The organism is Acinetobacter sp. AS23 (genome assembly GCF_023612055.1).
GTDB lineage: Bacteria > Pseudomonadota > Gammaproteobacteria > Pseudomonadales > Moraxellaceae > Acinetobacter > Acinetobacter oleivorans.
On the sequence record NZ_CP082274.1, the window covers coordinates 2364530 to 2422200 of the forward strand.

At 40.1% G+C, this 57671-nt stretch carries 60 protein-coding genes (2 of these 60 running past the window's edge); 29 read left to right on the forward strand and 31 right to left on the reverse strand.

Annotated elements, in window-relative coordinates; genetic code table 11:
• The 5 genes from K6I41_RS11055 to K6I41_RS11075 all read left to right on the forward strand — a co-directional run.
• On the forward strand, window positions 1–1233 hold the 3' portion of the coding sequence (locus K6I41_RS11055) for a cytochrome ubiquinol oxidase subunit I (RefSeq protein ID WP_005304395.1). Its footprint begins 213 nt before the window's first position; only the last 1233 of its 1446 coding nucleotides appear in the window; its start codon lies beyond the left edge, outside the window; it ends in the stop codon at window positions 1231–1233.
• Window positions 1226–2233, forward strand: coding sequence for a cytochrome d ubiquinol oxidase subunit II (gene cydB, locus K6I41_RS11060; protein WP_004702253.1), 1008 nt, complete (start codon window positions 1226–1228; stop codon window positions 2231–2233). Before K6I41_RS11055 ends, cydB begins: the two co-directional genes overlap by 8 nt.
• 14 nt (window positions 2234–2247) lie before the next feature.
• On the forward strand, window positions 2248–2382 hold the full coding sequence (locus tag K6I41_RS11065; RefSeq protein WP_005304392.1) for a hypothetical protein: 135 nt from the start codon (window positions 2248–2250) through the stop codon (window positions 2380–2382).
• A gap of 98 nt (window positions 2383–2480) precedes the next feature.
• Entirely contained in the window at window positions 2481–3899 is a 1419-nt protein-coding gene (locus K6I41_RS11070; protein ID WP_250374300.1) for an aminotransferase-like domain-containing protein, read from the forward strand.
• Window positions 3900–3999: 100 nt separating this feature from the next.
• Window positions 4000–4932: a LysR family transcriptional regulator gene (locus tag K6I41_RS11075; protein ID WP_005132240.1), complete on the forward strand. Its 933-nt coding sequence runs from the start codon at window positions 4000–4002 to the stop codon at window positions 4930–4932.
• A 36-nt stretch (window positions 4933–4968) separates the two neighbouring features.
• Here K6I41_RS11075 and madM read toward each other — a convergent pair whose 3' ends face one another.
• From madM to mdcA, 9 genes are read right to left on the reverse strand one after another with little or no spacing between them, the layout of a single operon-like run.
• Complete coding sequence (gene madM / locus K6I41_RS11080) at window positions 4969–5733, reverse strand: malonate transporter subunit MadM (RefSeq protein ID WP_005132241.1); 765 nt, start codon at window positions 5731–5733, stop codon at window positions 4969–4971.
• A complete protein-coding gene (gene madL / locus K6I41_RS11085) occupies window positions 5726–6142 on the reverse strand; it encodes a malonate transporter subunit MadL (RefSeq protein WP_151821774.1) in 417 nt (138 codons plus the stop codon). The genes madM and madL overlap by 8 nt, the downstream gene beginning before the upstream one ends.
• Before the next feature lie 48 nt (window positions 6143–6190).
• Window positions 6191–7129 (reverse strand): malonate decarboxylase subunit epsilon, encoded by a 939-nt coding sequence (gene mdcH, locus K6I41_RS11090; RefSeq protein ID WP_250374301.1) that lies wholly within the window; start codon window positions 7127–7129, stop codon window positions 6191–6193.
• A 12-nt stretch (window positions 7130–7141) separates the two neighbouring features.
• Window positions 7142–7750 carry a malonate decarboxylase holo-ACP synthase gene (locus K6I41_RS11095; RefSeq protein WP_151821776.1) on the reverse strand — a complete coding sequence of 203 codons (609 nt, stop codon included), beginning with the start codon at window positions 7748–7750 and terminating at the stop codon, window positions 7142–7144.
• Entirely contained in the window at window positions 7741–8568 is an 828-nt protein-coding gene (gene mdcE / locus K6I41_RS11100) for a biotin-independent malonate decarboxylase subunit gamma (protein ID WP_198307699.1), read from the reverse strand. Before mdcE ends, K6I41_RS11095 begins: the two co-directional genes overlap by 10 nt.
• Window positions 8565–9416 (reverse strand): biotin-independent malonate decarboxylase subunit beta, encoded by an 852-nt coding sequence (locus K6I41_RS11105; RefSeq protein ID WP_250374302.1) that lies wholly within the window; start codon window positions 9414–9416, stop codon window positions 8565–8567. Before K6I41_RS11105 ends, mdcE begins: the two co-directional genes overlap by 4 nt.
• The gene (locus K6I41_RS11110; protein WP_000448953.1) at window positions 9409–9708 is read right to left on the reverse strand and encodes a malonate decarboxylase subunit delta; all 300 of its coding nucleotides are present in this window, start codon (window positions 9706–9708) and stop codon (window positions 9409–9411) included. The genes K6I41_RS11105 and K6I41_RS11110 overlap by 8 nt, the downstream gene beginning before the upstream one ends.
• Before the next feature lie 2 nt (window positions 9709–9710).
• Window positions 9711–10595, reverse strand: coding sequence for a triphosphoribosyl-dephospho-CoA synthase (locus tag K6I41_RS11115; protein WP_250374303.1), 885 nt, complete (start codon window positions 10593–10595; stop codon window positions 9711–9713).
• On the reverse strand, window positions 10595–12274 hold the full coding sequence (gene mdcA, locus K6I41_RS11120) for a malonate decarboxylase subunit alpha (RefSeq protein WP_013198185.1): 1680 nt from the start codon (window positions 12272–12274) through the stop codon (window positions 10595–10597). Before mdcA ends, K6I41_RS11115 begins: the two co-directional genes overlap by 1 nt.
• A gap of 408 nt (window positions 12275–12682) precedes the next feature.
• On the opposite strand from mdcA, the gene K6I41_RS11125 reads away from it, so the two are divergent.
• A complete protein-coding gene (locus K6I41_RS11125; RefSeq protein WP_151987843.1) occupies window positions 12683–13870 on the forward strand; it encodes an MFS transporter in 1188 nt (395 codons plus the stop codon).
• Window positions 13871–13877: 7 nt separating this feature from the next.
• Here K6I41_RS11125 and K6I41_RS11130 read toward each other — a convergent pair whose 3' ends face one another.
• Window positions 13878–14471, reverse strand: coding sequence for a GNAT family N-acetyltransferase (locus tag K6I41_RS11130; RefSeq protein ID WP_005304360.1), 594 nt, complete (start codon window positions 14469–14471; stop codon window positions 13878–13880).
• A gap of 42 nt (window positions 14472–14513) precedes the next feature.
• The gene (locus K6I41_RS11135) at window positions 14514–15149 is read right to left on the reverse strand and encodes an FMN-binding negative transcriptional regulator (protein ID WP_250374304.1); all 636 of its coding nucleotides are present in this window, start codon (window positions 15147–15149) and stop codon (window positions 14514–14516) included.
• A 115-nt stretch (window positions 15150–15264) separates the two neighbouring features.
• On the opposite strand from K6I41_RS11135, the gene pdxR reads away from it, so the two are divergent.
• Entirely contained in the window at window positions 15265–16755 is a 1491-nt protein-coding gene (gene pdxR / locus K6I41_RS11140; RefSeq protein WP_250374305.1) for a MocR-like pyridoxine biosynthesis transcription factor PdxR, read from the forward strand.
• A 7-nt stretch (window positions 16756–16762) separates the two neighbouring features.
• Here the strand turns inward: pdxR and K6I41_RS11145 are convergent, their stop codons facing one another.
• Together K6I41_RS11145 and K6I41_RS11150 are read right to left on the reverse strand one after the other, a co-directional pair.
• Window positions 16763–17452, reverse strand: coding sequence for an LrgB family protein (locus tag K6I41_RS11145; protein WP_002157453.1), 690 nt, complete (start codon window positions 17450–17452; stop codon window positions 16763–16765).
• Window positions 17453–17464: 12 nt separating this feature from the next.
• Entirely contained in the window at window positions 17465–17896 is a 432-nt protein-coding gene (locus K6I41_RS11150) for a CidA/LrgA family protein (protein WP_005069824.1), read from the reverse strand.
• Window positions 17897–18006: 110 nt separating this feature from the next.
• Here K6I41_RS11150 and K6I41_RS11155 point away from each other — a divergent pair, with 110 nt between their 5' ends.
• From K6I41_RS11155 to yghU, 3 genes are all read left to right on the forward strand, one after another.
• Complete coding sequence (locus K6I41_RS11155; RefSeq protein WP_250374306.1) at window positions 18007–18912, forward strand: LysR family transcriptional regulator; 906 nt, start codon at window positions 18007–18009, stop codon at window positions 18910–18912.
• Window positions 18913–19032: 120 nt separating this feature from the next.
• Window positions 19033–19659, forward strand: a complete 627-nt coding sequence (gene yfcF / locus K6I41_RS11160; protein ID WP_250374307.1) for a glutathione transferase — start codon at window positions 19033–19035, stop codon at window positions 19657–19659.
• 33 nt (window positions 19660–19692) lie between these two features.
• Complete coding sequence (gene yghU / locus K6I41_RS11165; protein WP_013198190.1) at window positions 19693–20541, forward strand: glutathione-dependent disulfide-bond oxidoreductase; 849 nt, start codon at window positions 19693–19695, stop codon at window positions 20539–20541.
• A gap of 67 nt (window positions 20542–20608) precedes the next feature.
• Here the strand turns inward: yghU and K6I41_RS11170 are convergent, their stop codons facing one another.
• The gene (locus K6I41_RS11170) at window positions 20609–21016 is read right to left on the reverse strand and encodes a DUF2000 domain-containing protein (RefSeq protein WP_004793001.1); all 408 of its coding nucleotides are present in this window, start codon (window positions 21014–21016) and stop codon (window positions 20609–20611) included.
• A 154-nt stretch (window positions 21017–21170) separates the two neighbouring features.
• Here K6I41_RS11170 and K6I41_RS11175 point away from each other — a divergent pair, with 154 nt between their 5' ends.
• Window positions 21171–21773 carry a LysE family translocator gene (locus K6I41_RS11175; protein ID WP_013198191.1) on the forward strand — a complete coding sequence of 201 codons (603 nt, stop codon included), beginning with the start codon at window positions 21171–21173 and terminating at the stop codon, window positions 21771–21773.
• 38 nt (window positions 21774–21811) lie between these two features.
• On the opposite strand, the gene K6I41_RS11180 is transcribed toward K6I41_RS11175, so the two are convergent.
• Both K6I41_RS11180 and K6I41_RS11185 read right to left on the reverse strand, forming a co-directional pair.
• The gene (locus K6I41_RS11180) at window positions 21812–22630 is read right to left on the reverse strand and encodes an AraC family transcriptional regulator (RefSeq protein ID WP_004793004.1); all 819 of its coding nucleotides are present in this window, start codon (window positions 22628–22630) and stop codon (window positions 21812–21814) included.
• A 60-nt stretch (window positions 22631–22690) separates the two neighbouring features.
• Window positions 22691–23593: a LysR family transcriptional regulator gene (locus tag K6I41_RS11185; RefSeq protein ID WP_250374308.1), complete on the reverse strand. Its 903-nt coding sequence runs from the start codon at window positions 23591–23593 to the stop codon at window positions 22691–22693.
• 125 nt (window positions 23594–23718) lie between these two features.
• On the opposite strand from K6I41_RS11185, the gene K6I41_RS11190 reads away from it, so the two are divergent.
• The 5 genes from K6I41_RS11190 to K6I41_RS11210 all read left to right on the forward strand — a co-directional run bounded on the left by K6I41_RS11190 (window position 23719) and on the right by K6I41_RS11210 (window position 29288).
• Window positions 23719–24456 (forward strand): SDR family oxidoreductase, encoded by a 738-nt coding sequence (locus K6I41_RS11190; protein WP_250374309.1) that lies wholly within the window; start codon window positions 23719–23721, stop codon window positions 24454–24456.
• A 236-nt stretch (window positions 24457–24692) separates the two neighbouring features.
• Window positions 24693–25202: a rhodanese-like domain-containing protein gene (locus tag K6I41_RS11195; protein WP_005304325.1), complete on the forward strand. Its 510-nt coding sequence runs from the start codon at window positions 24693–24695 to the stop codon at window positions 25200–25202.
• Between the two features lie 18 nt (window positions 25203–25220).
• Window positions 25221–26162 (forward strand): serine O-acetyltransferase EpsC, encoded by a 942-nt coding sequence (epsC, locus tag K6I41_RS11200; RefSeq protein ID WP_075382795.1) that lies wholly within the window; start codon window positions 25221–25223, stop codon window positions 26160–26162.
• Between the two features lie 257 nt (window positions 26163–26419).
• Window positions 26420–27352: a family 2A encapsulin nanocompartment shell protein gene (locus K6I41_RS11205; RefSeq protein ID WP_005304322.1), complete on the forward strand. Its 933-nt coding sequence runs from the start codon at window positions 26420–26422 to the stop codon at window positions 27350–27352.
• Window positions 27327–29288 carry a family 2A encapsulin nanocompartment cargo protein cysteine desulfurase gene (locus K6I41_RS11210; protein WP_250374310.1) on the forward strand — a complete coding sequence of 654 codons (1962 nt, stop codon included), beginning with the start codon at window positions 27327–27329 and terminating at the stop codon, window positions 29286–29288. The genes K6I41_RS11205 and K6I41_RS11210 overlap by 26 nt, the downstream gene beginning before the upstream one ends.
• A 465-nt stretch (window positions 29289–29753) precedes the next feature.
• Here the strand turns inward: K6I41_RS11210 and K6I41_RS11220 are convergent, their stop codons facing one another.
• Window positions 29754–30392, reverse strand: coding sequence for a LysE family translocator (locus tag K6I41_RS11220; protein ID WP_250374311.1), 639 nt, complete (start codon window positions 30390–30392; stop codon window positions 29754–29756).
• A 91-nt stretch (window positions 30393–30483) separates the two neighbouring features.
• On the opposite strand from K6I41_RS11220, the gene K6I41_RS11225 reads away from it, so the two are divergent.
• Window positions 30484–31419 carry a LysR family transcriptional regulator gene (locus K6I41_RS11225; RefSeq protein ID WP_031960362.1) on the forward strand — a complete coding sequence of 312 codons (936 nt, stop codon included), beginning with the start codon at window positions 30484–30486 and terminating at the stop codon, window positions 31417–31419.
• A 233-nt stretch (window positions 31420–31652) separates the two neighbouring features.
• Here K6I41_RS11225 and K6I41_RS11235 read toward each other — a convergent pair whose 3' ends face one another.
• From K6I41_RS11235 to K6I41_RS11255, 5 genes are all read right to left on the reverse strand, one after another.
• Entirely contained in the window at window positions 31653–32519 is an 867-nt protein-coding gene (locus K6I41_RS11235) for a cysteine ABC transporter substrate-binding protein (RefSeq protein WP_250374313.1), read from the reverse strand.
• A gap of 81 nt (window positions 32520–32600) precedes the next feature.
• The gene (locus K6I41_RS11240) at window positions 32601–33461 is read right to left on the reverse strand and encodes a transporter substrate-binding domain-containing protein (RefSeq protein ID WP_250374314.1); all 861 of its coding nucleotides are present in this window, start codon (window positions 33459–33461) and stop codon (window positions 32601–32603) included.
• A 30-nt stretch (window positions 33462–33491) separates the two neighbouring features.
• The gene (locus K6I41_RS11245) at window positions 33492–34223 is read right to left on the reverse strand and encodes an amino acid ABC transporter ATP-binding protein (RefSeq protein ID WP_001130360.1); all 732 of its coding nucleotides are present in this window, start codon (window positions 34221–34223) and stop codon (window positions 33492–33494) included.
• 2 nt (window positions 34224–34225) lie between these two features.
• A complete protein-coding gene (locus tag K6I41_RS11250; protein WP_000418066.1) occupies window positions 34226–34891 on the reverse strand; it encodes an amino acid ABC transporter permease in 666 nt (221 codons plus the stop codon).
• The gene (locus K6I41_RS11255) at window positions 34881–35540 is read right to left on the reverse strand and encodes an amino acid ABC transporter permease (protein WP_250374315.1); all 660 of its coding nucleotides are present in this window, start codon (window positions 35538–35540) and stop codon (window positions 34881–34883) included. Before K6I41_RS11255 ends, K6I41_RS11250 begins: the two co-directional genes overlap by 11 nt.
• Window positions 35541–35604: 64 nt before the next feature.
• Between K6I41_RS11255 and K6I41_RS11260 the strand changes: the two genes are divergently transcribed.
• Window positions 35605–35718, forward strand: coding sequence for a hypothetical protein (locus tag K6I41_RS11260; protein ID WP_014206469.1), 114 nt, complete (start codon window positions 35605–35607; stop codon window positions 35716–35718).
• A gap of 106 nt (window positions 35719–35824) precedes the next feature.
• Here K6I41_RS11260 and K6I41_RS11265 read toward each other — a convergent pair whose 3' ends face one another.
• On the reverse strand, window positions 35825–36109 hold the full coding sequence (locus tag K6I41_RS11265; protein WP_039253462.1) for a GNAT family N-acetyltransferase: 285 nt from the start codon (window positions 36107–36109) through the stop codon (window positions 35825–35827).
• 263 nt (window positions 36110–36372) lie between these two features.
• On the opposite strand from K6I41_RS11265, the gene K6I41_RS11270 reads away from it, so the two are divergent.
• Entirely contained in the window at window positions 36373–37578 is a 1206-nt protein-coding gene (locus K6I41_RS11270) for an MFS transporter (RefSeq protein WP_250374316.1), read from the forward strand.
• On the opposite strand, the gene K6I41_RS11275 is transcribed toward K6I41_RS11270, so the two are convergent.
• Window positions 37556–38446, reverse strand: coding sequence for a LysR family transcriptional regulator (locus K6I41_RS11275; protein WP_250374317.1), 891 nt, complete (start codon window positions 38444–38446; stop codon window positions 37556–37558). The two genes, K6I41_RS11270 and K6I41_RS11275, sit on opposite strands and share 23 nt — an antisense overlap.
• Before the next feature lie 285 nt (window positions 38447–38731).
• Here K6I41_RS11275 and K6I41_RS11280 point away from each other — a divergent pair, with 285 nt between their 5' ends.
• On the forward strand, window positions 38732–39208 hold the full coding sequence (locus K6I41_RS11280; protein ID WP_101663623.1) for a cyclophilin-like fold protein: 477 nt from the start codon (window positions 38732–38734) through the stop codon (window positions 39206–39208).
• A gap of 45 nt (window positions 39209–39253) precedes the next feature.
• A complete protein-coding gene (locus K6I41_RS11285) occupies window positions 39254–40324 on the forward strand; it encodes an alpha/beta hydrolase (RefSeq protein ID WP_250374318.1) in 1071 nt (356 codons plus the stop codon).
• Window positions 40325–40371: 47 nt separating this feature from the next.
• Here the strand turns inward: K6I41_RS11285 and K6I41_RS11290 are convergent, their stop codons facing one another.
• The gene (locus tag K6I41_RS11290) at window positions 40372–41331 is read right to left on the reverse strand and encodes a response regulator transcription factor (protein ID WP_017392948.1); all 960 of its coding nucleotides are present in this window, start codon (window positions 41329–41331) and stop codon (window positions 40372–40374) included.
• Window positions 41328–44792 carry a hybrid sensor histidine kinase/response regulator gene (locus K6I41_RS11295; protein WP_250374319.1) on the reverse strand — a complete coding sequence of 1155 codons (3465 nt, stop codon included), beginning with the start codon at window positions 44790–44792 and terminating at the stop codon, window positions 41328–41330. Before K6I41_RS11295 ends, K6I41_RS11290 begins: the two co-directional genes overlap by 4 nt.
• A gap of 195 nt (window positions 44793–44987) precedes the next feature.
• Between K6I41_RS11295 and K6I41_RS11300 the strand changes: the two genes are divergently transcribed.
• A complete protein-coding gene (locus tag K6I41_RS11300) occupies window positions 44988–46604 on the forward strand; it encodes a purine-cytosine permease family protein (RefSeq protein ID WP_013198207.1) in 1617 nt (538 codons plus the stop codon).
• Window positions 46605–46661: 57 nt separating this feature from the next.
• Here the strand turns inward: K6I41_RS11300 and K6I41_RS11305 are convergent, their stop codons facing one another.
• Window positions 46662–47117 (reverse strand): Lrp/AsnC family transcriptional regulator, encoded by a 456-nt coding sequence (locus tag K6I41_RS11305; protein ID WP_000376211.1) that lies wholly within the window; start codon window positions 47115–47117, stop codon window positions 46662–46664.
• Between the two features lie 156 nt (window positions 47118–47273).
• Here K6I41_RS11305 and K6I41_RS11310 point away from each other — a divergent pair, with 156 nt between their 5' ends.
• A complete protein-coding gene (locus K6I41_RS11310) occupies window positions 47274–47885 on the forward strand; it encodes a LysE family translocator (RefSeq protein ID WP_250374320.1) in 612 nt (203 codons plus the stop codon).
• Between the two features lie 71 nt (window positions 47886–47956).
• Here the strand turns inward: K6I41_RS11310 and K6I41_RS11315 are convergent, their stop codons facing one another.
• The gene (locus tag K6I41_RS11315) at window positions 47957–48568 is read right to left on the reverse strand and encodes a LexA family protein (RefSeq protein WP_250374321.1); all 612 of its coding nucleotides are present in this window, start codon (window positions 48566–48568) and stop codon (window positions 47957–47959) included.
• Window positions 48569–48856: 288 nt separating this feature from the next.
• Here K6I41_RS11315 and K6I41_RS11320 point away from each other — a divergent pair, with 288 nt between their 5' ends.
• Complete coding sequence (locus tag K6I41_RS11320; protein WP_004793031.1) at window positions 48857–49090, forward strand: hypothetical protein; 234 nt, start codon at window positions 48857–48859, stop codon at window positions 49088–49090.
• Between the two features lie 59 nt (window positions 49091–49149).
• On the opposite strand, the gene K6I41_RS19170 is transcribed toward K6I41_RS11320, so the two are convergent.
• The gene (locus tag K6I41_RS19170) at window positions 49150–50676 is read right to left on the reverse strand and encodes a KGG domain-containing protein (protein ID WP_284453892.1); all 1527 of its coding nucleotides are present in this window, start codon (window positions 50674–50676) and stop codon (window positions 49150–49152) included.
• A gap of 474 nt (window positions 50677–51150) precedes the next feature.
• Here K6I41_RS19170 and K6I41_RS11335 point away from each other — a divergent pair, with 474 nt between their 5' ends.
• Entirely contained in the window at window positions 51151–51552 is a 402-nt protein-coding gene (locus K6I41_RS11335; RefSeq protein ID WP_250374322.1) for a DUF6367 family protein, read from the forward strand.
• Between the two features lie 139 nt (window positions 51553–51691).
• Complete coding sequence (locus K6I41_RS11340; protein ID WP_005304264.1) at window positions 51692–52570, forward strand: SDR family oxidoreductase; 879 nt, start codon at window positions 51692–51694, stop codon at window positions 52568–52570.
• A 56-nt stretch (window positions 52571–52626) separates the two neighbouring features.
• On the opposite strand, the gene katE is transcribed toward K6I41_RS11340, so the two are convergent.
• A complete protein-coding gene (katE, locus tag K6I41_RS11345) occupies window positions 52627–54771 on the reverse strand; it encodes a catalase HPII (protein ID WP_107880195.1) in 2145 nt (714 codons plus the stop codon).
• A 43-nt stretch (window positions 54772–54814) separates the two neighbouring features.
• Window positions 54815–56233: an iron-containing redox enzyme family protein gene (locus K6I41_RS11350; protein ID WP_250374323.1), complete on the reverse strand. Its 1419-nt coding sequence runs from the start codon at window positions 56231–56233 to the stop codon at window positions 54815–54817.
• 316 nt (window positions 56234–56549) lie between these two features.
• Here K6I41_RS11350 and K6I41_RS11355 point away from each other — a divergent pair, with 316 nt between their 5' ends.
• From K6I41_RS11355 to K6I41_RS11365, 3 genes are all read left to right on the forward strand, one after another.
• Entirely contained in the window at window positions 56550–57026 is a 477-nt protein-coding gene (locus K6I41_RS11355) for a CinA family protein (RefSeq protein WP_005304255.1), read from the forward strand.
• 280 nt (window positions 57027–57306) lie between these two features.
• Entirely contained in the window at window positions 57307–57522 is a 216-nt protein-coding gene (locus K6I41_RS11360; protein WP_005304252.1) for a hypothetical protein, read from the forward strand.
• A 115-nt stretch (window positions 57523–57637) separates the two neighbouring features.
• On the forward strand, window positions 57638–57671 hold the beginning of the coding sequence (locus tag K6I41_RS11365) for a hypothetical protein (RefSeq protein WP_004793048.1). Its footprint extends 284 nt past the window's final position; the window shows 34 of its 318 coding nt (coding positions 1–34); its start codon is at window positions 57638–57640; its stop codon lies off the right edge, out of view.

The following is a 57671-nucleotide window of genomic DNA, read 5'->3' on the forward strand; positions in this document are numbered from 1 at the left end:
TCGGGCGTGGTCATGAGTTACCAGTTCGGTACTAACTGGAGTGAATTTTCACGCGTCGCCGGAAGTATTACTGGTCCTTTACTTACCTATGAAGTCTTGAGTGCCTTCTTCTTAGAAGCAGGTTTCTTAGGCATTATGTTATTTGGTTGGGGACGTGTTGGTCCTCGAGCCCATTTCTTTGCAACACTTATGGTGGCCATCGGAACATGTATTTCCATGTTCTGGATTTTATCTTCTAATAGCTGGATGCAGACCCCTCAAGGCTTTGCCATCGAAAATGGCATTATTGTGCCAAAAGACTGGTTTGCAATTGTCTTTAACCCATCCTTCCCTTACCGCTTTGCCCACATGGGTGCAGCAGCCTTCTTAGTTTCATCATTATTGGTCGTCGGAACATCTGCATGGCATTTAGTAAAAGGCCGTCGCGATGAATTGGTGAAAAAATCGTTCTCGATGGGTCTCTGGATGGTGCTTGTGACTTCATGTTTACAAGTGGTAATTGGCGATAACCATGGTTTAAACACCCGTGAACATCAACCAGCCAAACTTGCCGCAATGGAAGGTCACTGGGAAACCAACCACAATGAACCTATGCCATTATTGCTATTTGCAATTCCAGATATGAAAGAAGAACGTAACCACTTCGAAGTGGGCGTTCCTTATTTGGGTAGCTTAATTTTAACGCATAGCTTAGATGGCCAAGTGACAGGCTTAAAAGATTTCGCACCTGAAGATCGTCCAAATTCAACGATTGTTTTCTGGAGCTTCCGTGTGATGGTGGGTCTTGGTGTACTCATGGTCACTTTGTCACTCATTGCACTTTGGCTACGTAAACGCGGAAAACTCTATGAAACTTCTTGGTTCCATAAATTTGCTTTAGTGATGGGACCTTCTGGTTATGTCGCAATGCTTGCAGGTTGGGTAACCACTGAGGTTGGCCGTCAGCCATGGGTGGTGTACGGCATTATGCGAACTAAAGATGGACTTTCACATACAGTTTCTGCAGAACAAGTCGGACTGAGCCTGTTTATTTTTGTGGTGGTCTATACCATCGTATTTGGTAGCGGTATTTACTACACCTTAAAACTAATTAACAAAGGTCCATCATTCATTGATTCACCAAATGTTGAAACTGGTGGCGTAGGACATTTTAAAACACCAATGCGTCCACTTAGTGCAGTCGATGAAAATATTGACAGCAAACAAAACTCTGGGGAGAACCGTCATGATTGATCTTTCTTTAATATGGGTCGGTATTATCGGTTTAGGTGTCATGATTTATGTGGTCATGGATGGCTTCGACTTAGGAATCGGGATTATGTTCCCCTTCATTAAGAACAGCCAAGAACGTGACGTGATGATGAATACCGTGGCCCCTGTCTGGGATGGTAATGAAACGTGGATGGTACTCGGTGGCGCTGGTCTATATGCTGCCTTCCCACTGGTCTATTCAACAGTTTTATCAGCACTATATTTACCGATCATTTTCATGGTGATTGCCCTGATTTTCCGTGGCGTGGCGTTTGAATTCCGTTTTAAAGCCCATCGTACTAAACATCTTTGGGACTTGGCTTTTATTTGGGGTTCAATTTTAACCAGCTTCCTGCAAGGGATTATTTTAGGTGCCTATATCCAAGGGATTAAAACCGAAAATGGTATTTATGCTGGTGGTCCATTTGACTGGTTATCTCCATTTACGATCTTTACAGGTATCGGCGTAGTGGCTATGTATGCCACTTTAGGCTGTGGCTGGCTTATCTTAAAAACTGAAAAAGGTTTACAGCAACGTATGTATGAGCTTATGCCAAAGCTGATTATTGCATTGCTCATTATTTTTGGTGGTGTGAGTTTATATACGCCGTTGACTCATCCTGAAATTGCAGATCGTTGGTTCTCTTTACCAAATCTGTTCTATTTTAGCCCTGTGCCTATTTTGGTCTTATTGTTTGTTGGTCTGATTTTATCAGCGTGTAAAAAGCAAGATCACGACCTCAAACCATTTGCATATACATTGGCTCTTGTTTTCCTTGCATTTACTGGATTCGTGATTAGTTTATGGCCATATATTATTCCGCCATCAGTCACAATTTGGCAGGCCGCAGCACCACATTCAAGCCAAATGTTTGCTTTGGTCGGTGCACTTATTTTGATTCCAATCATTATTGCTTACACCATTGTGTCTTACTGGGTATTTAGAGACAAAGTCCGTGTAGGTGATGAAGGCTATCATTAAGTATGGAGGGTTTTATGAAAAAGTTATCAGTTAAACTCAATCAAACCCAATGGTTTATTCTGCTATGGCTCGGTGGTTTTTTAGCCTTAGCTGTGATTGCAGGATTGTTTAAAGTGATATTGATTTATGCAGCCCCTTACTTAAAGTAATTCCAACTTTCTAAACAAATGCCGTTTGTAGATTCTGCAAACGGCATTTATTATTGATTAAGCGCATCTTTCATTTTGTTATTTCGTGCAGCCCCTACATGTATAAATCAGAACAACTCGCTCATAGCATTCGCCAACTCATTGAAAGTGGCACTTTAAGTGCGCATGAAAAATTACCTTCATTAAGAGATCAGGTGCAACGCTCTGGCTTTAGTTTAATGACCGTAATGAATGCTTATCAGGAGCTTGAATCACAAGGTCTGATCTATTCAAAAGAAAAATCTGGGTACTTTGTTGCCGAGCAAATTGCACTAAAGCCACTCGAACAATATTCAGTTGTTTCACTGAACTCTAAAATTGAAATTAATTCCTTAGTTTTTAAATATCTTAAGTCAATTCAACATGAATCTATCGTACCTTTTGGTTCAGCTTTTCCCGATAGTCAGCTTTTAACAGCTCCCAAACTCATTCAAATTATGGGACAGCTTGCGCGGCAAAGACAAAGTTATGACCAGACCACAAGCCTACCTCCAGGCAATTTAGCCTTAAGAAAACTGATTGCTCAGCGCTACTGTATGCAAGGCATACAGACTGATCCAGATGACATTGTCATTACATCTGGAGGTTTGGACGCATTAAACCTTTCGCTGCAAGCTGTTGCTCAACCTGGCGATTATATTTTATTACAGCAAACCGTGTTTTATGGCGCTTGGCAAGCTGCAGAGCGTTTAGGACTTAAAGTGATTACCATTCCTGAACATCCTCAACATGGTTTTGACCTAGAAGCTTTTGAACAAGTCATTCAAACATATCCAATCAAGGTGTGTTGGCTCATGCTGAATGCCCATAACCCGATTGGTTTTACAGTCAGTGATGACATTAAATATAAAATTGCCAAGTTACTTCATGAACACCAAATTTATTTGATTGAAGATGATGTCTATGAAGAGCTTTTTTATGGCGGTCAAAAACCACTTTCAATGAAGTATTTTGACCAACAAAATCTGGTGCTTCACTGCTCTTCTTTTTCTAAAACATTAGGTGCAGGTTTTCGGGTTGGTTGGGTCTATGCGGGTAAATTTTCAGACCATATTCAACACTTGCAACTCATGAGCACCATTTCAGTAAATGCTCTCATTCAAAATGCATTGGTTGAATTTTTGTCTCATCATCATTATGAAAAGCACTTGCGTACACTTAGACTTTCACTTGAGCGTTATAAAAAGCAGTTTTATCACTATTTAAAGCAGCATTTACCTACCTCTTGCGAAGTGTATTACTACCCAAGTGGCTATTTTCTATGGGTCAAACTTCCTAGTACGCTAGACAGTATGCAAGTTTATGAAGAGTTGATTCAGCAAGATATTGGCGTTGCGCCAAGCCCTCTGTTTAGTGTTTTACCTGCACAGCAGCATTATTTGAGAATTAACTGTTCTTTTGAATGGAACACTAAAATTCAAAGCGCATTAGATCAGGTTATCAAAACCATTCAACAAAGAGTTGAAGCAAGTCTCTAAAGACATGCTTCGACCTAAGCACAATTTTATAGACTTTATTTTGTGGTAACTTTATAGCTCAAATCTATTGGTTTTAGGGAAGCAGGTTCAAAGGATTAATATGGAAATTGATGAGGAACTCACCCTTAAAAAAATACAGATTTTTTTAGCTTTCATGCGCTGCGGAAATTTGTCTAAAACAGCCACAGAAATGCAGTTGAGCAATGTCAGTGTTCATAAAGCTTTACACTCTTTAGAGAGCGCTTTACGTTGCCCTCTTTTTAAAAATGAAGGCCGTAACCTCATTCCTTTAAAAAGTGCTTATGTCTTTGAAGAACGGGCACAAAAAATCGTACAAGACATTTTTATTACCGTAAATAAAACCAGAGAAGCCGCTGGTTTTGCAGCTAAGGTTTTACATTTAGGTTCTCTTTATTCTTTGACAGTAAACACCATTCCAAATGTGATTAGCGGTCTTAAACTCAGACGTAGTGAGCTTGATATTCAACTATTGCTGAGTTCAAATCAGGATTTGGTGAAAAAGCTTAAAGCAACCGAGCTGGATGCCATTATCGTGGCTTTAAATGAAACCACTCAAGATGATGACTTTGAAATTTTGCCAATGTTTTCAGACGATATTTTTCTGGCAGTCAATAAAGATTCAAAATATGCCGATTTTAAAGATATTGATTTAAGTCTTTTAAAAGAAGAAACTTTTTTAACTTTAACCAAGGGTTTTGCAACTCATAACGATAGTGACATCATTTTTAAAAAAGCAGGTTTTTCACCTAAAGTTGCTTTACAGGTCAATGATATTTTTACCTTAATTAGTATGGTCAGCTCAGGTGTCGGTTTTGCTCTACTACCCGGCCGTATTTCTGCAGTTTATGAAAGCTCAGTAAAACTTATTCCACTAAAACAGCAATATCACATGCAACAAGAAATCGGTCTGGTCTTTTTAAAAAGTAAGGAACGAGACCCTAACTTACTTGCTCTGATTGCTGAATGTCGAATGTTTGCCTCTAATTTCAAAAATAAAAAAGACCGTTGTTAATAGCAACGGCCTTTTTGACTGAATATTAAATACTGATTAACCGACTAAAGCTTTAACCGCGAAGAACAAAACAGTCGGTCCCATTAAGCAACCAAGACCTGTATGGAACGTTGCTGTAAGCGCACCGTAAGGAACCAAACGGCGATCTGTAGCTGCTAAACCAGCCGACACACCACTCACAGTTCCAGCTAAGCCACCAAAAATCATGGCAGAACGTGGATTGTCTAATCCCATAAATTTTGCTGTAAGCGGTGTTGAAACCATTACACAAATCGCTTTCACCAGCCCCGTTGCAATGGAAAGCGCCATGACCTCAGAACTTGCTCCAATGGCAGCACCTGTCACTGGTCCCACAATATAAGTCACTGCACCCGCACCAATTGTAGTAATACTCACAGCATCACGATAACCAAAAATCCAAGCAAACATACAACCAACAATAAATGGCAAAATAGTTCCGAGAAATAAAGAGAAGGCACCAATAAACCCGGCTTTTTTCGCCTCAGTCGCTTGTACCTCAAATGCAGTTGCGACAATGGTAAAGTCACGAAGCATTGCACCGCCCATGAGTCCGACACCGGTAAAGAGTGCAAGATCGGTTATACCTTTTTCACCACCTGTCATTTTTCCGCCAAACCATGCCAAGATTAAACCAATTACAATCGCAATTGCTGAAGCATGCACTCGTCCCTTGGTTAAATATTTAGATAGCTTAGTCGACAACCACATAATTAAAGCAATTAAGGCAAAAGCTGTAATTAAACCTAAATGGGTTAAGTCCTTTAATAATAATTCAACCATGAACTTTGCCTCCAATGCGGTTTAATGTAATGTCTTCTTCCTTCGGTAAAGGGCTTGCCTTGTTATAGCGGCTTAAGCCCGCAATGGTGAGTGTGCAAACAATAACTGAAACTACCGCCGCAAACAGTGCCATATGTCCACTAGATAATGCTGTAACCACATTTTGTTGTGCTGCCATGGCAACAACAACAGGAATATACATAGTGCCCCAGAATGAAACGCCTTTTTCGGTTTCAACTGTCATAACACCACGTTTTTCCATCCATAACCGTATGCAAATGAGTAAAATCATGGCGATACCCACACCACCAACATTGGACTTTACACCCAATAAAACGCCCAACAAATCGCCAACAATAACACCCACTAAGGTGCAAAGTGCGAGTAAACCAACTCCATATATAATCATGACAATCCCTCATATCCTTGGATCATTTATGCTTTTGTAAAATCTGACTCAAAAAGAAAAACTATTTGCCTGTTCTTTTTGCATTGCCATCTGAATAGTGTCTATGCGTGTCCCTTGAAATGACAACACGGTTCCTTCTTTAAATGTTCGGCGTGCAAGTGTAGTAAGCACCGTTCCCGGCAAAGCTTCGATCTGTAACCTCACACCTCGCTCCCATGCAGCTTGGATGGTACTTTCCCAATCTACAGTTCGACTCATATTAAAGGCCAAGTCATCACCAATCTGTTCTGGCCTGCTAAGCGTACGAGCCGTTGTACCACTTAAATAACGTATTTTAGGCTGCTTTAAAGTCACTCCCTCCATAGACGCTGCAAGTTGCTTTGCTTGCTGACTTAATAACTCACAGTGCGATGGCACCGATACATCTAATTTTTTTGTCACCACGCCTTGTTGCTTTGCCAAAACAGCAACTTGGTTCATGGCTTCAAAACTTCCTGAAATAACGATCTGGTTATGTGCATTAATATTTGCGACAAACACCTCTGGCGTTATTTCATAAATCTGTTTGACCCATGTTTCAACAGCTGCACGGTCTGTACCAATCAGGGCAGTCATACCATAACCAGTTGGATAGGCGTTTTGCATGAGTTCACCTCGATAGGCAACCAAGCGAACGGCATCCTCAAAGGCTAAAACCCCTGCTACAACCGCAGCCGACCATGCACCAATCGATAGACCCGCAACATAATCAGGCGTTAAGTTTTCCGCAGTTAATAGTGCAGAACTCACCACACCTGAAATAAGTAAACAAAGCTGTACTGCACGTGTCGATTGCAATGCAGCCGAACTATCCAACATCAAGACATCTTCTTTGAGTGCATTCGATGCACGCTCAAGGTGTTCTTTAACCAGAGCGGTTTGAGCTAAGTCGTGCAACATATTGCTTCGTTGCACACCTTGTCCTGTATATACCCAAATTGAAGCCATGATATCTATTCCCTAATTCCATGGGTTTTCTACTAAAACAGCACCGTCAGGACGTTTCAATAGAACTTTTCCACTGTTCCCAGCCCATTCTTTTAACGCCAACCCACCTTGTGAAAGTTGTAGCTGTATATCCACATTCAGCCCTGCTTGCTGAAAATTTTCGAGTAGCTCAACTGCCTCCTTTTTGGCAAAAGGTTGTTCAGCTCGAATCAACAAATCAATGTCACTTTGCTCAGTTACTGTTTCAATGCCCGTTGCCAACTCAAACCCGAAACTTCCTGTATATCCCCAACATCCTGAAAAGTTTTTCATAATGCTGGAAATGGTCTGTAAACGTTCTGCCAAGTGCTCAAACTGTTGCGTATCTACGCGAGTCAGTGCTTCTGGCTTAAGCTGTTTGCTGATTGCTGATCGTGGCATTTGAGCTGCATATCGTTGATGACGAAATTGCCCTCTTACCCCCACAGCCACCTGATCTACAGGAGTAATTGCCCGTCGAACTACAACTGGATCACCTCGTAGTAGTACCTCTTTTACCCAATGCGGAGCATCATCGGCCAAGCAATCGACCGTCATACCCCACAATAAATCATGGGCTTCGAGCTTAAGTTTCATGACCATTGCTCGCGCAATAATTCACGGACCTTTTTAGACATTTGACGGTTTTTGCCGTGAAGCCTTTGTTCCAATCCTCTCGATTGATCAGCATTAATTTCTTTAAATGCTTGAGCGATCACCTGTTTCGCTAACAAAAGATCATCGGTTGTCGGTTGTTCAGGGTTTTCAACAGATAACAGTTCAGATAACAAACCTAGAGTTGCATAACTTTCAATGTCATAAGCCATTGGAGGAATGCTTGATGCCAATTGCTCTAACTCATCAACCGATCGCAAGGTAACGCGTGCAGCAGATTCCTTACCCATCGCATGCACCATAACACCTGAATCTTTTAAGGCAATAATACGATTGGCTTGGTATCCATGCGCCAAGAAAGCTCCCGACATCGACTTACCTACCAATAAACTCACAATAGGATGGCCTGCCAATCTGGCTCTAGCATAGCTATCTACTGCACCTGCTAAAGCTTGATGAATACCTAATAATTCTTCACGGCGCCCATAGGCCTGACTCGGGACATCAACCAAACATAAAATGCCGCGTTTATTTTCAGTCTGAGCATCGGCTTGAATCACGTCATCAACTGCTTTTGCTAAATTCCAGCCTTCCAGCAGTCCAACTTCACCTTGTCTCGCGCGTGGGAACAGATTATTGCTGTCTTGGACAACTGTAATCACACGTACTGCTTGCTGATCGATCAGACCATCAGCCACCCAAACAGAAGCTGGAAAACCTTCAACTGTCTTAAAGTCCTGTGTAAATGCTTTAAACCAATGTGCACCACGTGTAGATGCTTTTAATGTATCAACGGCGATATTCATGCTTGCTCTCCTTGATACAAAGCTTGAACCTGTGCTGGGGTAATCTGCTCAGCAGTATCGACTTGTTGTAGCTTCGCTAAATAGAATGAGTAGTTTGAACTACGGTGCTGCTGTGGTACGCCTTGAGTTAAATAATCGATGACTTGCTGACGAATTTTCTGGCGATCATCGTCAACATAAGCATCTGCCAAACCACTAGCGAAACGCTGATTACCACCAGTAATACTCCATATAAATGGACGATCTTTGGCGTTATATTCTTGTACACCAGCTTCTTGTTCAATCACTTGCGGGCCATTTAAGCCTAAACGTCCTTCTTGTGTCATTACAATATAGCTACATAGGCCAGCCGCAATTGACATACCGCCGAAGCACCCTACACTGCCTGCAACCACTGCAATCACGGGTTGATACTGACGTAAGTTCACAATTGCAGCCTGAATTTCAGCAATGGCTGCCAAACCCAGATTTGCTTCTTGTAAGCGAACGCCTCCCGTCTCTAATAGTAAAATTGCCGCTGTTGGAATACCTTTTAGATTGTCTTCAACCGCAAGTTCTAAGGCACCCGCAATTTTAGCTCCGCCTACCTCGCCTAAACTTCCGCCTTGAAATAAGCCTTCAATAGAAATTAGAACCACTGGGCGATCTTGAATAGATCCTTTTGCAATCACTACACCATCATCGGCTTGCGGGACAATATTTTGCTTAACGAGCCAAGGCGACATAACACGTGCAAATGGGTCGAGTAATTCTTTATAAGAACCAGCATCTAAGAATGCTTTGGCGCGTTCTCTTGCGCTGACTTCAATAAAATCTTGTTTATTTAACAAACTTTGAATATCAGTCATGAGCAATCTCCTCCAATGCTTGTTCTAGACGTAAACGAACGACACCGGGAGTTGCACCAAAGTCATGAATATCAATATTGACCGCTGGCGGTATTTGCGCAGTAAAAATTCGTTCAAAAAGATTGTGCCAACGTGCTGCACTGCCATCTACCGAAGTCACTACCTGAATAGAGGTTTTTCCTTTTTCACCGGGTTCCATCAAAATTTCTAAATCACCCGAGCCGACACATCCTACCAACGCTTTTTTTACAGGTGGCTCTGTGGCCACAAATTCAAAATGAAGTGTTTCCATAATCAAAATCCCTTTTTATTTTTCACAGATGACTGCTCAACACGATCTATAAACAATGTTGCTGCCAACAAATCTGCTGCACCACCAGCAGAAGCCTTCATCCGAAGCAGGTCAATCTCTAAAAGATGCAAAGCACGTCGACCTTCCAAGCTTGAGCTGCCGCCCAAATCAAGTACTTGCTGAGCACCTTGTTGCATATGCTTTAAGCCATTTGTTCCAGATCGATAAAGCACACAGGTATCGGTTAGATCAGTCATCATGGCAAGTAAAGCATCTAAACGAGCAAACTCTTCTTTCATAGGTTTACTACGACTTCGATAAAGCTGCTTTAAACCAAAATTTACGATGGTTGGAAAACCTTGTTGAGCCTGTTCTTTGGCACCTAAGATGCCTAATTTCTTTTGTACTTGTTGACCATGACTCAAGGCCTGCTTTGGAATAAAACGATCTTCAAGCTGAGCAATCTGGCCTGCTAACTGGCATAGCTCAACAGCCGATAAGTATTGTTGATTCGTGCGTGCCAATGCTGCTGCCGTAACCATTAAACCCAACGCCCAAATTGCACCGCGGTGTGTGTTGACACTATTTGTCGCCAACATCATGGTCTTTTCACCTTGGCGGCCAATTTCACCAATGTCTTCACGCAAGGCCAAACAGACTTTTCCATGATGCTTTGCAGCTTGGGCTATTGCATCAAACATAGGCCTTAAACTTTTCGCAGAGCGCTCCATTAATTCCAAAGTCAGGTCATCATGTGCACCACTGCCACGGCGATCTACCAAGGCTGGTTTAGGCGTCAGATTAACTTCATCAATTAAAGCCTCGACCGCCATATCTGCTAAAAGCTGACTATCGCTAAGTGTTTGATATTGAACTTGTGCCATCATCACCAACTCCTGAATTTTGCAGGTGGTTGATATAAACCATCTGACCATGTCACCAAGTCGGCAATATTTTTTGCAGCTAAAAGCTCCCGTGTTGCATCGGTACGACGAATGCCTAAATCTTCAGGGAATACCACCAAGCCTTCGCTTCTTAAACGTGCTGTTGTTTTAGGGTCCTGAGTTAAACCAATACTGGTCACGCCTGCCACCGCAGCAATCATGGCTTGGCGCTCTTCTTGGCTGCTTGCTTTATATAGATAAGCGATGCCTTCTTCGGTGAGTAAGTGAGTGACATCATCGCCATAAATCATAATCGGTGCTAAAGGTAGGCCAGCCGTTTTAGCCACATCAATTGCATCGAGACGCTCTACAAAAGTTGGCTTACCGCCCTCTTGGAAAGTTTCCACCATTTGCACCACCAGTTTTTTACCACGTGCCAAATAAGTTTCTGTTTCATTAGCACCTTGCAAACGCATATCTAACCATGCTGGCGTATCGTGACGACGGCCACGCGGATCATGCCCCATATTTGGTGCACCACCGAAACCAGCCAAACGACCTTTGGTAACAGTCGAAGAATGGCCCATGCCATCAACTTGCAAAGTTGCGCCAATAAACAAATCAACGGCGTACTGACCTGCAAGCTGACACATCATACGGTTGGAACGTAAAGCGCCATCACGACCTGTAAAGAACACGTCGGGACGAGCTGCAACATATTTTTCCATACCGAGTTCGGTACCAAAACAATGCACGCTTTCAACCCAACCTGTTTCAATCGCTGGAATTAAGGTTGGATGTGGATTCAGAGTCCAGTTTCGGCAGATTTTTCCTTTTAAACCTAACGACTCACCATAGGTCGGTAAAATCAGTTCAATTGCTGCCGTATTAAAACCAATCCCATGGTTTAACGATTGCACATTATGCTTCTCATAAATTCCGCGAATTGCCATCATTGCCATGAGTACATGCACAGGCTTGATATGTTTCGGGTCACGGGTAAACAAGGGTTCGATATAAAATGGCTGGTCTGCAACCACTACATAATCCACCCAAGAGGCAGGAATATCGACACGTGGTAACTCTGAGACGTCATCGACCAGTTCATTCACCTGAACAATCACAATACCGTCACTAAAAGCCGCAGGTTCAATAAGTGCTGGAGAATCTTCGGTACTTGGACCTGTATAGATATTGCCTTGACGGTCTGCCATAAAGCCCGCCGAGAGCACCACATTTGGAATAAGGTCAACCACCAAACGTGAATACAATTCGATATAAGTGTGTATGGCACCAATCTCTAGCAGTCCATCTTCAATTAACTGGCTAATGCGTAAACTTTGTGGGCCAGCAAAAGAAAAATCGAGCTTACGCGCAATGCCTTTTTCAAACAGATCAAGATGTTCCGAACGCCCAACACTTGGCATGATCATATGTAAATCATGCAAAACATCTGGATTGGTTTGTGCTAAAGAACGCGAAAGGAAATCTGCCTGCTTTTGGTTATTCCCTTCGAGTACAACTCTGTCACCCGGTGTAATTAAGGTTTCTAAAACTTTAATAATGTCTTGAGTTGGAATCACCACACCGTCGGTATATTGGTTTGCCATCTCTAGTTTTAATTGTTTGGCATGACGCCGCTTTGTCCATAACCGTTCTTTATTCTGAACTGATCCTTCCATGTGCTTACCTATATAGATCGCAGTTTTGTTCTGTATCTATAAAAACGCTTTATGGAGTTTCGATCAATCAACCTACATGAGCAGTTATTAACTTCAGGTTAATGATTTATTTTAAGGTGGCTGAAAAAGAATTTGAGAGAATAGACATATTAAATGTCTTAAATAAATAGACTTATTTAGAAAAATTGGGGCTTCAATTGTTTTGTATCAAACTATCAGATGATAGAATATTAAGTCTGATTATTCAGCTGCAATTACTTGATAAAAAATAGTTTATGCCAAAGAAATATTGTTATAACTACCACCAAGAACACCTCAACATTTTCAAGCTGAGCTGTTGATACTTTCTTCTTATATAAAAACTCAGCACCCAAACTCATCGATTAACACATATAATTAAAGGCTCTCATGCTTCAAAATACGATGCATCGCCAAGTTCTTATTTTGGCGAGTTCTCAGTCACTTTACCAAACCGTATCGATCATGGTCATGACGATTGGTGGTTTGGCTGGGGCAAATATTTCTAATACACCGATACTTGCAACTTTACCCATCGCATCTATGTTTTTGGGTACAGCCTTAATGATGTTCCCTGCATCAATGTTGATGGCACATGTGGGACGGCGTAAGGGTTTTCTTTTCGGCGCTTTTTTAGGTGTAATTGGCGGTATTATTGCCGCCATTGGTATCTTTTATAGTTCACTTATTCTCTTAGCCTTAGGCACGTTATGTATTGGCGCATATCAATCCTTTGCCCAGTTTTATCGTTTTGCTGCCAGTGAAGTAGCAGATGATGCATTCCGTTCACGTGCTATCTCTTGGGTTATGGCAGGTGGAATTGTTGCCGCACTGATTGGTCCGACTTTGGCGCGCTTTGGTGGCCCATTATTTCAACATTTAGAATATATCGGTTCATTTTTAATTATTAGTATCATTTCACTTGTGGCAATGGGCATTTTATCTAGCCTACATATTGCCAATACAGTTGAGCAAAAATCTGATTTTACTGCTGGTCGCCCATGGCAAAAGATTGTTTTTCAGCCTACCTATTTAGTTGCTTTGTTTGGTGCCGTAACAGGCTACGGCATCATGATTTTAGGTATGACCGCAACACCCATAGCCATGCGACATTCACATCATGAACTAGGCACGATTACAACCGTCATTCAGCTTCATGTGCTTGGTATGTTCCTACCTTCATTCTTTACTGGACATTTAATCGCCCGATTTGGTGTGCTTAAAATCATGTTTGCCGGTCTTATATTATTTGCTTGCTATATTGGTTTTTCCCTCTCGGGTATTCAGTTCGCATCTTTTGCAATCTCACTCATTTTATTAGGTGTGGGTTGGAACTTTTTATTTATTGGTAGCACGTCTTTGCTTACCGGAACGTATACAGCGGCTGAAAAAGCCAAGGCTCAAGCCATTAACGACATGACTGTTTTTGTTGTCGGTTTAATTTGTTCTTTTAGCGCAGGTGCTTTACTCGATTTATTTGGCTGGGAAGCAATGAATATTGCTTTAGTACCGTGGTTGGTTATTGCAGGGGTTTCTCTTTTTTGGTTAAGCCAAAAAAGAGAAAAGCAGCTTATTTAAATCATTCCTAACGCGGTTTATTCAACATCCATTCCAGATTTTGGTGAACCGCAGGCCATTCATGTTTTAAAATGCTATAAACATGGGTGTCTCGCAAAATATCATCTTTCACAATTTGATGGCTTCTCAGCACACCATCAAGCTTTGCTCCCAAACGCAGAATTGCAGTTTGACTTTGAACATTTAAAGAAGATGTGCGTAACTCAACCGCAATACAGTTTAAAGTCTCAAATGCATGAGCCAACAATAGCTTTTTACACTCGGTATTTACAGGCGAACGCTGTGCAGACTTACGGTACCACGTCGACCCAATTTCTACACGGCGATGGGCTTCTTCAATATGCATTAAAGTTGTCATACCTAACGCCCGACCTGTTTTTCGGTCTTCAATATAAAAAGGCAACATAGAACCAGAATTTTGCAAACCGAGACGTCTTTCAATTTCAGCAGTCATATGTTCAGGTCTTGGCACACGGGTATACCAAAGATTATAGAGTTCCCCATCACAAACAGCCTCCGCCAGTAATTCAGCTTGAGTTAAGTCTAAGGGCTTTAAAATAACGTGCTCACCTACCAACTCAACAGGTGTAGTAAAAGACATCTTTGTCTCCTCAATTGATATTAAAGTTTTATATTTTCAAAATTATTTATTTAACTCAGCCACACTATACATAGCGTCTGCTATGGTTTGATGACCAGATTTCGATAGGCCATCTGCCGCGCCCAAAATGTCTCGACGTTCTTTGTTTTGCCCAAGTTTTGATTTGCCTTGCAGCCTGGTAATTTCAATCTCAATACCTACAATGGCTTTTAACATCGGTTCAAGATAGTCCTTTGGTGCATCGGACATTTTCCATGGTTCAGGTTGAGATGTTTCATGGGTACGAGTTAAACGAGCCACAACATCACGGACGTAACGTTCATCATCTCGAATGGTTACTTTGCCATAAGCATGCACAACCCTATAGTTCCATGTCGGCACTTGTCTGTGCTGTTCATGTTTGGATGGGTACCAGTTTGGTGAAATATAAGCATCGCCCGCTTGAAACACGACCAACACCTCATCTCCATTTTTAATGTCCTGCCAGACTGGATTAACTCTAGACACATGCGCACGTAGTACACCCAATCCCCCTTCGCTTGCCTGTAATTCGAATGGAAGATGATTTGCATCTAAGCCATTACTTCCATGACTAAAAAGCACACCAAACGGATGTTCGGTAATAAGAGAATGCAATACATCCAAACGGTTTTCTGCATAATCATCGGGGATATACATGGCTCAAAACCTCACTGTAAATATCAGGATTATTTATATTTTGTGTTGTAAATTTTCTGGTTTCTGTGGTTTATTAAAAAGAACCACTTTGTATTTTTTTAAGTAGACCAGAATTATGGCAAGAATGGCAAAAGTTGTTGAACTTCCGTCTATTGCAAAGATTGATAAAAGCCAAGGAAAGATAAGTGCTCAACTAACCCAAGCTTTGCGTGAAGCTGTACAAAGTGGTGATTTACAGCCTGGCGATCCGTTGCCTTCTTCACGTGAATTGGCTCTAACACTTGGGGTCGCTCGCGGAACGATTATCGAAGCTTACGATCAGCTTTTAGCCGAAGGTGTGTTTGACTCTCAAGCACGAACGGGCACCTATGTGTCTCATGCTTTAGCTAAAAAAACTACACCGCAACATTCTCAAAAAGAGACCACACCTAACTCAATCCCTTTGACGAAGTCGGCACTCTCCTATGCCCAAGTGCTTAAAGAGTTTAAACCGCTTCCTCATGCCCCTTTTGCAGTGTCTGTTCCCATTGCCCGCACCCAACCGAGCGACATCTGGCGTAAGTTTGGTAATAAATTTAGATCAAGAGGTGCAGGTGCTCCTTCGGGTTATGGTGAACCTCAAGGTGTACTATCACTAAGAATTGCTATAGCAGACTATGTACGCCGATCACGCTCTGTCCACTGCGAACCTGACCAAATTGTGATTACACCCGGTATTCAACAGTCACTTTATATTTGTAGCCAGATTTTATTTGAAGCAAAAGATGAAGTTTGGATTGAAGATCCAGCTTATCGGGGTACAACAGCCATTTTTGAACATGCTGTACAAAACATTCGGATGGTGCGTGTTCCTGTCGATGAAGAAGGTATTCAAGTTGAAACCGGAATTAGACTTTCGAAAAATGCACGTGCTGCCTTCGTGACACCGTCTCACCAATATCCACTTGGCATGCCAATGAGCCTAGCAAGACGCACAGCTTTATTGGCTTGGGCAAAACAGCAAAATGCATGGATCATTGAAGATGATTATGACAGTGAACTTCGTTACAACGGTCAGCCCTTCCCATCTTTGCAAGGCATGGCACCCGATCAAGTCATTTATCTTGGGACTTTCAGTAAAGTCCTATTTCCATCACTTAGACTTGGCTATGCCGTGTTGCCTAAAGAATTGGTGGCACCTTTTTGTGGGCTTAGAGTCTTAATTGATCGACACCCACCTGCTGCCGACCAGCATGTTTTAGCTGCTTTTATTCAAGAGGGTTATTTAGAGCGGCATATCCGACGGACTCGGAATGTCTATGCGGAAGTCCGTGAATACATTATTGGCTTGATTGAAAAATACATACCTCAAGAACTGGCTTGGTTACAGCCGGGCGATCAAGGCATGCATATGGTGTTATGGCTTGCTCATCATATTAATGACATTGACGTTGCAAGCTCAGCAGTCGATGCAGGCATTGCCATTAAAGCAATTTCACCGACATTTTCAAAAGAGCAACAACGTTCGGGGTTAATTGTTGGCTTAGGCGATTTTGAACCCGAACTGATGAGGCAAGCCATAAAAAAATTATCAAGAATTATTCAACAACATGACAAATCAAGTTAGATAAAATCTACAACAGCAACCATAGATGAATCGCAAATGGTCCAATCAGTACCATTAAAATACCAGCAATAACCATGGTCAAACTGGCAATTACACCTTCTTCGCTATTACGCTGTTGGGCTCTAACTGTACCAAAACCGTGGGCTGCATTGCCAAAGGCTGCCCCATTTGCCACATTAGAACGGATTTTAGTAATCGCTAAAATCGCATCGCCGCAAATCATACCGACCAAACCAGTAATAACGGTAAATAGTGAAACCAAAGCTGCCGAACCGTGAATATCTTCCGCTAAAATCATGGCAAATGGTGTGGAAATAGAACGTGCCATCAAACTATTGGTGACTTCAGGGCTAAAGTGGAACCACTGTGCCATTTCATAGGCAGACATCACACCTACACTCATCCCCACAATAATCGCAATCGAAAGGACCCCAAGGTTTTTTCGAATCGTTTCCCGATAGCGATAAATCGGTACAGCAAACGCAACCGTTGCAGGCCCTAATAAATTAACAATCCACTGCGTATCTTCTGCGTAAGTTTGATATGAAATTCCAAAAATCGTCATCAAAATGATGGTGAGTACAGGCACACTAATTGCTGGTGATAACCAAAGTTTCGGATTTTTCTGATAGATCCGCTTTGCCACAACATAGGCTGCCAAGGTCCAGATCAGACAAAGAATTGACCAAATATTCATGTCGTTTGCTCTTTAGATATGCTTATGTTGAAGACGTTTTCGGGCCTGTAAATAAGCTTTCAAACGATTGTAATAGTGGATCGTCAGGCATGTACTGAGCATGACCGAAATGGTCCCAACCGCAATGCTCAAGACAATTTGCCATCCTTCGGTCATAAACAAGGTTTTATACTGCACTACAGCGACTACAACGGGCACAAAAAACAGTAACAGTTCACCTAAAACAACAGTTGCTCCCATTGCCACCTGATCCATTTTGATAATTTTAAAGAACAGGCATAAAAGCAATAAAAACATACCTAAAATGCCTGCTGAGACAGGTACACCAAGTTTTTGATGTAAGAGATATCCGACCCACCAAAATCCAGCCAAAATCAAAATTTGTTTAACTAAAACTAAAAGTGAAGGTTGTGTGGGTGTGCCAGAAGCAGATTCAGTACTCATTTTGCGAAATTAAATGGTTAACTACACCATTATGCTATCTTGGTTAAAGCTGCTAAATATGAATTATTCATGTTAATATCATTCCAAAATGGAATAATCTATTCTTTATTATGCTTTCACTAAAATCATTACAGTGCTTCGTTACATTGGTCAAAACTAAAAGTTTTACCCGTACTGCTGAAGAGTTGTATCTGACTCAGCCCACCATTAGTAAAATATTACAGCAGCTTGAAGAGCAACTTCAGGTACAGCTTTTGGTTAAACCTGATCATGGCCGTAAAAGACAAATTGAATTAACTGAAATTGGAGAGCGGATTTATCAACATGCGATTGAGCTTCTTCAAGCAGAACAGAACATCTTTCTTGAGATAGAAAACTACCAACAATTAAAAACAGGAACTTTAAAACTTGGCGTTCCGCCTTTAGGCTCACAGCTCTTAACGACTGCTCTATTTGATTATCATCAACAATTGCCAGCTATTGAATTAGCTTTTATGGAAGTGGGTTCACGTGGTATTGAACAAGCTTTGCTTAATAACGAGTTAGATGTTGGCGTTTTATTGCAGCCTTTTGATACGCAAATCTTTAATAGCATTGAGCTATGTAACTACCCCTTAATGGTTCTTTTACGTCGGGATGCGAGTTGGGCAACCCGCAAAAAAATAAATCTAGAAGAGCTACAACACCAATCATTTTTAATGTTTCCTGAAAATTTCTCTTTAAACAGTATTATTCTCGATGCCTGTAAACAGCATGGTTTTTATCCAACCATTGCTTGCCGTACCAGCCAATGGCACCTCTTGGCAGATATGGTGCTACAACGTATGGGGATTGCGCTTCTCCCACAGTATTATACCGACATGCTTGACCCTAGTTTATTTGCAGCGGTACCACTCGAAAAACCAAATATTCAGTGGCACTTAGTCATGGCTTGGAAAAAGAATCTTCCTGTCTCACCAGCCGTACAGGCATGGCTGAACATTGTTCGTCAACATTTTCAGCACATTAAGCCCTAACGTAGAACACTGAAATGGCTTAATTCAAAAACCGATAAAGCTTTTCCACAAAAAAGCTACCCAATCTTGGATCAGCTCACTTAGACTAGATCCGATTGTTTTATGACATGGACAATAACAATGAATAATGAACATTTTAAGCTGTACACAGATTCACAATTTCTAAGCCCCTACGCGTTTACAGTTTTTGTAGGGCTACATGAAAAACAAATTCCATTTGAAATAGCGACCATCAACTTAGGCCAGCAAGGCCAGTTTGAAAAATCTTATGTAGCAAAGTCATTAACTGCCAAAGTGCCTGTACTTGAGCATAATGATTTTGCCTTATCAGAATCATCTGCCATTTTGGAATATCTTGAAGAGCTTTATCCAAACACATCTATTTATCCAAAAGATATTCAAGCACGCGCAAGAGCAAGACAAATTCAGGCATGGCTCCGATCAGACTTAATTGCACTAAGAACTGAACGACCAACCGATGTTATTTTTATTCAGCCCAAGTCCACTCCACTTTCAGAAGAAGGCAAAAAAGCTGCGGAGAAACTTTTCTTTGTTGCAGAAAAACTTCTTGCGTCTGATGCCGAATTTCTTTTTGGTTCATGGAGCATTGTGGATGCTGAACTTGCCCTGATGCTGCAACGCCTTATTCAAAATGGTGATGTTGTACCAGAACGTTTAAAAAACTATGCATTACAGCAATGGCAACGACCGACCGTACAAAAATGGCTTGCCTTGCGACATAAATAAATCCTTATATTTACACCAAACATGAGATAAAAAATGAGCGATTCAAACTATATTCCTCCACAAGTTTGGCAATGGACTGGAGAGAAAACCGATTTAAACCAACCTACCTCAGGTGCGCGTTACGAGCATACACTTCCAGTAGGGAAACATCCGCTCCAGCTCTATTCTTTAGCAACGCCTAATGGTCAAAAAGTCACTATTTTGCTAGAAGAGCTTTTAGCATTAGGTCATCAAGATGCTGAATATGATGCATGGCTGATTAAAATTGGTGAAGGACAGCAATTTGGCAGTGGCTTTGTCGAAATTAATCCCAACTCTAAAATTCCAGCATTAGTTGACCATAGCCAAAACCCACCATTAAGAGTGTTTGAATCTGGCTCAATTTTGCTTTACTTGGCTGAAAAGTTTAAAGCTTTCATTCCAACTGATATTGCTGCACGTACTGAATGCCTTAATTGGTTATTCTGGCAAATGGGTAGCGCGCCATACTTAGGTGGTGGTTTTGGGCATTTTTATGCTTATGCACCCATTAAAGTTGAATATGCGGTTAACCGCTTTGCCTTGGAAACAAAACGCTTACTTGATGTGTTAGATCAGCATCTAGCAAAGCATGAATATTTGGCTGGTTCTGAATATAGCATCGCTGATATTGCGGCGTTTCCTTGGTATGGTGGTCTTGTTAAAAACTGGGTGTATAACGGCGCGGAGTTTTTAGGTGTCGATCAATATAAAAATGTTCAGCGCTGGGCAGATGCGATTTTAGCGCGCCCTGCGGTTCAACGTGGTCGTATGGTCAACCGTACTTTTGGTGATTTAGCTACACAGTTGCATGAACGCCATGATGCGAGTGATTTTGAGACCAAGACTCAAGATAAAGTTTAATCATCATTTTTAAATAAAACCCACTTTTGCTCAAAAAGTGGGTTTTATCATTCTTCCAATAAAAATCTTATTGATGTAAAGAAAGTCCTTTAATTGCTTTATCAACTGCCTTTTTAGGTCCTCTTAACGCCACTCCGACCAAATTTAGTTGATTCGCATCGTCAGCTAAAAAAACCGCCCGATTATCCTCATCATTTCCTGTAGAAAACATGGCATGTACATAGGGAATTATCGTTAAATCTTGCTCAATTGCTTTCCGATGTGCTTTTTGTAGACCAGATAAGTCCCCCTCAAATACCAACATCGGCTGCCCTAACATGTTGCCATACTCATAGCCATTCGCATCGATATAAGGTTTCCCCAACATTTCAGGTACAGCAGAGGCAATCCCCGTTGCCAAAAAAGCCACCACATTTAATCTCTGCCACGTCGCAAGATCATTACGGACAATCAGCGCAATTTTTGTGTCAAACATAAACCTCTTTCCTGAATCATAACTTTAACTCGCTCATCATGACTCATTTAGATTTTTCTCGTCTTGTACGTTTGTGCAGGAGCCATCACAAACGTACAAGACCATAAATTTGCGAGTCACTATGCTGGGTTGTTTTTGTTTCAGCAGATACGTTATGGAAATCTTTTTTTATACCTTGAGTGTGATGTATAGCCCTGGTCCTGTAAATTTTATGGGACTAAACGCTGGGCTAACCGGACAATTCAAAAGAACAATTTATTTTTTTATAGGTGTCGGTTGTGCAATGCTGATGTTATTCATGATTTTTGGATATATCGGTGCCGCGATCATTCCACAAAATGCCTTGCACTATATTGCTTTGTTTGGCGCGTGTTATACGTTTTACCTTTCATATCAAATGCTAAAGTCAGATATTGATATTAGTGACGAAGCCACTGAAGTTCAGGCACTTTCATTCTGGAATGGTTTCTGGATACAAGCTTTAAACCCAAAAGGAATTTTAGTGATTCTGCCTGTTACAACCATTATGTACCCGACAGCACATATCATTGGCGTTCAAATATTCTTAGTATCATTGCTCATTTCACTGGGTGCAGCTGGCGCGCCCTGTCTTTATTCTTGGGCAGGTGCAGTGTTAGGTAAAAAAATTAAAAATAAAATCTGGTTTAATCGTATAAACAAAGTCATGGGAATGATGCTAATCGTTTCTGGCATATTTATGTTTTATGATTTTTTGAAAGGCATGAGCCTAATTTAAGTTAAAGTCTATGTCAGCCTAAACAGGCTGGCTTTTGTTTAAGAAGAGAGCTTATTGATCATCCGCCATCGGGCTGGAGTCAATCCAAATGCTTTTAGAAAATGACGTGTCATATGGCTTTGATCAAAAAATCCTGCAATCAATGAAGCTTGAGTTAAAGACTCTCCATACATCAAACAGGACTTCACAACTTCCAGCCTACGCATGGTCATATATCGATGTGGACTTGTACCAAACAGTAGTCGAAAATCGCGTGAAAGACTCCAGCGGTCTCGTCCCACATTTTTTTCAATATCATCTAAAGAGATATTTTCATATAAAGAGGCATGTATAAATTCTCTAGCGCGCTCTGCTGCGACATAGTCATAAGAATGTGAGGTGCGCTGATTATTACCAGAAATTTCGTACAGTGTGGTTGCCAGATCATATAAAGCATCTTGTTTTTCTAAAGGATCAATATGTTGATCCATTCCCTGTAATAAAACATCAGTTGCTTTAAATAAACGGGGATCCTGACTCAAGCCATTTTCAAAAAATGGTAAAGGTTTACCTTTCATAATTTCCTGTAGGGTTGCAGGTTCTACGTACACCATCCGATATCTAAAACCATCTCGACTACCTGACTCTCCATCATGTTTTTCATCAGGATGTAAAACCATCGTCATACCCGGCTGGCTATGTTTCATCTCTCCACGGTAATGAAAGCTTTGAACACCTGTTAATGTTCGACCAATGGCAAAAGTATCGTGGCGATGTGACTCATAAGCATGATCGGTAAAAAAGGCTTCAATTCGTTCGAGACTATTAGGGTCAGAATTTCTAACAATCCAATCATTTGCATTGGGTAATTCAATCACATATTCACCAAAATTTTATATGTGCTAGAGAGCATTCCACCTAAACGTTATACGCTATCGTTATTTTGAAAAATAGCCTGTATATAACTCACTCAGCCAAGCGACAAAAACTCGTACGCGTGGCGAGAGCTGCCGATGCTGCGGATATAAAGCAGAAACTGACATCTTCGGGATTTGCCACGCAGATAAAACCTCAACCAGTTGCCCGTCTTTTAGTTCATTCGCCACATGATAGCGCGGGACCTGAATTAAACCTGCCCCACGTAAAGCAGATAATACATAGTTTTCAGCATCATTTACCGCGATCCAGCTTTTCAAAAAATAATCTTGTTTCTTGCCATTCACCATTAATTCAAATGGATAATTTCGCCCGCCTGATGTCGAGAAAAAATTGACACAATAATGTGATAACAAATCCTCTGGTTGCAGAGGCGTTCCATGTTTATTTAAATAGTCAGGACTTGCACAAATGACTTGCGGCATATCGACCAAATGTCTGGCAATTAAAGTGGAATCATCCAAACGTCCTGCTCTCACCACACAGTCTATCCCTTCCCGAATCAGATCAACCAAACGATCACCCGTACTAATTACAAGTTCAATGTCGGGATATAACTCGTGAAATTGGTCGATATTGGGTAAAACAATTTTAGTCGCATGTGCGCCTGATAAATCGACACGTAATAAACCACGAGGCTGTGCAACTACATTCCGTAAAGATGATTCGGCATCATCAAGTTCCGATAATATTTGTGTGCAACGTTCATAAAATGCCTGTCCATCTAGTGATGGTCTTACATGCCGAGTCGTCCGTTCTAGCAAACGGCACTGTAAATTACTCTCTAACTCCTTAATGGCATTACTTGCAGTAGCACGTGGGATATTTAGCTGATCGGCTGCCTGACTAAAACTACCCAGCTCTACTATGCGGGTAAAAAGTTGCAAGGTATCAAATTTATCCATAGTGCTCGCTTTTAACCCTATCCATTATTAATGTATATGGAATTATCTTATCCAATTATAAAGATTTATCCCATATTTCTATATTATTAAAATAAGCCATACTTACTCAAACAGGCAATCTAAAAATGAATATTTCAAGAAAAACAGCTCTGGTTACTGGCGCATCACGTGGTATTGGCCGTGCTATTGCAGAACGTTTAGCTCAAGATGGTTTTCATGTGATTGTTAACTATGCGGGCAATAAAGTGCATGCCCAAGCCACTGTAGAGCACATTATTGAGCAAGGTGGCCAAGCCTCTGCTATTCAAGCAGACGTTGCAAATGAACATGAGGTGAGTCGTTTATTTCAAGAAGCTAAAGCCATTAACGGTCAATTAGACGTTGTGGTTCATAGTGCTGGCATTATGCCTATGGCAAAAATTACACCTGAAGGTGTGCCAGATTTCGATAAAGTAATTCATACCAATTTACGTGGTGCATTTTTAATATTGGCGCATGCAGCCGAAACAGTTCCAGATGGTGGCCGAATTATTACGCTTTCAACCAGTGTAATTGCTAAATCTTTTCCGGCATATGGTCCCTATATTGCCTCGAAAGCGGGTGTAGAAGGCTTAGTACATGTATTAGCAAATGAGTTACGCGGCCGAAATATTACTGTAAATGCTGTTGCGCCTGGCCCGACAGGAACAGACCTTTTTTATAATGGAAAAAGTGATGAGCAAGTGGCAGCAATTGCAAAACTCGCTCCCTTGGAAAGAATCGGAACACCTGAAGAAATTGCCAGTGTAGTTGCCATGCTAGCTGGCCCAGATGGACGGTGGGTAAATTCACAAGTCATTCGAGTAAATGGTGGATTTGCTTAATGTTTAAAACCATATGGATTATTATAATCCATATGGTTTTTACCAAATGTTAAAATCCATTAAACATATTATTAGAAGAACTTTATAAGATTAATTAATACTGTTTTATATAAAATATTTAGCTTGCTTATTTATTAAAAAAATATATATAAATAGATATTACTTATTTTTGCTTATATTTAAAAACGCGTAAATTGAACAATAACAATCTGAATCGAAGATAAGGAATTATTTAAATGAATGCCAAATTAAATACAGAAAACCCATCTGGTTTTATCTCTTCGAGTTCTAATACATCTTTGTCAAAAGACACTATTCTTAGTAAAGCACAGCAATACGCACAAGACCATGAACTTAATTTTAGTGGCAGTTTATCACCTACTGATGCATGGCAGCTCGTACAGCAAGGCGAAGCTGTTTTAGTTGATGTGCGTACCAATGAAGAACGTAAATTTGTAGGTTATGTTCCTGAAAGTGTTCATGTCGCTTGGGCAACAGGCACATCGTTTAACCGTAATCCACGCTTTTTAAAAGAACTCGAATCAAAAGTTGGCAAAGACAAAACCATTCTTTTGTTATGCCGTAGTGGCAACCGTTCAGCACAAGCTGCCGAGGCCGCATTTAATGCTGGTTTTGAGCATATTTATAACGTTCTTGAAGGCTTCGAAGGCGATCTAAATGATCAGCAACAGCGTAATCAAAAAAATGGCTGGCGCATCCATCAACTTCCTTGGCAACAAGACTAATATTTTAATCAATTTTCAGTGAATCAAGGAAAGCTTGTGACTCAATGGAACATTAATGCTGTTGTACAAGGTTTACAACAAGCAAGGCATGACTGGCGCCAGCAGCAACACAGAACCAAAGAATTTGGGGGCCGTGAACTTCCATCTAAAGAAGCGTTAAAAGCCATTTTAGATGACCTGTGCGGAATTTTATTTCCAATGCGTTTAGGCCCTGCTGACTTACGTCAAGAAACTGAAGATTCTTATATTGCCTATACTTTAAATCGGGTACTCACAGCCTTACATGCTCAAGTACAACTGGCTTTAAATTATGAAGCAAAACGTCATTTGAGTCATTCGAACACAGTCCAACAACCAGACGAACTTGCTCAAAATATTGTGCAGGATTTTGCCAACACCTTGCCCTCTATACGACGTCTTTTAGACGGCGATGTGCGTGCTGCTTATGAAGGCGATCCGGCGGCGCATAGTGTGGATGAGGTATTACTTTGCTATCCGGGCATATTTGCGATTATTCATCATCGAATAGCGCATCAACTGTATGCCCAAGTGCCTTTATTGTCTCGCATTATTTCCGAGTTGGCGCATTCTGCAACTGGTATTGATATTCATCCGGGTGCAAAAATCGGTAAAGGATTCTTCATCGATCATGGTACAGGTGTAGTAATTGGTGAAACTAGCGTTATTGGGGAACGTGTTCGTATTTATCAGGCAGTGACCCTTGGAGCAAAACGATTTGAAACCAATGATGATGGTGGTTTGAAAAAAGACTATACACGCCATCCAATTGTTGAAGATGACGTGGTGATCTATGCAGGTGCCACTATTTTAGGTCGTATTACGATTGGTCGAGGGTCCATTATTGGGGGAAATGTCTGGCTTACACATAGTATTCCTGCAGGAAGCCAGATTTTACAGTCACCACTGGAGGCTTATCAAAAAAATCCAGAATTTAAATAAATCGTATTCACAATTTTATATATAAGAGTTTTAACCAATATATTAAAAATATGAATTTGGTATATATAAATCAGTTTATTACTTATTTATATTAAATTTTCATAAACATATGCTTATTCATAATAAGTGAACTGTGTTCATTTATTTATACCTTATTCATATTTTGAAAATCGAATATTTAATTCTAATCTGTTAACACGATAATTTAAAAATTTAACATTTTATAACCAAGCCACTGTAATAAGGAAAAATGATTCATGGCGAAAAATACTGACAAAGCCCAACTTGCGCTGGGGGACCACGCAGCCCGTCAACTGGCCAATGCAACCAAAACTGCTCCCCAACTTTCTACAATTACTCCCAGATGGCTGACTCACTTACTTCAATGGCTTCCTGTTGAAGCAGGTATCTACCGCTTAAACCGTGTAAGTAATACCGATGATATTCAAGTCGCTTGCACACAACGTGATGAAGCAACTTTACCTCAAACTTTTGTCGATTATGACCCAGAGCCACGCGAATACTTTTTAAATGGTGTATCTACTGTTTTAGATGTACATACACGTGTTGCTGACCTTTACAGCAGCCCACACGACCAAATTAAAGAACAGCTCCGTTTAACCATTGAAACCATTAAAGAACGTCAAGAAAGTGAGCTTATCAATAACCCTGAATACGGTTTACTGGCAAGTGTGACAGATGACCAACGTATTTCGACTTTAAATGGCCCACCTACTCCAGATGATCTTGATGATTTGCTACGTAAAGTCTGGAAAGAACCGGGATTTTTCCTAGCACACCCTGATGCGATTGCAGCATTTGGACGTGAATGTACACGCCGTGGTGTACCACCGCCAACGGTTAGCTTATTTGGTTCGCAATTCATTACATGGCGTGGTATTCCACTCATTCCATCAAATAAAATTCCTGTAGAAGATGGCAAAACTAAAATCTTGCTGCTTCGTGTTGGTGAAAAGCGTCAAGGAATTGTTGGTTTGTTCCAACCAGGTCTTGCTGGTGAACAGTCACCAGGGCTTTCAGTACGCTTTATGGGAATTAACCGTAACGCGATTGCGTCGTATCTAATCTCGTTATATTGCTCACTTGCAGTACTCACTGATGATGCGTTGGCAGTATTAGATGATGTGGAGGTGGACAAATATCATGACTACCCAGTTAACTACAAGTAATCTGCAAGGTAGTCCAACGGGGCCTGAAGTGACTGGTGTTAACCCACCAGCCAACTTCCCTGATGAGTCCACTATTGCTCGACTTGCTAATGAGTTTTTTTCAGCATTACCAAGCTCAAGCAGTTCAGCTTCTCCATCGGGCCTTAACTTGGACTTACCTGTCGGAGCGCCACCTCACCCACCGCAACCGGGTGAACCATTTTCTGCACTCAGTGGTCGTGCGCCCAATATCGCGTTCCAGAAAAGTCTCAATCCAGAATTTCCTGAGCATATTCCAAATTTGCCAGACTACCCTGAACGTCGAATTGTAGCGTCTGCGCCTGTGGTTGGTGGAGCTAATTTGCCACGCCCACCATTTGAGCCACATTTACCACAAGCTGCTCATAGTGAACCCAATGTGCCACGCATTGAACCAAACTTACCTACTGGTGCAGGTGAATCACCTTATTATTTTTTAAATGATTTTTCTGCTCCAAATGCAGCAGAGCCATCTGTTAAAGGTGTTGAAGATAATTATTCGGTTGCACAGTCTTTTCAATTGCCACATGGTGACCAGCTGAAATCATTGCTAACTGAAGATCGTTTTGCAACGAACACGCCTCCCCAAAGTTCGGCAAGCTCTGCATTTTATTTTTTAGACTTGCCTCAAAGTGGACAAAGTTATAGTCACTATCAACCATCGCAACCTACCTTTGTAGCAAGTAGTGCTCAACCACTCGATGTACATGCTATACGTCGCGATTTCCCAATTTTACAGGAACGCGTAAATGGTCGTCCTCTAGTCTGGTTGGATAATGCTGCGACCACACAAAAACCGCAGCGCGTGATTGATCGAATTGCTTATTTTTATCAGCATGAAAATTCAAATATTCACCGTGCTGCCCATGAGTTAGCGGCTCGTGCAACCGATGCCTATGAACATGCAAGAAATGTAGTTGCCCGATTTATTGGTGCACCCTCTTCTAAAGAAATTATCTTTGTTCGAGGAACAACCGAAGGCATTAACCTGATTGCAAAAACATGGGGTGAGCAAAATATTGGTGAGGGTGATGAAATTATTGTTTCTCACTTGGAACACCATGCCAATATTGTGCCTTGGTATCAACTCACTAAAAAGACTGGAGCAAAATTAAGAGTCATTCCTGTGGATGACACGGGCCAGATTATTTTAGAAGAGTTGCCAAAACTGATTAATGAGCGCACTAAACTGCTGTCGATTACTCAAGTTTCGAATGCATTAGGAACAGTCACACCTGTTGCTGAAGTCATTAAAATTGCGCATGCCAAAGGTGTACGTGTTTTAGTTGATGGTGCTCAATCTGTTTCGCACATCCCTACCGATGTACAAGCTCTCGATGCGGACTTTTTTGTGTTTTCTGGACATAAAGTGTTTGGTCCAACGGGTATTGGCGCGGTCTATGCAAAACCAGAGTTGCTAGAAAGCATGCCTGTTTGGGAAGGCGGCGGTAACATGATTCAGGATGTGACCTTCGAACAAGTAGTTTACCAACCTGCACCAAACAAGTTTGAAGCTGGAACTGGAAACATTGCCGATGCTGTTGGTTTAGGTGCTGCGCTTGAATATGTCGAAAGTCTAGGCATTCATAACATTGCTCGCTATGAACATGATCTACTCGAATATGGTCAAAATGCACTGAGCAGTGTGTCAGGTTTACGTTTGATCGGAACGGCGCATCACAAAGCCAGTGTTATGTCCTTTACCTTACAAGGCTATTCAACTGAACAAGTCGGTAAAGCGTTAAATCAACATGGTATTGCCGTACGTTCTGGCCATCACTGTGCACAGCCAATTTTACGTCGTTTTGGTGTAGAACAGACCGTGCGTCCGTCTTTGGCTTTTTATAATACGACTGAAGAAATTGATTTATTGGTGTCAGTGTTACATCAACTGACGCGTAATAGGCGTAGCAATTAAATCTATTTCTAGACTAGAAGAGACTGCTTTCGAGCGGTCTTTTTTATAAATTATTTACTGGACCTTATTGATCACAACTTCATATATAGGAACAAGTCAAAGTAGCTATCACAGCGGAGTCTTATTATCTTAAATTCAATTTCTGAATTAGCCTTCGGCTCGAGCTAAGAGTCATTAATACTCTAGACAATTTAAAGTAATTATCACGGCGGAGTCTTACCGTTTTATCTCCAAAGAAAGTAGCTAATTCTGTTACTTTTTTAAAAGTAACCAAAAACTTTCTCATCCACAGAACCTGTTCTCTGTTTTTATTTTTCAAAAAATATTGCAAATACATTATCTTTATAAATTATGGGCAGGCTGTGGATGACATTTAGCACGAGCAAATACTGGTATGAACGCTGTAAAAACTATATATACAATCTAAAATCGTACTTCTGCATCCCCATTAAATACTCACGACAATTAAAAAAACAAGCCCCAAATCAATCTCAATGCAATCCCAATTAATAAAACTCCCATCACCCGCTCAAAATAAACCCCGAACTCCAAAAACCTTTTACGTACAATAGGCTGAGCAAACAGCACACTCACTACCATAAACCAGATGGCATTGACCATACACATCCATACCCCATAAAAAACCTGAACTTTCATCGGTGTGGCCGTACTTACAATCGTCGTAAAAATTGCCAGAAAAAAGATAGTGGCTTTTGGGTTTAACGCATTGGTAAGAAAACCCATGGTAAACGCTTTAAATAAACTCGGCGTGTCACTGTCTGCTTGGCCATTAATCTCAATATTGGTATTCGGCTGGCTACGTAAACACTGCCATCCTAAATACACTAAGTAAGCTGCCCCTGCTGTTCTGATAAGTGACATCAGCCATTCACTTTGTTGAATCAAAAAGCCAATACCAACCAGTGTATAAAACACATGGACTGAAATTCCGACACCAATACCAATTGCGGTTAGACATCCAATTAAGTAGCCATAACGTACACTTTGTCTTACCGTAATCACAAAATCTGGTCCCGGTAAAATCACCGCCATAAAATGAATAAGAGCTAGCGTTAAAAACTCATGTCCATACAACTGCCACATAACAATTTAGTTTCCTGAAAATCACCTAAAAGATTGTATTGCGATTTTTTAGACGCGATAATCCAATCAAAATCCAAATAACTTTTGCCTCATGAGCACAAATCAAAGTCTGGTTCTATTAAATGAAATGGCGACTTTCGTTAAGGTTGTCGAGTCGGAAAGCTTTTCTGAAACTGCACGCCAGCTTGGTACAACACCTTCTGCTGTGAGCCGCGCGATTGCCCGTTTAGAACGTGCTTTAGGTACCCGCTTACTCTATCGGACTACACGGAAACTTCGTTTAAGTGAAAGTGGACAACAAGTCTATCAACGTTGTTTAGATATGGTGAATGCTGCGCAAGCGGTCATGGAAAGTTCAGGCCAATTTCATGTCGAACCCGAAGGTATTATTCGTATGAGTGTTCCGAAAGCTGTGGGGCATTTTATGATTCATCCGCATTTACCCGAGTTTTTAGAACGCTACCCGAAAATTGATATACAAATGCTTTTAGAAGATCGCTATGTAGACCTGATTGATGATGGAGTAGATTTAGCACTTCGAATTACAGAGCAACCACCGGGTGGCCTTATGGGTCGAAAGCTGATTGATATTGATCACTTGGTTTGTGCTACGCCTGAATATTTGGCAAAGCATGGCACTCCGAACCACCCTCATGATTTAAAGCAGCATGAATGTATTTACTTGGGCGAACAAGCCAGTGACTCAAAATGGAAATTTCAACAAGGAAATAAATCGATCAGTGTGGCTGTGCGTGGGCGTTATGCAGCAAACCATACAGGTGTGCGTTTGAGTGCGGCATTACAGCATTTAGGTATTGCGAGCTTACCTTACTTCGTTGCACGCCATGCTCTACAACAAGGTACCTTAGTTCAGGTTTTACCAGATTGGTATTTTAAAACCTATTACAGTGGTGGGCTGTGGTTACTTTATCCACCCACAAGGCATGTCCCGCCTAAATTAAGTGTATTGATTCAATATTTGGCAGATAAACTAGCAGCAGAGCCAACTTTATTTAAGTTAAAGTAATATATAATCAAGGAGTTAGCACGATGAAATCCTACCTTTTAACCTCTAAAGCAAGCAGCTAATACTGTTACTTTTTTTGAAAAAAGTAACCAAAAAACTTTCTCATCTACAGAACCTGACCACTGTTTCCATCTATAAAAAATATTACAAAAACATTATCTTTATAAATTATGGGCAGGCTGTAGATGAATCTTAGCTCGAGCAAATCCTATCTAGATTCCTCTTTATTAGAATTATTCAACCAATAAATCTTTTGGATTAATGGTATCGCCATACACTGGTTTTAACGTTTTTTCATAAGCCTGATGAATCACGCCTTCTTTCGCCAGTTTCTCTAAATCTTGGTTCAACCAGTCCAATAATTCTTTATCACCCTTTTTCACTGCTGGTGCAATTAAGTCCTGCTCACCTAAATTGGTAATGCCAACAGTGTAATTTGGATTTTCTTTAGCCCAAGCTAAAACCAGCAAGTTATCATGTGCAAGCGCAGCGCCACGACCATCTTTTAAAGCATCAAAAGTTTCAGTGTTTTGCTCATACTTTTGTAGCTTAATTTCAGGATGAGTCTTGGTGAAGAATGAATCAGCTGTTGTACCTTTGTTTACCAATAAAGTTTTATCTTTAAGTTGATCAACATCGGTAATCGGATGACTTTTAGGAGAAACCACACCTAGCGCCACTTTTAGGTAAGGCTTAGCAAAATCGACTACTTCCTTACGTTCTGGTGTAACGGTAAAGTTGGCAAAAATAATATCCACTTTATTGGCTTTTAAGTATTCGACACGGTTAGCCGCTTCAGTTAAAACAAACTCAACTTTGTTTTCATCACCCAGCAGATCTTTAGCAACATGCTTGGCAATCTCTACATCAAAACCCTGATTTTTACCTTGAGCATCTAAATATCCAAACGGCGGTTTATCACTAAATACCCCAATTCTTACCACGCCATTCTTTTTGATCTGTTCAATACTCGACACAGTTTGTGTAGTATCTGCTGTTTTTTCAGTAGACTGAGTTCCTTTGTCACATGCAACTAAACCTAAACTCAGTAAAGACGCAGCTAAAATATGCTTCACGTTTTGAAATGTTAATGTTGTCATTATTTCACCCTATCGTTCTTGTAAAAGTCTTATTTAAAATCGCAGCGCCTACTTTCAGACACTGCTTAGCGATATCGAAAATTATTGGCCTACATCTAAAAACACATTCGGATTGACCGAGTCACCGTAAATTGGTTTCAAGGTTTCATCATAAATTTTATTAATTTCACCACTTGTTCTGAGCTGCTTAATTTCAGTATTAAGCCAATTCAATAATTGGGTATTGCCCTTTTTAACTGCTGGTGCAATAAACTCTTGATCACCAATAGACTGAATACCTGCTACATAACTTGGGTTCTTCGCGGCCCACGCTAATGCATAAGTACTATCTTGTGAAATTGCGTCACCACGACCATCGGTTAAGGCTTTAAAGGCATCTGAATTTCTTTCAAACTTCAGTAAATTCACTTTTGGATAATGCTTGGTAAAGTAGGTATCTGAACTTGTGCCTTTATTTACTATTAATGTCTTACCTTCTAATTGGGCAATATCTGTAATCGGTTTGGCTTTAGGTGAGACTAGACCAAAAGCACCTTTTAAATAAGGTTCGGCAAAATCGACAACTTCCTTACGTTCTGGCGTTACCGTAAATGTCGCGAACACGACATCGGCACGGTTTGATTTTAAAAACTCCACCCGATTTGAAGCTTCAGTCACAATAAACTCAACTTTCTTTTCATCACCGAGCAAATCTTTAGTCACGCGTTTTGCTAAAGCCACATCAAAGCCCTGATTATTACCTGCACTGTCTACATAACCAAACGGCGGATCATCGGCAAAAACGGCAACTCTTAGAACTCCATTTTTTTTGACTTGTTCTAAAGAATGGTCTGCTTGAGCATTACTTGCCTGTTCAGTTGATGGCGTTTTACTACATGCAGTTAACAACACCCCAGCAACGGCAAGACTGCTTAATATTTTTATTGAATTACGTTTAAACATTCACTTCCTCATGATTCAAATAATAAAAATTTAGTACGACAAAATATTTAAGAAGGCTTTCGCTCGTTCTGTTTTCGGCTGTTCAAAAAATTCTTCTGGTGAAGCCTGTTCAATAATCTTGCCCTTATCCATAAAAATAATGCGGTCGGCAACCTTACGGGCAAAGGACATCTCATGTGTCACAATCAACATAGTCATTCCTTCATTCGCTAACTTGAGTACCACATCGAGTACTTCCCTAACCATTTCTGGATCAAGTGCAGCGGTAATTTCATCAAGCAAAATGACTTTAGGTTGCATGACCAGTGAACGAACAATGGCAATACGCTGTTTTTGTCCGCCTGAAAGCTGTCGTGGATAATCAAGTTTTCGCTCAAACAGTCCAACTCGCTTTAACAATTCATCTGCTACTTGTTCTGCTTCATCACGGTGGCGTTTTTGTACTTTGAGTGGCCCAAGCAAAATGTTGTCAATAACATTCATATGCCCAAATAGCTCATAGTTCTGAAAAACCATGCCAATTTTTTGACGAGCGTTAGTCCAGTCCACATCTTTACCAAGCACACCTGAGCCTGTTAAACGGATTTCACCACCCTGAATCGGTTCTAAGCCATTAATACAGCGCAATAAAGTACTTTTACCGCAGCCTGATGGGCCTAAAATAACAACCACCTCTCCTTGTTCTACATCCAGATCAATGCCCTGTAAAATATGACTTTGTGCAAATGATTTCTGTAATTGTTGTATCGATAACAAAGGCATAATTACTCCCAGACCTTTTCTAAATGTGCCGCCAAACGCGATAAGGGATAGCAAATCAGAAAATACAAAATAAAAATAAAACCATAAATCCAAAGAGAAGCACTCGGCACGGTTAACAGCGAATTTTCAATAATTTGCTGACCAACTTTAATCACCTCAACCACACCAATCAGGACTGCCAAAGAGCTGGTTTTCACCATTCGAGTAAATAAATTAATCGCACCTGGCGTTACTCGTTTTAGACTTTGCGGGAAAATGACGTAGATCAAAGCTTGAACATGGGTAAGTCCGAGCGCATAAGCTGAATCGCGTTGATGCTGATCAATTGAAGTAATAGCTGCACGAACCAAATCACCCATTTCTGCCGTACCCCATAAAACAAATACAACAACGCATACCCACATTGCTGAAAACTGCCAGTTAAACCATGTCGCAAAGCCGAAATAAAAAACAAACAGCAAAACTAAAATTGGAATGATTCGAATGGCTTCTAAATACAGACGGCACAATGCTTTAACCACTATGTTCTTAGAAGTCATAATGACGCCGAACACTGTGCCGAAAATTGCAGAGAAAAAGACCGAAATAAAAGCAATTTTTGCAGTTGCCCAAAGTCCCCACATTAAACGTTCGAGGTGACTCGCTTGAAATAGATAATCAAGTTCCATGGCTCACCTTCCGACTTCTGTGCTCCAGATAGCTGGTTAAAATAGACACGGGTAATAAAATAATCAGATAAGCCATAATGAGTAAGAACAAAGCTTCGGTGGTTTTATAGTCCATGCCAATTAAGTCTTTGGTGACAAAAAGCAGCTCAACAACAGCAATGGCACTGACCACAGAACTTTCTTTAATTAGAAATAGGCAATTTGCCCCTATTGCCGGAATTGAAATAGCCAGTGCTTGAGGAAAAATGACATATCTAAAAATTTGAATCGGTTGCAGACCAATACTTTTTGCTGAGTCAATCTGCCCTTTTGCAATAGACTGCAAACCCGCTCGGAAAGCTTCAGCCATATAGCTTCCGCCTAAAAAGGTTAGTCCGATCACACCACAGGCAAAACCATCAATTTTGATACCCAGCTTTGGCAAACCGTAATACAAAAAGAATAGTTGAATTAATAAAGGGGTATTTCGAGATAACTCAATATAGAACTGGGCAATTCTATTTAGCACCCGCACGCGATATGTGATTAAAATGCTGCAAATTAACCCTACAATAATTGCCAAAATAATGCTGATAATTGAAATTTTCAGCGTGGTCAAAGTTGCAGAGAAAAATTGCGGCAACACACTATGGATATACTGCCAGTTCAAGGAAAATTCCAAAAAATAATATTAAAACGTTATAAATATTTAGCTTTCATCAGCTATTAAATATTTGTGCAACGAGTTTATTTTTTTCCCAATTGGTCTAAAACTATTTTTATTAGATAAGCTTTTCTATAAGTTTGATAAATTTGATTTGGCAATCGAAAACCTTCAAATCAGTTGAATACAACTGCTTAAAACATATTCACTAAAACAAAGATGAATAATAAAACCAATAAAAAAATCGGACACCAAGGCCCGATTTTTATTAAATGATTTTAATCTATTACTTACTTTCTAAGTACATCACCAATGCTTGGGTCTTTATCAAAAACTGATTTTGCATATGGGCAAAGTGGAATCACCTTTACGTCTTTTTCACGGACAAAAGCCACCAAGGCATCAAGTAATTGGCGACCTACACCTTGTCCACGATAATTTTCATTCACATCTGTAGCATCAATAATTAGCATGCTCTCGCCTGCCCATGTATAAGTCATTTCACCTGCAATGGTTTCACCATCAAGTAAGCTAAAGCTGCCGTGTTTTGTATCATCTTTTTGTTGAATATTCACAATGAATTCCTCGTATTACGACTCATATCTATTTAGAAATGACTTTGTATAATCTTTATCTATAAGAACAAATCTAAGTGTAAAAAAATAGCCTGTTTTTAGCAGCGAGTCTGTATGCTTTTTAAATACAATTCATGCATAAAACTCATAATTCTATTCGTAATTCTGCGTCTAATGCTCTCAAATCATTACTGTTAAGCTCTGCGACCAGATTTTATTCATTTCATTTATGAAAATTCAATGGTTTTGAGATTGGAACTTTTATGCCTTCTTTTCATCAAATTGAGCAAAGCACATATGAACATTCAACACCTGTTTGGGGTGCCGTCTTTGTAATGTCACTCTGCTGCGCAGTATTAATTGCATCTGAGTTCATGCCCGTAAGTTTACTCACCCCCATCTCTTTAGATTTAAATATGAGTGAAGGCCAAGTGGGCCAAGCAATCTCAATTTCTGGTATTTTTGCTGTTATTACTAGCCTGTCTATTAGTCGTGTATTTAAGGCATGGGACCGACGTCATATCATTTTATTACTCACCCTACTGATGATTGTCTCTGGCATAGTCATTACATTTGCCCATTCTGCGGCTTTGTTTATGTTGGGTCGTGCAATCTTAGGTGTAGTTATTGGTGGTTTTTGGGCAATCTCGACATCAATTGTCATGCGACTCGTTCCTCCGCTTTCAGCACCTAAAGCACTCGGTTTATTAAATGGCGGAAATGCTCTAGCCACCACAATTGCAGCACCATTAGGAAGTTTTTTGGGTTCAATTATTGGCTGGCGTGGTGCTTTTTTCTGTATTGTCCCCATCGCGATTGTTGCACTTATTTGGCAATTTAAAAGTATGCCTTCTCTTCCTGCAATATTGTCAGTTGAGAAATCTAAAAATCCATTTGGTTTACTAAAACGCCCAATTGTACTTTATGGGATGACCGGAATTTTATTACTCTTTATGGGCCAATTTGCGCTATTTACCTATCTACGCCCATTTCTAGAAACCGTTACTCATGTCGATGCGACAATGCTATCCATTTTATTATTAATATTGGGTTTAGCAGGTTTAGTGGGTACATTTGTAATTAGTTTAATCCTCCACCAACATGTTTATCGTTATCTGATTCTTATTCCATTCATCATGGCATTGATTGCTGGAGCTTTTGTGCTAGGTGGTGGGCATTTATGGTTTGTTGCCATATTGATGGGTTTATGGGGCTTTATTGGAACGTCGGCACCTGTTGCATGGAATACCTGGCTTGCCCAAACACTACATCAAGATGCCGAAATTGGTGGTGGTTTGATGGTTGCGATTATTCAATTTGCAATTACTCTAGGTGCAACTATAGGTGGATTATTATATGACTCATATGGCTATAGTGCCACGTTCTATATGAGCGCAACTATTTTGCTATTAGGCGCAATTACTGCTTTTCTCACATGGCGAAATGCTACTCACGTAGTACATCGATAACCAATCGTAATGCAGGTGAAAGTTGTCTTCGATGTGGATAGTACAAATGGTATCCGGGAAACTGGATACTGTACTCTGCTAAAACTTGAATCAGCGTCCCTTCTTTTAAATCTTCTCGAATCAAATCTTCGGGAATATAAGCAAGTCCAAATCCAGCTCTAACCGCCTCGACGATATCGTAGCTTTCATTAAATATCCATTGCCCCTGAATTTTGATTTTTGTCTCTTGACCATCTTTCACAAATTCCCACGCATACACGCTGCCTTGGGTGGTTAAACGATAGCCAACACATTGATAATTTACCAAATCTTTAGGAGTATTAGGAATTCCATATTGTTCAAAGTATGCTGGTGTTGCTATTACCGCCATTTTGACATCTGGACTAATACGTACTGCAATCATACCATCAGCTACGCGGCTTCCGAAACGAACGCCTGCATCAAAGCGCTCTGCCACAATATCGACCATCCCACTATTGGCAGTTAGTTCAACTTGCACATCTGGGTAATCACCCGCAATCTTTTTAAGTTTTGGAATCAGCACTTCCCGTATCGCATGGCTACTAGCATTAATCCGAACCGTACCAGCGGGTTGGTCTCGAAATGAAGTTAAAAGGGATAATTCATTATCGATTTGGTCAAAACTAGCACTAATCGTTTGTTTCAACCTTTCGCCTGCTGCTGTAGGTGAAACACTACGTGTAGTTCTGGTCAGGAGTAACATTCCCAAACGTTCTTCTAAACCCCGAATCGTATGGCTTAGCGCAGATTGTGAAATTCCCATTTTCCCTGCGGCTTTAGTAAAACTACCCTCTCTTGCCACCATTAAAAAAGCATAAAGATCATTATAGTTTTCTTTATTTATCATCTGCTTTATCTCTTATTGGGGAGTCAACCTCATTATAAAGGATAAAACTATTCATGAATATTACTCATAAGTCCATGTTTGTTTTTTAGACTAATTATTAAAAAGAAGATTCGTTAAAATCCATATCAAGCAGTAAATATGAAGATTTAAATAAACTGAGGCGATTATTATGAGTCATTTTATTATTGTAAAAAATTAATAAATTCCACTCATATCTTTACGTTAAAGAATAAATAGCTTCATTGCATTTATGTGCTTTTTCTTAAAGAAGCGAGGTGAGTTGATATGGCTAGTTATAAGTTTTTTAAAGGCTTAGTCAGCCTATGTGTTTTGTTCTCAGTGACCTCCGCTTCTTATGCAATAAAGCCTCAAGGTAAAAATCAACAAAGGGGATCGATGATGAAAATCCGTATTGATATAGATGGAGCACAGCAACCGCTATTTGCCACATTAGCCATGTCACCTACTGTTGAAGATTTTGCCAAACAGCTTCCTTTGACATTAATCCTTAAAGATTATGACTCTACTGAAAAAATAGCTGATCTACCCACCAAGCTAACTACACAAAACGCGCCTCATGGATATGCCGGAAAAGCAGGTGATCTTACCTATTATGCTCCTTGGGGTAATCTAGCTTTTTTCTATAAAGATTCTCATGTTGGTTATGCCAATGGCCTCATTTTTCTTGGAAAACTAGATGCTATTCCCCAAGCATTCAAGCAAAAACAACCCATCAAAATTTCAATTTCACAAATCAAATAAGCATGCACCTACTCACCCATTCACATTGTTTAAATTGAGGTATTTATGAGTACATCTCCCTTATTTAAAAAGCTTAAAACCCATACGGCGGCTGCAATTTGTGCAGCAACTATTGGTCTATTTTCTTCAACTTCAGCTATGGCGGCCGATATGTCTAATGGTGCGAATAACTTTTATCAAAGTCAGCAAGTGACTATTCAAAAAGTGACTTTTAAAAATCAATACAACATGGATATTGTCGGCAATCTGGTTATTCCCAAAAAACTGAATAAAAAAACTAAAGCCTCTGCAATTGTAATTGGTCACCCTATGGGTGCTGTAAAAGAGCAAAGCTCTATGCTTTATGCACAAAAACTGGCTGAACAAGGTTTTGTGACCTTAGCAATTGATCAATCATTTTGGGGTGAAAGCGCGGGCCAACCAAGAAATGTGGTGGCACCAGACATTTATGCAGAAGCGTTTAGTGCCGCTGTAGATTATTTGGGAACACAATCCTTCATTGACCGTAATAACATTGGTGTATTAGGTATTTGTGGAAGTGGGAGTTTTGTCATTAGTGCAGCAAAAATTGATCCGCGTATGAAAGCGATAGCAACTGTCAGCATGTATGATATGGGCGCAGCAAATCGCAATGGCTTACGTCACTCACAAACCCTAGAGCAGAGAAAGCAAATTATTGCAGAAGCCGCTGCACAGCGTTACGTTGAATTTAAAGGTGGTGAAACCAAATATACCAGCGGAACTACGCATGAGCTAACAGCAGATACACACCCTATTCAACGTGAATTTTATGACTTTTATCGCACCCCACGCGGAGAATATACGCCGAAAAGTTCATCAAAAGACCTCACAACGCATCCGACACTGACAAGTAATGTCAAATTTTTAAACTTCTACCCATTTAACGACATTGAAACGATTTCACCACGTCCGATGCTATTTATTACAGGTGATCAGGCCCATTCAAAAGAGTTTAGTGAGGAAGCTTATAAACTCGCAGGCCAACCTAAAGAGCTTTACTACGTTAAAGGCGCTGGACATGTTGATTTATATGATCGGGTCGATCTCATTCCATTTAATAAATTAACCAGTTTCTTTAAACAAAACTTGAAGTAATACAGATGATAGAGGCTCAATACGGGCCTCTAGCTTTTTAATTAACTTTAATGAAACTCTTGTACCAGACTATTAATGTGAGCCACAGCAGCAGTTCGGTTTTCAACGCAAAGTTTTTCAAAAACATGCTCTAAATGCTTGTTCACCGTCCGTGGGCTCAGCTCCAAAATTTCTGCAATATCTTTATTGGTTTTGCCTAACAACAGCCAGTGCATGACTTCGGCCTCACGTTGAGTCAACTGTGGGCAATATTTCAAAATATCAGCCATTTCCAAAGCCGGCGTAGAAGTCTTAATCTGTATCAGATAATTTTTTGCCACGCTTGGTTCAGTTTCCCACGGTGTAAGCAATAAAAGCTGTAATTGCTGAGATGGTGTTGAATAAGAACAGCTTGTTAATTTTTTGGGGTCTTTTTCTTGCTCTAAGTCTGAAAACCAAGCTTTTAAGCCTGCTTCAAAGCCCTCTAACTCAGGTAAATATTGATTCAGTAAATCACTGGCTTTTTGGGTTTTCCAAACAATTTTACCGTGAACATCTAGCGCAAGAATGGCTGTTTCCGTTGCATCAATCACCTGTTTTTGTTGCTGCAATAGTTTGGCATGTGCCAAATGTGTTTTTACCCTTGCTAATACTTCTTCAATATTCAGAGGTTTGGTTACATAGTCTACCCCACCGACCTGAAAACCACGCACAATATGTTCTGTCTCAGACAAACCTGTCATAAAAATGACGGGAATAAACTGCGTAATTGGACTTGCTTTAAGCTGTATGCAACTTTCAAAACCGTCCATATGTGGCATATTGCCATCGAGCAAAATCATATCTGGTAAGCATCGATGAGCTATTTCAATTGCACTTAACCCATCAGTTGTGACAAGCACGCGATAACCTGCCTGATCCAGACTTTCATGTAGCAAGCCTAAATTTTCCGGCACATCATCCACAATCAGAATAACAGCCTGCTCATTTGGCGAAGCTTGCTGAAAAGAAACATGTTGCGTACTCATTGCTTATCCTGAATTAATCGTTGCGCGTGTTTTAAATCAAACTTTTGAATAGCCTGTTCAAGCTGTTCCCATAACTCGTTATGCTCTGGAAAATTTTGACGGCATTGCGTTAAACTCTGTTGAATTCCACGAATGTACCCCTGTCCAATTAAATCATTTAATTGCTGCAAGCTTTGAGTTAAATCGAGCAGATCATTATTTTCCGGTTGTTGGATTGGCGTATGAACAGTAGCTTGCTCTTGCTTAAACACTTTTACATCCAATGCTTGAACTTCATTATTTTCAAGGTTTGCATCTGATTTGGAATCGATCCATATCAAACCTAACTTGTCTCCAATTTTACTCAGCAACAAATTGAGGTCGATTGGTTTTAGCATAAAGTCTTCACTTAAGACCGCATCTTGTGGATTGACTTCGCGCTCGCCTGCATTGGCTGAAATAATTAAGATCGGCACATTGGTAATATTATTCTGACGTAATAATCGCGCTGTTTCCCAGCCGCCCATCAAAGGCATATTTAAATCCATCAAAATCAGGTTAGGCTGAAAAATAGGTACACGTCTTAAACAGTCAATGCCCGACTCGGCTTCTTCAATAATAAATCCTAACGGTTTTAGAAAATTAGCGACTAAACCTCGGTCCACCGCTTCATTATCGACAACCAAAATTCGTTTTCGTTCGCCTTGATAGCCTGTAATTTGGTTGGAGTAAACATTAGAAATCGGATGAACTACTTCTTTTGAAGGTAAATAAAACTTAATCTTAAATTGTGAACCCTGATTGAGTTGACTAGTCACAGATAGCTGGCCACCCAGTAAATCGACCAATAATTTGACAATGGGTAGCCCGAGTCCTGTTCCGGTAAATCCGCCTTGAACCACATTACTGCCCCGTTCAAACGGGTTAAAGATTCGCTCTAAATCTGCCTCGGCAATACCACAGCCCGTATCTCTAATTTCAAAATAAGCCGTTTGAAAACGATACTCGACCTTCAAGGTAATTGTGCCGCTCGTCGTAAACTTTAAAGCATTGCCCAGTAAATTGATGAGCACTTGCTCTAAGCGTTTTTTGTCGGTACGAACATAGTGCGGCAGGTTCTCTCCAATTTCATAAATAAACTGTAAATTCTTCTGTTCAAACTGTGGCTGAAACATTTGAATAATCTGTTCTATAAAATTTGGGAAATGAACATCCACCACATTTAAAGAAATTTTACCTGTTTCAATTCGTGCTAAATCTAGTAAACCGTCAATCAGTGAAGTCAGATGCTGCCCACTACGGCTAATCACACCGAGCGCCATTTTGCCTTGTTCTGAAAGCTGCTCTTGTTTTTGAAGTAATTGGCTATAGCCCAAAATACTATTTAGAGGTGTTCTTAGTTCGTGGCTAATGCCAATGACATAACGGCTTTTTGCATCATTTGCTCGCTCTGCTGAAATTCTGGCATCTTGCAGGTCTTTTGAAGTGACTTCATGGGCAGCAATTTCATCAATCAATAATGCTGTTTGCTGATGCGTTTCGATTTCAGCATTACGACGGCTTTCATCGTTTAATACGAGCCACCAAGCAGCAACACTCATCAATAGAAATAAAATGGTGTAGATTTTCACAAACAGCGTAAATAACTGAGGAACGGCTGCGGCATTGATTGTTTCTAAATAGGTTTTTTCTTGAATATAAACCAGACTTAAACTCACTGCCAAAACAATAGACAACCCTAGAGTCAACAATAGATACAAACTAACCCTGCTATTTAAACGGCTCGCCCAGCGTTCAGGTAAATAGTGCCAGATGGCTTTTTTAAGTTGTACTGACCAACGTGCATCAGGTTTACATAAATCGTGGCAGCGTGCTTCAAGTGAACAGCATAGAGAGCAAATCGTACCGTTATAGGCTGGACAGCCCGCCATATCGGCAAGTTCATAGTCCCTTTCACATACCACACAGTTAGCAACCGAAGTCGCCTGAATTTTTTCAGGCTGGCGTGCGATGTAATATTTGCCTTTGGTTAAGTAAGCAATAATAGGAACACATAACACCGCACTTCCTAGAGCAATGAAACTCGCCAATCCTTTTGCCATGAGTCCAAAAAAGCCCAAATAGCTAAGCATCGATAGCACTGAGGCAATCAGTAAAGCACCCACACCTACGGGGTTAATGTCATATAAATAAGCACGGCGAAATTCAATTCCCTTTGGGCTTAAACCTAAAGGTTTACAGATAATTAAATCGGCAACAACGGCACCAATCCATGCCAAAGCAATATTGCTATATAATCCCAAAATGCGTTCAACCGCATGGCTAATTCCCATTTCCATCAAAACAATGGCAATAAAAACGTTAAAAAGAAGCCAGACAATTCGTCCCGGATGACTATGAGTTAAACGGGCAAAAAAGTTTGACCATGCCAATGAGCCAGCGTAGGCATTGGTCATATTAATTTTAATTTGCGCCAAGCAAACCAGTGCTAGAGTCAATATTAAAGCAAGCTGAGGATTTGGAATAAATTGTTGATAGGCAACCCAATACAAATATGTCGGATTGTCTAGTTCAGAGACAGGAATAAACAGCTGAAAAGCCAATACCATCAGCAGCATGCCCATCAAAACTTTTAGAAAACCGAAAATAATCCAAGATGGTCCACCTAAAAAAACGGCAAAACGCCATGCAGTTCTGTTCTTTTCTTGTTGGGGTAAAAAACGTAAATAGTCGGCCTGCTCCCCAATTTGGATCACAAAAGAAAAAATAAGAGTGCACGCTGCACCAAAGTAATACAGGTTAAAATCGGTTGAGTTTGAAACTGCCCCAACAAAATGCAAGCTACTACTTAAAATTTGTGGCTGTTTCCAAAGTACAAAAAACCATGGTAATAACAGTAATAAGAGCCAGATTGGTTGTGTGATCGCCTGAACTTTGTTAATAAAACCAATGCCTTTGACCACTAAAGGCAAAATCACTAAGGCAGAAATTAAGTAACCAATAACTTGCGGAATACCTAAAGCCAGTTCAAGTGCCATCGCCATAATTGCGGCTTCAAACGCAAGCAAAATAAAGGTAAAGCTGGCATAAATTAGAGAAGTAATGGTCGAGCCAATATAGCCAAAACCTGCACCACGAGTAAGCAAATCGACGTCTACATTATATTTTGCGGCGTAGTAACTAATCGGCCAACTGGTTAAAAATATGATGGTACATACGACAATTGCTGCCCAGACTGCATTGCTAAAGCCGTACTGCCAAAGCATGGTTGCCCCAATGGCTTCCATCGCCAGAAAACTAACAGTCGAAATTGCGGTATTGGTAACAGTCCAAGGTGACCATTTACGTACAGAGGTAGGTGCATAGCGGAGCGCATAATCTTCGATACTTTCATCGGCCACCCAAATATTATATTCACGGCGTGTTTTGATCACACGTTGTGGCGCTTGTTGGGGGCGTGAAGAATCTGGCATAACACTCATGTTTTGGATGGGGCTGCATTAAACCCAGCAATCCTTATGCCAAAAGTCATTTATCATGGCGATTTTCTCGAATACGCACATATACGCAAAATAACGTATTTTCAATTTTTCCCAAAAATCACACACTCAAAAACATCAAAAAACAATGATCAATATTTGTGTTGATTGACCGAAAATGATTGGGAGGTTGATGTTATGAGTGTATCTGAACATCCAAATCTGGACACTGTGCAAGGTACAGATTCACAAAAAGCAGTGAATGAAACCTTAGAAGATTATACTTTACGTTATGCTCCACACAGCTTTCGGCGCTGGAGTCCCAAAGTTGTCGCTATTACTGCACTTGGTGGTATTGCCTATCTTGCTGACTTTTCTATTGGTGCCAGTATTGGTATGTCTTACGGAACAACCAATGCTGTTTTCTCCATTTTATTTGCAGCGATTATTATCTTCTTAACTGGCATTCCTTTAGCTTACTACGCAGCGCGCTATAACATCGACCTTGACTTGATTACCCGCGGCGCAGGCTTCGGTTACATCGGTTCGGTTCTTACTAGTATCATTTTCGCCAGTTTCACATTTATTTTCTTTGCCCTTGAAGGCTCAATCATGGCACAAGGGTTATTGCTTGGTTTAGGCATTCCGCTTTGGGCTGGTTACCTCATCTCAACCGTTATGGTCATTCCACTCGTCATTTACGGCATGAAAGCCTTGAGTAAATTACAAGTCTGGACTACCCCACTTTGGCTCATTCTGATGATTGGTCCTGTGGCCTACCTGATTTATCAAGAACCAACCTTAGTCAGCCAATTTGCTACTTTTACAGGTAAAGAAGGTTTTGCAACCGTAGACATGGCAGCAATCATGTTAGGTGCTGGTATTTGTTTATCGCTAATCATGCAAATTGGTGAGCAAATTGACTACCTACGCTTCATGCCTGCTAAAACAAAAGAAAATAGCAAAGCATGGTGGGCAGCGGTTATTTCAGCGGGTCCGGGTTGGGTGATTTTAGGGGCAATTAAACAAATTATTGGGGCATTTTTAGGATTCTATTTACTCACTAAAATACCGGGCGTAAACAGCACTGAACCTGTTCAACAGTTTAATGCAGCGTTTCATGACATGCTTCCGGGCTGGGCAGCTTTAACACTTGCAGTGATTTTGGTGGTTATTTCTCAAATTAAAATTAATGTGACCAATGCTTACTCTGGTTCCCTTGCATGGACAAGTGCCTACACTCGTATTAGCAAACATTATCCGGGTCGTATTGTCTTTGTGATGGTGAACTTGGCAATTGCGCTTGCTTTAATGGAAGGCAACATGTTTGCGGTACTAGGTAAAATCTTAGGGTTCTATTCAAACTTTGCGATTGCATGGGTTGTGGTTGTTGCAACAGACATTTCAATCAACAAATATGTTTTAAAACTTTCACCTAAAGAACCTGAATATCGCCGTGACATGCTCTACAACGTAAACCCTGTCGGTATGGTTGCATTCCTTGTATCAGCAGGCCTATCAATTGCAGCATTCTTCGGCTTACTTGGTAGTTTCTTGGCGCCTTACTCACCGCTTATCGCACTTGTGCTTGCTTTTGTCTTAACTCCAATCATGGGCTTATTAACCAAAGGAAAATACTACATCAAGTCACATGATGACGGTATTAAAGAACCACGTTACGATGCTGAAGGTACACCAGTTGCAACGGTTTACCACTGCCGCGTATGTGAACAAGGCTATGAGCGTCCAGATATTATGTTCTCTCACAAACATAACGGCACGATCTGTTCTTTGTGTAAAACACTCGACGCGTAAATACTATCGAAACTAAAAAAGAAGCTTTAAAGCTTCTTTTTTTATATCTGATTATTCTTAGCCAATCGGAAATAAGCGTTCAGGCACTACATCTTTCATCACAATGGTTGAGATGAGTCGTTGCACACTTGGAATAGCAGATAATTTTTCATCATACAAACGCTGAAAAGCCGGTAAATCTTTAGCGACCACATGCAACAAGTAATCTGGCTCACCAAACAAACGCTGCGCTTGAATAATTTGCGGGATGTCTATCACGGCATTTTCAAACTTCTCGACTGCCTGTTTATCACCTTCTTTAAGCGTAATAAAAACAATCGCTGAAAATTCAAATCCCACTAAGTTTGGGTCGAGTTCTGCCCGATAGCCTTTGATGGCTCCCGACTCTTCTAAAGCCTTCACTCGTCTATGACAAGGTGAAATGCTCAAACCTACTTTTTCTGCCAACTCAGTGATAGATAATCGGCCATTTAATTGCAATTCAGCAAGAATCTTTTTATCTGTGCGATCCATTTAGAAAAATTTACCCCAAATGAGTGTGATATGAGCAAACATTTAAAAGCACATTCTAAATACATGAGCATATTATTTTCAACAAGCTCGAATAAATAGGGATTTTTTCTAAACCACGAGCGAAACCTTTGAAAAATAGTTTGCCGAGATAAGCATATGGCTTTTAACATTTTTATTACATTTTGGAGTGTCTCCATTCTTTTTATTATTACGCCAGGGGCAGACTGGGCCTATGCCATTTCGGCAGGGATTAAAGGCAAAGTCGTCGTACCCGCTGTCGCAGGTATGCTATTTGGACACTTTGTTACGATTTTATTGGTAGCGGCTGGTGTTGGTCTACTGGTAGCAAATAATCCAACTGCACTCATGATCCTAACAATTGCAGGTTCTGCTTATTTGTTATGGATGGGAATAAACTTATTACTTACCCCTCCTACTCCAAATCAGTCTGGTTCTGAAAAAGCTCAGTCATGGTTGAGCTGGGCAACCAAAGGCGTTTACGTGAGTGGATTAAACCCGAAAGTTTTTTTACTCTTTTTAGCGCTGCTTCCTCAGTTTATTGATACTACTGCTTCATGGTCAGTGACAACACAAATTCTTGCCTTTGGTGTTGTACACATGATTAGCTGCGCAATTATTTACTTAATGGTGGGTTATGGTTCAGAGGCTATTTTGAAAACCAGACCACAAGCAGCACAGTTAGTCGGCCGTTTTTCAGGTGGTTTGATGGTTGTTATCGCAACATGTTTATTGATTGGGCAAATTTAAAAATCATTCAGGAAAAAGTTACTGACTCACTTTTCGGGTCAGTAACTTGAATAGTAAAATATAAGAAAAATTTATCTCATTCGTTTGAGGTTATAAGTCACCACTCCCCAAATCACCAGTTCTTGCCCCTCTTCAATATAAATATTCTCATAATCAGGATTTTCAGCTTTTAGCCAAACTTTAGGTGGCTGAAATTGACTATCAATCATTAAGCGCTTAACAGTGAAATCATTGTCGATGAGTGCAATCACAATATCACCCGATTTAGCGGAAATACTACGGTCCACAATAAGCGGATCATTAATATCAATTCCAGCATCTAGCATGGATAAAGAATTGGCTTTGACAATAAACGTGGCATTTTCATTTCTAATTAAATATTCATTTAAATCGAGTGCTTGCTCAATATCATCTTGTGCAGGTGAAGGAAAACCTGCCGCAACACGTTCTGTTGCTAAAGGAATGTGGTAAATTTTATCGTTATTCGGGTGAACCTGTTGAACATTAAGTTTTGAGTTAAAGTCGGTTAAATTATTGGTTTTGACATTATTCAGTAACCAATTTTTGATAAAGTTAACTTGAGACTCGGGAACACGAATGACTTTGGTGGGTTCATTGAACTGTGCTTTACGTCCGGCATTTTCTCGTACACCGCCATGCTCGAACTCTTTTTTCTTTGGCATATTGCCTCCCTTTTCACTGTTCAAATCCTACACAAACAATGTAACTTGAAAAAGTTACATTTTCAAGTTGACGAAATATTTTTTTTGCATAACAATAAATCTCATGATCAGATTTTAATCCATTTTGCTTTTAACAGGGATGTTTTAACCAAAATGGCAATTTGAAGAAAATCAAAACCTATTTCGAGATAGTCATTATTGCTGACTGTTTTTTGATTTTTATCAAATGAGATTCTGAACACTTAACATTCTGGTTAAATTCAGTTTTTTGGTATGGAGACATGCAAAATGAAAAATCAACGTGATGCGGTTTTAGGTTATGCAAATGAGCAACATGCTTACTATATCCGCCTAATTGAAAATGATGCGGTTTTAGGTGAAAGCTACGGATTATTCTGTGAAAATCCGGATAGCGAAGCAGCCGAAAGTATTATGACGACGCTATTTTTAAAAAAATCTTTTTGGTTAAACGGTTCTGAATACATTGATATTGTAAAAGGACTACAACTGCTCCCACAGTAAAGTAAATAAATTAAAAAACGAAAGAGGCAAAAGCCTCCTTCGTTTTTAAAACATTATGCTTAAGACGTAAAACGTCCAGAAGCATCACGTTTTTGATTACGAGAGTTTTGTCCACGACCGTCATAATCGTCGTCGTCACGGTTACGACCTCGACCACCTGAACGGCTGCCACGATCATCATCGTCATCACGACTGCGTCCTCGACCACCTGAGCGGCTGCCTCGATCGTCATCATCGTCGTCATCACGGCTGCGGCCACGGCCTCGTCCGCTAGAACGGCTGCCGCGATCGTCATCATCGTCGTCGTCACGGCTGCGACCTCGGCCTCGACCACCTGAACGGCTACCGCGATCGTCATCATCGTCGTCATCACGGCTACGGCCACGTCCTCGGCCACCTGAACGGCTACCACGATCGTCATCATCGTCGTCATCACGGCTACGACCGCGACCTCGACCACCTGAACGGCTACCACGATCGTCATCATCATCATCATCGTCATCACGACTACGACTACGACCGCGACCACCTGAGCGGCTACCGCGATCGTCATCATCATCGTCATCACGGCTACGTCCTCGGCCACCTGAACGGCTACCGCGATCGTCATCATCGTCGTCATCACGGCTACGGCCACGTCCTCGGCCACCTGAACGGCTACCACGATCGTCATCATCGTCGTCATCACGGCTACGACCGCGACCGCCTGAGCGGCTACCGCGATCGTCATCATCGTCGTCATCACAGCTGCGGCCACGGCCTCGTCCGCTAGAACGGCTGCCGCGATCGTCATCATCGTCGTCGTCACGGCTGCGACCTCGGCCTCGACCACCTGAACGGCTACCGCGATCGTCATCATCATCGTCATCACGGCTACGTCCTCGGCCACCTGAACGGCTACCGCGATCGTCATCATCGTCGTCATCACGGCTACGGCCACGTCCTCGGCCACCTGAACGGCTACCACGATCGTCATCATCGTCGTCATCACGGCTACGACCGCGACCGCCTGAGCGGCTACCGCGATCGTCATCATCGTCGTCATCACAGCTGCGGCCACGGCCTCGTCCGCTAGAACGGCTGCCGCGATCGTCATCATCGTCGTCGTCACGGCTGCGACCTCGGCCTCGACCACCTGAACGGCTACCGCGATCGTCATCATCGTCGTCGTCGTCATCATCACGGCTACGACCACGGCCTCGTCCGCCTGAGCGGCTACCGCGATCGTCATCATCATCGTCATCACGGCTGCGGCCACGTCCTCGGCCACCTGAACGGCTACCGCGATCATCGTCATCGTCGTCATCATCACGACTACGACCGCGACCACCATTTTTATGGCTTAAGGCACCCGCTTCACGAGCTTCCTCAGATGTAAATTCATGTGCATTACCGCTTGCATGCGCTGCTCGACCAGCTTCACGAGCTTCTTCAGAGGTAAATTCATGCGCATTACCACTGGCATGGGCTGCTCGCCCACCTTTGCTGGCTATTTCTCTAACTCTTTCAGGATCCATACTTGCAAATCCACGATTTGAAGTACCTGTACTATTGTTATCATCATCTTCATATCTAGTATTAGCCATAGTTATATCTTCCTATATTTAATTATAGTCACTACCGCTTTTGATTAACGGATTTAATAAAGATAGAAGATCTATAATATTTTCCTACCGATGCACTGTATCAATCAATTTAAATGTATATAAAATGAAAGATTAAAAATTCTATAACTTCATTATTTAAATAAAGATTTATACATTCTAATTTTTCTCACATTTTACTTTTTAAATAATTAGCTCACTTATTATTACTTAACTGCACATTATAATATATTTTTACAAACAGATTTAAAATATTTATACAAACAACAAAACAGATTAACTATAAACAAAAAGTAAAATAATGAAACATACTTACTTAAACAAACACAGAGCAAAACACTTATTTTCAATAAAAAACAATAATATATATCATTACATTTTCAAAGGGAATTTACTTGAGAGATTAATATTAATATTTAAAACTATTTTTATTAAGGCAATTTGAGTAGTTTAGCCATGCAATTAGAAGATCAAGAGTCAACACTACAATACATCCATATTTCTATTCCAGAAATTTTACTCGGCCATATTAAGTCTAAGAATTCATGGCAAAATTATGACCAAGAATGGAGCTATAGATTAGATCCTCCGCATGCGAGTCACCCCTTCCAAAGAGATTTATATATTATTAAGTCAAAGAATATAGAGCAAGAAGATATAAAGTTATTGCTTGACAATATCATTATTAAAAATAATAAAGAGACACAAAATATTGAAGGTGCTAAAAAAATTATTAAAGAAATTTTAGACTTATCTAACAATATACCTATTGAAAACTGGTTAGAAGATACAGGCAATAGATCTATTATTGAAAGTATGATTGATAAGAACAAAATCAAATTAATGGATATTATTTAACTTTTAAATATAAAATATTTTTTTACATCCTTATAAATAAAATAACAAAGGCAACTTATTAAAAAATTCATTTTACTCATATTTACGTAGTAACAGCGCACTATTTATAAATTAGATATTTAACTGAGGTATTTGAAGTATGGAAAACTCAACAAATCAGTATCCAACATCCGCACCTGCACAAGTTCAATCTCATCAACCAGGCGATCAGGAAAAAATGCATCCTGAACCTGAAATTATAAAAAGTTCTCATAAAGGTAGCGATAAGTTAAAAGATAAAGTTGCCGTTATTAGTGGTGGCGATAGCGGTATAGGCCGTTCTGTCGCAGTATTGTTTGCCCGTGAAGGTGCCGATATTGCAATCCTTTATCTTGAAGAAGATGAGGATGCCGAAATCACTAAACAACTCGTTGAAAGAGAAGGACAACATTGTCTTTTATTAAAAGGTGATATTTCTGACCCAGATGTTGCAAAACTCGATATTGATAAAGTTCTACAACATTATGGAAAAATTAATATTTTAGTGAATAATGCTGGCGTGCAATATCAACAAAAGGAAATTGAAAGTATTAGTAATGAGCAATTAGAAAAGACATTTAAAACTAATATTTTTCCAATGTTTTATCTTACTAAAGAAGCTATTCCTTATATGGAAGAAGGCGACAGTATTATTAATACGACTAGTATTACCAGCTATCAAGGTCATGATGAGCTTATTGATTATGCAAGTACCAAAGGTGCGATTACGACTTTTACACGTAGCTTATCGAACAATTTAATGAAGCAGAAAAAAGGAATTCGGGTAAATGGTGTTGCACCAGGTCCGATCTGGACCCCATTAATCCCAAGCAGTTTCGATGCAGAAACCGTTAAGGAATTTGGTAAAGACACACCAATGGGAAGAATGGGACAACCAAGTGAAGTTGCACCTGCTTACCTATTCCTTGCCTCAGATGATGCAAGTTATATTACAGGTCAGGTGATTCATGTAAACGGTGGTCAAATTGTAAATGGTTAATCTCTAAGATATAAAAAAGCCCTGAAAGATAAATCTTTCAGGGCTTTTTTTGTTTATTAAGCTGGTACCTGAGCGGCTATTTGTTCTCGTGACCAAACACGATGAGCCATAATCAGTTTTTTGAATTTTTCAGCAATAGGCTGGAATTCATCTTCAACTAAAGTACCCTCATCGGCAACTAAACCTAGCGGTTCAAGCAAGTCAGATTTATTACCTAAAAACGCAATTGGTTTTAAATGCTTATAAGCTTCGAGTACATAGTGGCGCGCTACGCCATCTTGCAGCACGGCATTTAAGTTATCGCCATCAGGAATAATCACCGCATCATAAGCAATTGAAGGTTCAGCCATCTGCATGCCATCAGCCACAATAATGTTGTCTTTATGGTCTTTTACTGGAGCCAAGCTCGGCGCTAGTAAATGAACAACCGCACCTTCTTTAATCGCCCAATTTTTAATAGCTTCAAGTGTATCTGACTTCACAAGGTTATGAATAAGCACAGCAACTTTTCGGCCTTGAATATCTTCTGGTGGGAAAGCCAAGAAAGATAATTTAGCCGATTTTTCAACTGCGGTTTTCTTATAATCTAGAGTTAAATCAGGAACTTCAATTCCTAAATTAGCACCTACTTGTCGAGCTAAGTCGAGATCAATATTTGCCAAAATTTGTTGAACTTGGCGCTCACGGATGTGTTTTCTTTGCACTTTACTTAATTCAAAAGTATAGGCATCGACCACATGCTTTTGCTCATGAGGCGCAAGACTCTTGTAGTAAAGGCGCGGTTGTGAAAAATGATCGGAGAAGGTTTCACTTCTTTGACGAAGTTTATGTCCGCTAATCTGTTCAGGATAGCTTTCAAAGCCACCATTTGAAGCAGCAGGTGGCGTTTCTGCTGGCCAATCATTATCAATTGAGTTTGGTTGATATGAAGCCTGCCCTTTGTGAATCGTATGTTGGTGGATACCATCACGTTGATTGTTATGGAATGGGCATACCGGTTTATTGATCGGAATTTGATGGAAGTTCGGTCCACCCAAACGACTTAACTGTGTATCGGTGTACGAAAATAAGCGTGCTTGTAGAAGTGGATCATTTGTGAAATCAATGCCTGGTACGATGTGTCCCGGACAGAAAGCCACCTGCTCTGTTTCTGCAAAAAAATTATCTACATTTCTATTTAAAACAAATCGGCCGATTGGAGTCACTGGAACCAACTCTTCAGGAATAATTTTGGTTGGGTCTAATAAATCGAAGTCAAAGTTCATTTCATCTTCTTCTTCGACAATTTGTACGCCCAATTCCCATTCAGGATAAACTCCATTCTCAATTGCTTCATAAAGGTCTCGACGATGGAAATCTGGATCTTTACCTGCAAGTTTTTGAGCCTCATCCCACACTAAAGCACTTAAACCTTGTTTTGGTGTCCAGTGAAATTTCACAAAATGTGATTTACCTTGGGCATTAATAAGACGGAATGTATGAACGCCAAAGCCTTGAATTGAACGTAGATTACGTGGGATAGCACGGTCCGACATTGCCCAAATTACTGCATGAGCTGACTCAGGTACTAAAGATACAAAATCCCAGAAAGTATCATGGGCAGTTGCTCCTGTTGGCATTTCTGTATCTGGTTCAGGTTTTACCGCATGAACAAAGTCTGGAAACTTAATACCGTCTTGTACAAAAAACACTGGTGCATTATTGCCGACTAAATCGAAATTACCTTCTTGGGTATAAAATTTAATCGCAAAACCACGAATATCACGAACGGTGTCAGCAGAGCCACGTGGTCCCTGCACTGTTGAGAAACGTACAAAAATTGGTGTTTGAATGCTTGGATCGGTTAAAAATCCCGCTTTTGTTAAGCGCTCATTTCCTTCATAAGCTTGAAAGTAACCGTGCGCACCTACACCGCGCGCATGCACAATACGTTCAGGAATACGTTCATGGTCAAAATGAGTAATCTTCTCTCTTAAAATAAAGTCCTCTAATAGCGTCGAACCACGAATGCCCGCTCTTAAGCTATTCTCATTATCCGCTATTTTAACACCTTGGTTTGTGGTTAATGCTTCATTGGTTGCATCGTCTCTGACTGAGTCTAATTGTTCAGTTTTTTGGGTAGTATTGGCTTTATTTGCAGCATCAGCACCAGCCATTTCACTTGTTTTATTTGTTGATTTAACATTATCAGTCATGTTCATTACCTATGTTTTTAAAGTTAAACGTGGGGTGAATTAAAAAACTTCAAGAGTTAGTTTTGTTAAAGGAACTTAAATATGGAAAAAGGAGTTCGACGTATTTACGTGTGCTCCAAAGTCCAATGCTTTTATGATGTGAATCGGGGGCCAAAAACGGAGTTAGCTTGCATATTTTTATGGCAAGATCATGTGATTTCTGAACACGCTCTTGGAGTGCATCCAGTTCGCCATCGGAAATATAGCTAAAGAGATAATCTTGAATACGCTGGCTATTCTTTAATTCCCTGCTATAGGCCAAGAAGTTAGAAGAATGATCACTACCAGCAATCCAATCATGAATAATTTGACGTTCTACAGGGTTAAATACCCCAAACATTTTTCCATTTTCCTCATTAATCATTCGCCAGAACACACTCTGTTCAGGGTCGGTATTAAATTTAATCCACTTGTGATCAATAAGATGTGTAACTAGCCCGTTAACGTCTTCTGGATTTGATAACCATTGGTTAATCGTTTTACATCCAAACTGTCTAGTTTCGTTATGAATGAGCTGACCCACGAGCGCTTTTCTTTTTAAAATTTTAAGGACTAAATCTTCAAGATTTAAATTTTTAATAATTTTTGAAGATGAAACACCGTGACCATTAAGCGCAAAACCACGCTTCAATTTATTAAAGAAAAGTTCTTTATCTCTGTATTTATCGTAAATATTTTCTATAACTTTAATTGCTTTATCTGCATGCCCGTTATCAATGTTATCGATAGTAATGTGCAAATTAAAATATTTAGAATCAATACCCAGTTCGGCAAGCTCATAATTACTGATGAGTAGATGCAGTGGCAGTTGCTCATAACCTAAATTAAAGCCGACAATTTCAGGAATGAACTCAGGTGGAGCATAACCAAGCGCCAGCTGAATCACGGCATTATGATAATATTCATCTTCTAATAGCAGATCAAAACTATCGAGTCCCAGACTACGTAGCAAGTCATCATAGATACAGACATGGTTTGCTTTCGGCTCACCTAGTCCCAGCTCTTCCAAATAAGTAATAATGAGGTCATGAAAAACCGGATCATTCCAGTAGTGAACTGAACTATATAGCCATGCACCATCTACTTTTTTAGTTGGAGAAACCTTAATTAAAAATTCGAATGCCTGACCGACATTTTTAAAATACTCTCTCTCCCCCCCGTTTTGTCTACGGTTTAGGTAAGTCTGAAATAATTCACAATTTTGTTTATTATCGTTTTCACACCATTCTTTAACCGTATTTATAGTTGCAGGAAAATCAATTTCCTTCTGATCTATTTTATCAATTTCTTTATTAAGAAAATCTCTTGCTTTCTTTTCTTTTTCAAAACTAGAAATATCAGGATCAAGGAAAAAAACAAATAATTCGTAATAGTTTTGTTGATTATCTTGTAATAAGTCTAATAATCTTTCTTTCACTACAACAGGCATTTCTATTCTCCTTTAGTGAGATATAAATTACCATACTTCAGCTAAACTATAATCCCAGCCTATCTTTGTTATATTACGTTATTAAGAAATAACTCATAATTTTAAAAGTGTTAAATTTCAATTGGATAAAAAATAACACAAAATTACATTCTCACCTTTAGAATTATTTAAACATCTGTTTTTATAAAAAATATATAAATAATAAATTTCAATTACATTTAAGTTACTTTAAAAATCATAAAGTTTAAAAACTTAACAAAAATAAATTAAAAATAATCTTATAACTAAATTAAAAACAGTTTTAAGGAGAAAACCAATGTTTAATTCATGTTGCAAGTTACTCGCACAAGAAAAAATTAAAATTGCACTTTTTGAAAGTGCTTCGGCTGGCTATTTAGCTTATCGCTTCTCTTTAAGTCCCTACTCAGGTGATATTCTTATTGGAAGCTTAGTCAGCTATGACTTACGTGTCAAAGAAAATACACTTCATATCTCTTCAGAACTTATTGAAAAATATACACCGGAGTCGATGCAAGTCACTGTAGAGATGATCAAAAAAGGCAAAGAACTCCTACATGCCGATCTTTATATTGCCTGCACAGGCCTCTTAAAAAAGGGAGGTTCTGAGACTAAAGAAAAACCAGTAGGCACCTTTTTTTATTCTATTTATTATAAAAATAATTTTTACAACTTTAGACGACTATTTAAAGGCCTACCATGTCTTAAAATTAGACAACTTATTTATTGCATTTCTAAAGATATAGAATACATAATATTAGATAATAAAAAATAAATTCATTTTAATAAAAGATAACATATACACATTTAGAAATGACCATTGCATTTATTTAACACCATTTTGCTCAAATGTAATTTTATCTATCTTCATATTAATTATGTTTAATGATAAAAGTTACATTTTATAGAAATCAATGTTTTATTTAATTTTTAAATTTACAGTTAAATATAGGGTAACACCCGAAGGCTACACATTAAAAATTTTCATGTTTTAATAAACCTATCTGAAGCTCTCAGATAAAACACACATCATAAATGATATGAGGTAATTAAAGATGAGCACTACTAATAATCAAAGCAATCAACGCGATAATCAACAGCAACAACAACAGCAAAATGACAACCGCAACAATCAGCAACAGCCAAACGGCAATCAACAGCAACAAAACAATCAGCAACAACAGCAAAATGACAATCGCCGCCAACAACAAGGCTCGAATCAAAAAGATTCAGGCCAACAAAACTCAAATAACAATAATCAGCAACGCTAATCCGATGCTGACTTAAATGTCATTTGATGCGGTCATTCATTTTATTTAGGAAGGTGCCCTCACCTTCCTAAATTTACCATAAGCATAAAATTAAATAATAGATGAGGAAAAACTGATGACAGATCAAAATAGCGATCACGCACGACTGC

Bases quoted from the DNA above. Each gene is read 5' to 3' on its own strand.
- cydB (WP_004702253.1), top strand. From the start codon at position 1,226: ATGATTGATCTTTCTTTAATATGGGTCGGTATTATCGGTTTAGGTGTC.
- K6I41_RS11065 (WP_005304392.1), top strand. From the start codon at position 2,248: ATGAAAAAGTTATCAGTTAAACTCAATCAAACCCAATGGTTTATTCTG.
- K6I41_RS11070 (WP_250374300.1), top strand. From the start codon at position 2,481: ATGTATAAATCAGAACAACTCGCTCATAGCATTCGCCAACTCATTGAA.
- K6I41_RS11075 (WP_005132240.1), top strand. From the start codon at position 4,000: ATGGAAATTGATGAGGAACTCACCCTTAAAAAAATACAGATTTTTTTA.
- madM (WP_005132241.1), bottom strand. From the start codon at position 5,733: ATGGTTGAATTATTATTAAAGGACTTAACCCATTTAGGTTTAATTACA.
- madL (WP_151821774.1), bottom strand. From the start codon at position 6,142: ATGATTATATATGGAGTTGGTTTACTCGCACTTTGCACCTTAGTGGGT.
- mdcH (WP_250374301.1), bottom strand. From the start codon at position 7,129: ATGGCTTCAATTTGGGTATATACAGGACAAGGTGTGCAACGAAGCAAT.
- K6I41_RS11095 (WP_151821776.1), bottom strand. From the start codon at position 7,750: ATGGTCATGAAACTTAAGCTCGAAGCCCATGATTTATTGTGGGGTATG.
- mdcE (WP_198307699.1), bottom strand. From the start codon at position 8,568: ATGAATATCGCCGTTGATACATTAAAAGCATCTACACGTGGTGCACAT.
- K6I41_RS11105 (WP_250374302.1), bottom strand. From the start codon at position 9,416: ATGACTGATATTCAAAGTTTGTTAAATAAACAAGATTTTATTGAAGTC.
- K6I41_RS11110 (WP_000448953.1), bottom strand. From the start codon at position 9,708: ATGGAAACACTTCATTTTGAATTTGTGGCCACAGAGCCACCTGTAAAA.
- K6I41_RS11115 (WP_250374303.1), bottom strand. From the start codon at position 10,595: ATGATGGCACAAGTTCAATATCAAACACTTAGCGATAGTCAGCTTTTA.
- mdcA (WP_013198185.1), bottom strand. From the start codon at position 12,274: ATGGAAGGATCAGTTCAGAATAAAGAACGGTTATGGACAAAGCGGCGT.
- K6I41_RS11125 (WP_151987843.1), top strand. From the start codon at position 12,683: ATGCTTCAAAATACGATGCATCGCCAAGTTCTTATTTTGGCGAGTTCT.
- K6I41_RS11130 (WP_005304360.1), bottom strand. From the start codon at position 14,471: ATGTCTTTTACTACACCTGTTGAGTTGGTAGGTGAGCACGTTATTTTA.
- K6I41_RS11135 (WP_250374304.1), bottom strand. From the start codon at position 15,149: ATGTATATCCCCGATGATTATGCAGAAAACCGTTTGGATGTATTGCAT.
- pdxR (WP_250374305.1), top strand. From the start codon at position 15,265: ATGGCAAGAATGGCAAAAGTTGTTGAACTTCCGTCTATTGCAAAGATT.
- K6I41_RS11145 (WP_002157453.1), bottom strand. From the start codon at position 17,452: ATGAATATTTGGTCAATTCTTTGTCTGATCTGGACCTTGGCAGCCTAT.
- K6I41_RS11150 (WP_005069824.1), bottom strand. From the start codon at position 17,896: ATGAGTACTGAATCTGCTTCTGGCACACCCACACAACCTTCACTTTTA.
- K6I41_RS11155 (WP_250374306.1), top strand. From the start codon at position 18,007: ATGCTTTCACTAAAATCATTACAGTGCTTCGTTACATTGGTCAAAACT.
- yfcF (WP_250374307.1), top strand. From the start codon at position 19,033: ATGAATAATGAACATTTTAAGCTGTACACAGATTCACAATTTCTAAGC.
- yghU (WP_013198190.1), top strand. From the start codon at position 19,693: ATGAGCGATTCAAACTATATTCCTCCACAAGTTTGGCAATGGACTGGA.
- K6I41_RS11170 (WP_004793001.1), bottom strand. From the start codon at position 21,016: ATGTTTGACACAAAAATTGCGCTGATTGTCCGTAATGATCTTGCGACG.
- K6I41_RS11175 (WP_013198191.1), top strand. From the start codon at position 21,171: ATGGAAATCTTTTTTTATACCTTGAGTGTGATGTATAGCCCTGGTCCT.
- K6I41_RS11185 (WP_250374308.1), bottom strand. From the start codon at position 23,593: ATGGATAAATTTGATACCTTGCAACTTTTTACCCGCATAGTAGAGCTG.
- K6I41_RS11190 (WP_250374309.1), top strand. From the start codon at position 23,719: ATGAATATTTCAAGAAAAACAGCTCTGGTTACTGGCGCATCACGTGGT.
- K6I41_RS11195 (WP_005304325.1), top strand. From the start codon at position 24,693: ATGAATGCCAAATTAAATACAGAAAACCCATCTGGTTTTATCTCTTCG.
- K6I41_RS11205 (WP_005304322.1), top strand. From the start codon at position 26,420: ATGGCGAAAAATACTGACAAAGCCCAACTTGCGCTGGGGGACCACGCA.
- K6I41_RS11210 (WP_250374310.1), top strand. From the start codon at position 27,327: ATGACTACCCAGTTAACTACAAGTAATCTGCAAGGTAGTCCAACGGGG.
- K6I41_RS11220 (WP_250374311.1), bottom strand. From the start codon at position 30,392: ATGTGGCAGTTGTATGGACATGAGTTTTTAACGCTAGCTCTTATTCAT.
- K6I41_RS11225 (WP_031960362.1), top strand. From the start codon at position 30,484: ATGAGCACAAATCAAAGTCTGGTTCTATTAAATGAAATGGCGACTTTC.
- K6I41_RS11235 (WP_250374313.1), bottom strand. From the start codon at position 32,519: ATGACAACATTAACATTTCAAAACGTGAAGCATATTTTAGCTGCGTCT.
- K6I41_RS11240 (WP_250374314.1), bottom strand. From the start codon at position 33,461: ATGTTTAAACGTAATTCAATAAAAATATTAAGCAGTCTTGCCGTTGCT.
- K6I41_RS11245 (WP_001130360.1), bottom strand. From the start codon at position 34,223: ATGCCTTTGTTATCGATACAACAATTACAGAAATCATTTGCACAAAGT.
- K6I41_RS11250 (WP_000418066.1), bottom strand. From the start codon at position 34,891: ATGGAACTTGATTATCTATTTCAAGCGAGTCACCTCGAACGTTTAATG.
- K6I41_RS11270 (WP_250374316.1), top strand. From the start codon at position 36,373: ATGCCTTCTTTTCATCAAATTGAGCAAAGCACATATGAACATTCAACA.
- K6I41_RS11275 (WP_250374317.1), bottom strand. From the start codon at position 38,446: ATGATAAATAAAGAAAACTATAATGATCTTTATGCTTTTTTAATGGTG.
- K6I41_RS11280 (WP_101663623.1), top strand. From the start codon at position 38,732: ATGGCTAGTTATAAGTTTTTTAAAGGCTTAGTCAGCCTATGTGTTTTG.
- K6I41_RS11285 (WP_250374318.1), top strand. From the start codon at position 39,254: ATGAGTACATCTCCCTTATTTAAAAAGCTTAAAACCCATACGGCGGCT.
- K6I41_RS11290 (WP_017392948.1), bottom strand. From the start codon at position 41,331: ATGAGTACGCAACATGTTTCTTTTCAGCAAGCTTCGCCAAATGAGCAG.
- K6I41_RS11295 (WP_250374319.1), bottom strand. From the start codon at position 44,792: ATGAGTGTTATGCCAGATTCTTCACGCCCCCAACAAGCGCCACAACGT.
- K6I41_RS11300 (WP_013198207.1), top strand. From the start codon at position 44,988: ATGAGTGTATCTGAACATCCAAATCTGGACACTGTGCAAGGTACAGAT.
- K6I41_RS11305 (WP_000376211.1), bottom strand. From the start codon at position 47,117: ATGGATCGCACAGATAAAAAGATTCTTGCTGAATTGCAATTAAATGGC.
- K6I41_RS11310 (WP_250374320.1), top strand. From the start codon at position 47,274: ATGGCTTTTAACATTTTTATTACATTTTGGAGTGTCTCCATTCTTTTT.
- K6I41_RS11315 (WP_250374321.1), bottom strand. From the start codon at position 48,568: ATGCCAAAGAAAAAAGAGTTCGAGCATGGCGGTGTACGAGAAAATGCC.
- K6I41_RS11320 (WP_004793031.1), top strand. From the start codon at position 48,857: ATGAAAAATCAACGTGATGCGGTTTTAGGTTATGCAAATGAGCAACAT.
- K6I41_RS19170 (WP_284453892.1), bottom strand. From the start codon at position 50,676: ATGGCTAATACTAGATATGAAGATGATGATAACAATAGTACAGGTACT.
- K6I41_RS11335 (WP_250374322.1), top strand. From the start codon at position 51,151: ATGCAATTAGAAGATCAAGAGTCAACACTACAATACATCCATATTTCT.
- K6I41_RS11340 (WP_005304264.1), top strand. From the start codon at position 51,692: ATGGAAAACTCAACAAATCAGTATCCAACATCCGCACCTGCACAAGTT.
- katE (WP_107880195.1), bottom strand. From the start codon at position 54,771: ATGAACATGACTGATAATGTTAAATCAACAAATAAAACAAGTGAAATG.
- K6I41_RS11350 (WP_250374323.1), bottom strand. From the start codon at position 56,233: ATGCCTGTTGTAGTGAAAGAAAGATTATTAGACTTATTACAAGATAAT.
- K6I41_RS11355 (WP_005304255.1), top strand. From the start codon at position 56,550: ATGTTTAATTCATGTTGCAAGTTACTCGCACAAGAAAAAATTAAAATT.
- K6I41_RS11360 (WP_005304252.1), top strand. From the start codon at position 57,307: ATGAGCACTACTAATAATCAAAGCAATCAACGCGATAATCAACAGCAA.